The sequence below is a fragment of the Blautia sp. 2227st1_G12_2227SCRN_220401 genome (genome assembly GCF_039062885.1).
Classification (GTDB): Bacteria; Bacillota; Clostridia; order Lachnospirales; family Lachnospiraceae; genus Blautia_A; species Blautia_A fusiformis.
Genome location: NZ_JBCLNI010000004.1, coordinates 115,344 through 159,189 on the forward strand (window position 1 = coordinate 115,344; position 43,846 = coordinate 159,189).

Annotated in this window: 39 protein-coding genes and 1 pseudogene (1 of these 40 running past the window's edge); 35 read left to right on the forward strand and 5 right to left on the reverse strand. The window is 46.4% G+C overall.

Features of this window, described 5'->3' with window-relative positions; genetic code table 11:
- Positions 1-328 carry the 5' portion of a cell wall-binding protein gene (locus ABCM67_RS03295; RefSeq protein ID WP_147603042.1) on the reverse strand. Its footprint begins 209 nt before the window's first position, so 328 of the gene's 537 nt are visible here — the first part of the coding sequence; its start codon is at positions 326-328; the stop codon falls past the left edge of the window.
- A gap of 112 nt (positions 329-440) precedes the next feature.
- Between ABCM67_RS03295 and ABCM67_RS03300 the strand changes: the two are divergent.
- The 8 genes and pseudogenes from ABCM67_RS03300 to ABCM67_RS03335 form a co-directional block, all read left to right on the forward strand.
- Positions 441-1,091, forward strand: a pseudogene (locus ABCM67_RS03300) (pseudouridine synthase); the annotation flags it as partial.
- Between the two features lie 85 nt (positions 1,092-1,176).
- Positions 1,177-3,138 carry an NAD-dependent DNA ligase LigA gene (gene ligA / locus ABCM67_RS03305; RefSeq protein WP_092068980.1) on the forward strand — a complete coding sequence of 654 codons (1,962 nt, stop codon included), beginning with the start codon at positions 1,177-1,179 and terminating at the stop codon, positions 3,136-3,138.
- Positions 3,139-3,229: 91 nt separating this feature from the next.
- A complete protein-coding gene (metA, locus tag ABCM67_RS03310) occupies positions 3,230-4,162 on the forward strand; it encodes a homoserine O-succinyltransferase (protein ID WP_015524726.1) in 933 nt (310 codons plus the stop codon).
- A gap of 326 nt (positions 4,163-4,488) precedes the next feature.
- Positions 4,489-5,304, forward strand: a complete 816-nt coding sequence (locus tag ABCM67_RS03315; RefSeq protein ID WP_022426484.1) for a methyltetrahydrofolate cobalamin methyltransferase — start codon at positions 4,489-4,491, stop codon at positions 5,302-5,304.
- A gap of 54 nt (positions 5,305-5,358) precedes the next feature.
- Positions 5,359-5,991: a corrinoid protein gene (locus ABCM67_RS03320; RefSeq protein WP_015524728.1), complete on the forward strand. Its 633-nt coding sequence runs from the start codon at positions 5,359-5,361 to the stop codon at positions 5,989-5,991.
- A 91-nt stretch (positions 5,992-6,082) separates the two neighbouring features.
- The gene (locus ABCM67_RS03325) at positions 6,083-7,783 is read left to right on the forward strand and encodes an ASKHA domain-containing protein (RefSeq protein ID WP_022426483.1); all 1,701 of its coding nucleotides are present in this window, start codon (positions 6,083-6,085) and stop codon (positions 7,781-7,783) included.
- A 16-nt stretch (positions 7,784-7,799) separates the two neighbouring features.
- Positions 7,800-8,339: a DUF2284 domain-containing protein gene (locus ABCM67_RS03330; protein WP_022426482.1), complete on the forward strand. Its 540-nt coding sequence runs from the start codon at positions 7,800-7,802 to the stop codon at positions 8,337-8,339.
- 15 nt (positions 8,340-8,354) lie between these two features.
- The gene (locus ABCM67_RS03335) at positions 8,355-9,137 is read left to right on the forward strand and encodes an arylamine N-acetyltransferase (protein WP_022426481.1); all 783 of its coding nucleotides are present in this window, start codon (positions 8,355-8,357) and stop codon (positions 9,135-9,137) included.
- A gap of 21 nt (positions 9,138-9,158) precedes the next feature.
- Here ABCM67_RS03335 and ABCM67_RS03340 read toward each other — a convergent pair whose 3' ends face one another.
- On the reverse strand, positions 9,159-10,739 hold the full coding sequence (locus ABCM67_RS03340) for a helix-turn-helix domain-containing protein (RefSeq protein WP_022426480.1): 1,581 nt from the start codon (positions 10,737-10,739) through the stop codon (positions 9,159-9,161).
- Between the two features lie 261 nt (positions 10,740-11,000).
- On the opposite strand from ABCM67_RS03340, the gene ABCM67_RS03345 reads away from it, so the two are divergent.
- From ABCM67_RS03345 to ybaK, 8 genes are all read left to right on the forward strand, one after another.
- Entirely contained in the window at positions 11,001-12,401 is a 1,401-nt protein-coding gene (locus ABCM67_RS03345; protein WP_110102181.1) for an MFS transporter, read from the forward strand.
- Between the two features lie 54 nt (positions 12,402-12,455).
- Complete coding sequence (locus ABCM67_RS03350) at positions 12,456-13,466, forward strand: uroporphyrinogen decarboxylase family protein (RefSeq protein ID WP_138277409.1); 1,011 nt, start codon at positions 12,456-12,458, stop codon at positions 13,464-13,466.
- A gap of 168 nt (positions 13,467-13,634) precedes the next feature.
- Positions 13,635-14,360 carry a hypothetical protein gene (locus ABCM67_RS03355; RefSeq protein ID WP_147603040.1) on the forward strand — a complete coding sequence of 242 codons (726 nt, stop codon included), beginning with the start codon at positions 13,635-13,637 and terminating at the stop codon, positions 14,358-14,360.
- Positions 14,361-14,519: 159 nt separating this feature from the next.
- A complete protein-coding gene (locus tag ABCM67_RS03360; RefSeq protein ID WP_022426477.1) occupies positions 14,520-15,116 on the forward strand; it encodes a zinc dependent phospholipase C family protein in 597 nt (198 codons plus the stop codon).
- 263 nt (positions 15,117-15,379) lie between these two features.
- Positions 15,380-17,392 (forward strand): NlpC/P60 family protein, encoded by a 2,013-nt coding sequence (locus tag ABCM67_RS03365; RefSeq protein ID WP_342992496.1) that lies wholly within the window; start codon positions 15,380-15,382, stop codon positions 17,390-17,392.
- An 85-nt stretch (positions 17,393-17,477) separates the two neighbouring features.
- The gene (locus tag ABCM67_RS03370; RefSeq protein ID WP_243269304.1) at positions 17,478-18,686 is read left to right on the forward strand and encodes a transglutaminase domain-containing protein; all 1,209 of its coding nucleotides are present in this window, start codon (positions 17,478-17,480) and stop codon (positions 18,684-18,686) included.
- A gap of 49 nt (positions 18,687-18,735) precedes the next feature.
- Positions 18,736-19,995 carry a DUF4203 domain-containing protein gene (locus ABCM67_RS03375; RefSeq protein WP_059085598.1) on the forward strand — a complete coding sequence of 420 codons (1,260 nt, stop codon included), beginning with the start codon at positions 18,736-18,738 and terminating at the stop codon, positions 19,993-19,995.
- 23 nt (positions 19,996-20,018) lie between these two features.
- Complete coding sequence (gene ybaK, locus ABCM67_RS03380; RefSeq protein WP_342992497.1) at positions 20,019-20,498, forward strand: Cys-tRNA(Pro) deacylase; 480 nt, start codon at positions 20,019-20,021, stop codon at positions 20,496-20,498.
- An 86-nt stretch (positions 20,499-20,584) separates the two neighbouring features.
- On the opposite strand, the gene ABCM67_RS03385 is transcribed toward ybaK, so the two are convergent.
- Positions 20,585-22,225: an ATP-binding cassette domain-containing protein gene (locus ABCM67_RS03385; RefSeq protein ID WP_021650411.1), complete on the reverse strand. Its 1,641-nt coding sequence runs from the start codon at positions 22,223-22,225 to the stop codon at positions 20,585-20,587.
- A gap of 341 nt (positions 22,226-22,566) precedes the next feature.
- Here ABCM67_RS03385 and ABCM67_RS03390 point away from each other — a divergent pair, with 341 nt between their 5' ends.
- The 14 genes from ABCM67_RS03390 (at position 22,567) to ABCM67_RS03455 (ending at position 37,537) form a co-directional block, all read left to right on the forward strand.
- The gene (locus ABCM67_RS03390) at positions 22,567-22,980 is read left to right on the forward strand and encodes an Rrf2 family transcriptional regulator (protein WP_147603037.1); all 414 of its coding nucleotides are present in this window, start codon (positions 22,567-22,569) and stop codon (positions 22,978-22,980) included.
- Between the two features lie 244 nt (positions 22,981-23,224).
- Entirely contained in the window at positions 23,225-26,770 is a 3,546-nt protein-coding gene (gene nifJ / locus ABCM67_RS03395) for a pyruvate:ferredoxin (flavodoxin) oxidoreductase (RefSeq protein ID WP_015524748.1), read from the forward strand.
- 113 nt (positions 26,771-26,883) lie between these two features.
- Entirely contained in the window at positions 26,884-29,658 is a 2,775-nt protein-coding gene (locus ABCM67_RS03400; RefSeq protein WP_342992498.1) for a YfhO family protein, read from the forward strand.
- Positions 29,655-30,602, forward strand: a complete 948-nt coding sequence (locus ABCM67_RS03405) for a glycosyltransferase family 2 protein (RefSeq protein ID WP_147603034.1) — start codon at positions 29,655-29,657, stop codon at positions 30,600-30,602. The genes ABCM67_RS03400 and ABCM67_RS03405 overlap by 4 nt, the downstream gene beginning before the upstream one ends.
- Positions 30,583-31,011, forward strand: a complete 429-nt coding sequence (locus tag ABCM67_RS03410; RefSeq protein WP_114002571.1) for a GtrA family protein — start codon at positions 30,583-30,585, stop codon at positions 31,009-31,011. Before ABCM67_RS03405 ends, ABCM67_RS03410 begins: the two co-directional genes overlap by 20 nt.
- Positions 31,011-32,063 (forward strand): nicotinate-nucleotide--dimethylbenzimidazole phosphoribosyltransferase, encoded by a 1,053-nt coding sequence (gene cobT / locus ABCM67_RS03415; RefSeq protein WP_147603108.1) that lies wholly within the window; start codon positions 31,011-31,013, stop codon positions 32,061-32,063. Before ABCM67_RS03410 ends, cobT begins: the two co-directional genes overlap by 1 nt.
- A gap of 1 nt (position 32,064) precedes the next feature.
- A complete protein-coding gene (locus ABCM67_RS03420) occupies positions 32,065-32,592 on the forward strand; it encodes a bifunctional adenosylcobinamide kinase/adenosylcobinamide-phosphate guanylyltransferase (protein ID WP_147603033.1) in 528 nt (175 codons plus the stop codon).
- Positions 32,589-33,365, forward strand: coding sequence for an adenosylcobinamide-GDP ribazoletransferase (locus tag ABCM67_RS03425; protein WP_147603032.1), 777 nt, complete (start codon positions 32,589-32,591; stop codon positions 33,363-33,365). The genes ABCM67_RS03420 and ABCM67_RS03425 overlap by 4 nt, the downstream gene beginning before the upstream one ends.
- Positions 33,366-33,392: 27 nt before the next feature.
- The gene (locus tag ABCM67_RS03430; protein ID WP_021650419.1) at positions 33,393-33,773 is read left to right on the forward strand and encodes a bifunctional adenosylcobinamide kinase/adenosylcobinamide-phosphate guanylyltransferase; all 381 of its coding nucleotides are present in this window, start codon (positions 33,393-33,395) and stop codon (positions 33,771-33,773) included.
- Positions 33,766-34,365, forward strand: a complete 600-nt coding sequence (locus ABCM67_RS03435) for a histidine phosphatase family protein (protein WP_147603031.1) — start codon at positions 33,766-33,768, stop codon at positions 34,363-34,365. Before ABCM67_RS03430 ends, ABCM67_RS03435 begins: the two co-directional genes overlap by 8 nt.
- Before the next feature lie 3 nt (positions 34,366-34,368).
- A complete protein-coding gene (locus ABCM67_RS03440) occupies positions 34,369-35,184 on the forward strand; it encodes a DUF975 family protein (RefSeq protein ID WP_147603030.1) in 816 nt (271 codons plus the stop codon).
- Entirely contained in the window at positions 35,156-36,055 is a 900-nt protein-coding gene (gene yqeB / locus ABCM67_RS03445; protein ID WP_330611341.1) for a selenium-dependent molybdenum cofactor biosynthesis protein YqeB, read from the forward strand. Before ABCM67_RS03440 ends, yqeB begins: the two co-directional genes overlap by 29 nt.
- Positions 36,056-36,073: 18 nt before the next feature.
- The gene (yqeC, locus tag ABCM67_RS03450; protein ID WP_195635111.1) at positions 36,074-36,766 is read left to right on the forward strand and encodes a selenium cofactor biosynthesis protein YqeC; all 693 of its coding nucleotides are present in this window, start codon (positions 36,074-36,076) and stop codon (positions 36,764-36,766) included.
- Positions 36,767-36,844: 78 nt separating this feature from the next.
- A complete protein-coding gene (locus ABCM67_RS03455; RefSeq protein ID WP_195635112.1) occupies positions 36,845-37,537 on the forward strand; it encodes a nucleotidyltransferase family protein in 693 nt (230 codons plus the stop codon).
- Between the two features lie 618 nt (positions 37,538-38,155).
- On the opposite strand, the gene ABCM67_RS03460 is transcribed toward ABCM67_RS03455, so the two are convergent.
- Together ABCM67_RS03460 and ABCM67_RS03465 are read right to left on the reverse strand one after the other, a co-directional pair.
- Positions 38,156-38,446 (reverse strand): BMC domain-containing protein, encoded by a 291-nt coding sequence (locus ABCM67_RS03460; protein WP_059085607.1) that lies wholly within the window; start codon positions 38,444-38,446, stop codon positions 38,156-38,158.
- A gap of 16 nt (positions 38,447-38,462) precedes the next feature.
- Positions 38,463-38,762, reverse strand: coding sequence for a BMC domain-containing protein (locus tag ABCM67_RS03465; RefSeq protein ID WP_015524766.1), 300 nt, complete (start codon positions 38,760-38,762; stop codon positions 38,463-38,465).
- Between the two features lie 386 nt (positions 38,763-39,148).
- On the opposite strand from ABCM67_RS03465, the gene ABCM67_RS03470 reads away from it, so the two are divergent.
- The 5 genes from ABCM67_RS03470 (at position 39,149) to yedF (ending at position 43,547) form a co-directional block, all read left to right on the forward strand.
- Positions 39,149-40,510 carry an MATE family efflux transporter gene (locus ABCM67_RS03470; protein ID WP_059085608.1) on the forward strand — a complete coding sequence of 454 codons (1,362 nt, stop codon included), beginning with the start codon at positions 39,149-39,151 and terminating at the stop codon, positions 40,508-40,510.
- Positions 40,511-40,640: 130 nt separating this feature from the next.
- The gene (locus ABCM67_RS03475) at positions 40,641-41,888 is read left to right on the forward strand and encodes a DUF1015 family protein (protein ID WP_059085609.1); all 1,248 of its coding nucleotides are present in this window, start codon (positions 40,641-40,643) and stop codon (positions 41,886-41,888) included.
- Between the two features lie 124 nt (positions 41,889-42,012).
- A complete protein-coding gene (locus tag ABCM67_RS03480; RefSeq protein ID WP_015524770.1) occupies positions 42,013-42,657 on the forward strand; it encodes a hypothetical protein in 645 nt (214 codons plus the stop codon).
- A gap of 2 nt (positions 42,658-42,659) precedes the next feature.
- Positions 42,660-42,851 carry a hypothetical protein gene (locus tag ABCM67_RS03485; RefSeq protein WP_015524771.1) on the forward strand — a complete coding sequence of 64 codons (192 nt, stop codon included), beginning with the start codon at positions 42,660-42,662 and terminating at the stop codon, positions 42,849-42,851.
- 84 nt (positions 42,852-42,935) lie between these two features.
- Complete coding sequence (gene yedF, locus ABCM67_RS03490; protein WP_015524772.1) at positions 42,936-43,547, forward strand: sulfurtransferase-like selenium metabolism protein YedF; 612 nt, start codon at positions 42,936-42,938, stop codon at positions 43,545-43,547.
- Positions 43,548-43,846 lie beyond the last annotated feature (299 nt).

Sequence of the window (43,846 nt, forward strand, 5' to 3'; positions counted from 1 at the left end):
TAAATTTCCAGTTGGTGCCATCCGGTGTCCAGACTCCGTTTTCTGCCTCCGGCGAAACATTTTCTGTTTCGGGAATCTCTGTGGGAACAGGAGACGGTGTGGCGGAAGGTGAGGGAGTGCCGGAAGATATCGATGCATCTGTATGGTGATCGCGATCTGAACTTGGTTCAATGGTCGAAATATCGCTGGTATTTATGGAAACTACGGAAGTACTGCTGCTTTCAAAAGGACCGGCCGATGACTGGGTAAAGAGAATACCGCAGATCAGACACAGGAAAACAGCGACAAAGATCAGCAGCCGGTTCATACGTGGAGTATGCTCTGACATGTTTTTCCTCCTGATATTTAAGTATATTTCTGTTTATCATACAATAATGAGAAAGAAAATACAAGAAAAATAACCGGTTGCGAACACGTGGGAAAAAATATATAATAGAACAATGGACGAAAAAATCAGAATCAATAAATATTTAAGCGATATAGGAGTCTGCTCAAGAAGAGAGGCAGACCGACTGACAGAAGCGGGGAGAGTTACTGCTAATGGAGAACTGGTTTCCACAGGAATGAAGATCCTTCCGGATGCGGAGATCTGTATTGACGGAAAGCCTGTAAAAAAACAGGAAAAAAAGATCCTGCTTCTTTTTCATAAACCAAAAGGGATTGTCTGCAGCACCAGACAACAGCGGAATGAGATGACAGTAACAGAATATCTGGATTATCCGGTGCGGATCTATCCCATAGGACGGCTGGATAAAGATTCCGAAGGACTGCTTCTCCTTACCAATGAAGGAGATCTGGTGAACCGTATCATGAAGGCGGGGAACTACCATGAAAAGGAATATCAGGTGACCGTGAATAAACCGGTGACAGAAGAATTTATCCGTGGTATGGGCGGCGGAGTGCCGATCCTTGATACGGTCACACGTCCCTGCAAGGTTACAAAAACAGGGAAAAACAGTTTTCGTATCATTCTTACCCAGGGTCTGAACCGCCAGATCCGTCGTATGTGTGAATATTTCGGATATAAAGTCGTAACACTGAAACGTGTTCGGATCATGAATCTGTATATTGATGGCCTGGAAGAGGGGAAATATCGTGAGATCCGACCGGAAGAACGAAAAAAACTGGAGGAGATGCTTTCCTCCGAAAAATCAGAAAAAAGGACGGGAGGAAGCCATGAACGAATCATCCATAAAAAAAATGAAAGAGCTGGGAGAAAAGCTCCGGGAAGCGTCCAGGGCCTATTATCAGGAAGACAGGGAGATCATGTCCAACGTGGAGTACGACGCCCTGTACGACACTCTGAGCGCACTGGAGAAAGAAACAGGGATCGTTCTGGCAGACAGTCCAACCGTTAATGTAGGATATGAGGCAGTGGAGCAGCTCCCCAAGGAAGAACATGAGAGACCGATGCTGTCTCTGGATAAGACCAAAGAGAGAGAAGCTTTGAGAGAGTTTATCGGGGAACATTCTACACTTTTATCCTGGAAGCTGGATGGCTTAACGATCGTGCTTACCTATGAAAACGGAGAGCTTATAAAGGCAGTTACCAGAGGAAATGGTATTGTGGGAGAGGTTATTACCAATAATGCCAGAGTATTTAAGAACATACCTCTGAAAATTTCTTTTAAAGGGAGACTGGTACTTCGCGGAGAAGCCATCATTACTTATTCGGATTTTGAAAAGATCAACGAAACTATCGGAGATGCAGATGCCAAATACAAAAATCCCAGAAATCTCTGCAGTGGTTCTGTCCGCCAGCTGAATAACGAAATTACAGCGAAGAGAAACGTACGGTTTTATGCTTTTTCTTTAGTGAGTGCGGAAGGCGTGGATTTCCGGAATTCCAGGGAGGTGCAGTTTCGGTGGCTGAATGAACAGGGCTTCGAGGTTGTGGAATATCGAAAAGTCACAGCGGAAACTCTGGATGAAGCGATGGATTACTTTGCGGAAGCAGTTACGACCAATGATTTTCCGTCAGATGGGCTTGTGGCATTGTATGATGATATTGCTTACGGAGAATCTCTGGGAACTACGGCCAAGTTTCCAAGGAACGCCATGGCATTTAAATGGGCCGATGAGATGCGTGATACGAGACTTCTGGAGATTGAGTGGAGCCCGTCCAGGACCGGACTGATCAATCCGGTAGCAATTTTTGAGCCGGTGGAACTGGAAGGCACCACAGTGAGCAGAGCCAGTGTGCATAACATCAGTATCATGAAGGAACTGAAACTGGGGATCGGAGATACCATTCGTGTATACAAAGCAAATATGATCATTCCTCAGATCGCGGAAAATCTGACCGGAAGCGGTAATGCATCGATCCCGCATACCTGCCCGGCCTGCGGACAGGAAACGGTAGTGAAGAAAGAAAACGATGTGGAATGTCTTTTCTGCGTCAATCCGGGGTGCCCGGCCAAGAAGATCAAATCCTTTGGCCTTTTTACAAGCAGGGATGCCATGAATATCGACGGACTTTCCGAGGCAACACTGGAGAAATTTATTGCCAGGGGATTTATCCATGACTTTGGCGATATTTTTGAGATCAGCCGGTATAAAGATGAGATCGTGGAAATGGAAGGCTTTGGGCAGAAATCCTATGATAATCTTATGGAAAGTCTGGAACGGGCGAAAGAGACTACACTTCCAAGAGTGATCTACAGTCTTGGGATCGCAAATATCGGTCTGGCTAATGCAAAAGTGATCTGCCGCCATTTTGACAATGATCTGGACAGGATACGTCATGCCAGTCTGGAAGAGGTCAGTGATATTGATACCATCGGGCCGGTCATTGCCGGAAATCTGGTAGCTTATTTTAGGGATGAGGATAATGATCGCCGCCTGGATCATCTGATGAGCTTTCTTCATATTCAGGAGGACAGTCCCAAACAGGAACAGATCTTTGAAGGAATGAATTTTGTGATCACAGGAAGTCTGGTGCACTTTGGAAATCGAAGTGAGGCCAAAGAGCTGATCGAATCCCTGGGAGGCAAGGTTACCGGTTCAGTTACCAAAAAGACCAATTATCTGATCAATAACGACATCCAGTCCAATTCATCCAAAAACAAAAAGGCAAGAGAACTGGGGATTCCGATCCTTTCAGAAGAAGATTTTCGGAAACTTGCCGGAGTGCAGTAAAGGCCGTACAGACTGGAGATACTTTTTATCTGAAGAAAAAAGCCGAGCGGCTCCTTTATAAGAGACGCTTCATATATAAGGAGGGCAAACAATGCCGATCAAAACACAGGGGGATCTTCCGGTAAAGGAGATCCTGGAGAGAGAAAATATATTTGTAATGGACGAAAAACGTGCCATGCACCAGGATATCCGTCCGATCCATATTCTGATCCTGAATCTGATGCCGCTGAAAGAAGAAACAGAGCTGCAGCTTCTGCGTTCTCTTTCCAATACACCGCTGCAGGTGGATGTGACATTTATGGCTGTGGAGAGCCATGAAGCCAAGAATACATCTCTCAGCCATCTGAACAAGTTTTATGAAACATTCACCGATATAAAGAAACGTAAATTTGATGGAATGATCATCACAGGAGCACCGGTGGAGCAGATGCCTTTTGAGGAAGTGGATTACTGGAATGAGCTGACTGAGATTATGGATTGGACTGAGAAGCATGTGACTTCCACGATCTTTCTCTGTTGGGCAGCGCAGGCCAGTCTTTATCATTTTTATGGCCTGGAGAAAAAACCTCTGGATAAGAAAATGTTCGGACTTTTCCAGCACAGGGTACTGAACCGTAAGATCCCGCTGGTCCGGGGCTTTGATGATGTATTTCTTGCGCCGCATTCCAGACACACAGAAGTTCCTATTGCAGATATCCATGCATGCAAAGACCTTACGGTCCTGGCGGAAAGCGAAGAGGCTGGTCTGTTCCTTGCAATGGCAGAGGGAGGACGTAAAATCTTTGTTATGGGACATCCGGAATACGACCGCGTGACTTTGGATGGCGAATATAAAAGAGACCTTGCCAAGGGTCTGCCTATTGAAATCCCGAAGAACTATTACAAAGATGACGATCCAAACAACAAACCACTCCTCACCTGGAGGGCCCATGCCAACAACCTGTATACGAACTGGTTGAATTATTACGTATACCAGAGTACTCCGTATGACCTGTACGGGACACCGGATTTCAGGGAAATTTAAGGAATATGAAATAAGTATTAGCATAAGCTCATAAATCGTAGACAAAGCTATGATTTATGGGCTTATTTTAGATTGCTACTTACGAAGGTCTTTCCTAAAAAACATTCCTACAAAATGTAGGAATAAATGCAATGTTTATGGTATGAAATGCGGCTGGTTTTTTGCATTTATTTTGATACAATCATTATATGAAAGACATGGAACTGAAATAAGAATTCCTGGTTACTGTTCATTGGTAATATTCTGCGAAGCGTGTTACTGAGAACGGAATGAACAGTAACAATTCTTGATGCAGGCCAGAATATGTTAACGGGAGGATAAATAATATGATAATCATAGGTGAAAAAATCAATGGATCCATCCCCTCTGTGGCGGAGGCGATCGCAAACAGAGATGCAGAATTCATCAAGCAGCGGGCACTTGCTCAGGCAAACTCAGGAGCAAGCTATATCGATTGTTGCGCATCTGTTCCGGAAGCAGAAGAAGTAGAAACCTTGAAATGGATGATCGACTGTATTCAGGAAGTGACAGATCTTCCGATTTCCGTAGACAGTCCCAGCGCAGATGTTCTTACAGAAGCTTACAAATTCTGCAGAAAACCGGGTATATTTAACTCTGTATCCGGTGAAGGGGATAAGATCGATAAGATTTTTCCTCTCATGGCACAGCCTGAAAACAAAGGGTGGCAGGTTATCGCACTTTTAAGCGATGATACAGGTATCCCCAAAAGTGCGGAAGATAGGCTGAAGGTATTTGACAAGATCATGGCAAAAGCGAAAGAGTACGGAATTTCACCGGATCGTATCCATATTGATCCATTGGTTGAGATGCTCTGTACATCTGAAGATGGTATTGCGATGAACGTGGAAGTAATTTCAAATGTCCGTAAACAGTATCCGATGATCCACATTACAGCGGCAATCAGCAACATTTCATTCAATTTGCCGGTACGTAAGCTTATCAATTTCGGATTTTTGGTACTTGCAATGAATGCCGGCCTTGACAGTGCGATCATGGATCCTACAAACAGAGATATGCTTGGACTTGTATATGCAACAGAGGCATTGCTTGGCCTGGATGATTACTGTATGGAATACATCGGAGCATACAGAGAAGGTCTGATCGGACCTGTAAAAAAATAAATAAAACGCATATGCGGAATGCGGATAAAAAATAAAAAGCGGAGGTGTTTGATTATGTCAAAAATCACAGAAGTAGCAGAATTGGTAGAAAAAGGAAAAGCAAAACTTGTAGGTGCAGCTGTACAGTCAGCTCTTGATGAAGGCTGTGAGGCAACAGAGATTCTTAACAGCATGATCGATGCAATGGCTGTTGTAGGTGAAAGATTTAAGAACGGAGAAATCTTTGTTCCGGAAATGCTGGTAGCAGCCCGTGCAATGAAAAAGGGTGTTGAGGTTCTGAAACCGCATCTTGCATCCGGCGCTACAGGAAGTATGGGAAAACTTATCATCGCTACTGTAGCAGGAGATCTTCATGATATCGGAAAGAATCTTGTTGCAATGATGATCGAAAGTGCCGGCTTTGAAGTTATTGATCTCGGTGTTGATGTACCTGCATCGAAGGTTATTGAATGTTACAAAGAAAATCCGGATGTTAAGGTAATTGCACTTTCAGCGCTGCTCACAACTACAATGCCGGCTCTGAAGGATACAGTTGCAGCACTTAATGCGGAAGATTTCAGAAGCAATGTTAAGATCATGGTTGGAGGAGCACCGATCACGAAGGAATTTGCAGATGAGATCGGTGCAGATGGATATTCAGAAGATGCAGCAAGCGCAGCAGTTCTTGCAAAAGCTTTGGCAGCATAAGGGAAAATAAAACGGGCCGCTCTGTATTGTCTGTGCATGGCATAGACGGCAGAGCGGCTTTTGCTTTACAGTGACCATCGGAGGGATGAAAATGTACCGAATAAAATTTATCAGGGAGGAAAAGGAGATCCTGGTGGAACCGGGTACCAGGATCCTTGAGGCGGAAAGAAAAGCAAAGCTGGTTCCTGATGCACCCTGCGGAGGCCGGGGAAAGTGCGGGAAATGTCGTGTTAAAATAGAAGATCACATGGTGCTTGCATGTCAGACGGAAATCCACAGTGACCTTGAAGTAGATACATTGTCCGGATGCCAGGAAGAGGAGATCCTTACAGAAGGAATGCAGAGACCGGTTGCGTTCAGGCCTGATCTGAAACAGAAAAAAGTGATTCTTAAGAAACCGGAGACAGGAGACAACCGCTCTGAATGGGAGCGGCTGACAGAACAGCTGGATGTGGAAAAACCTGTTCTGCCTGATACTGAAATTGCATCGAAGCTTTACGGCTGCAGAAAAAAAGCAGAAGAATGGTATGTGCTCTGTGCAGGAAATGAGATCCTGGATATCAGCAGAGAAGAGAAAAAAATCTGTTTTGCGGCTTTTGATATAGGTACAACGACGGTGGTCGGCTATCTTATGGATGCATTGACCGGGAAGCAGCTGGCTCTCAAGAGCAGAATGAACCCACAGACTCAGTATGGCGCAGATGTGATCATGCGGGCGGATCATGCTCTGGAGCATGGCGTAGAGCAGCTGACCGGCTGCATACGGAATGCGGTTGATGAAATGCTCCAGGAACTGGCAGAGGAAGCAGGAAGAAGCACATTAGATATCTGTCAGGTATCTGTGGTAGGAAATACCTGCATGCATCATCTTTTTCTTGGGATTTCTCCGGCATCGCTGGTCCATGCACCGTATAATCCGGCAATCAGTCAGGGGCTTACACTGAATGCAGAGCAATATGGGCTCCATATCCACAGAAAGGGGCAGCTGCTTATGCTGCCTGATATAGCCGGGTATGTAGGGGCAGATACCTGTGGCTGCATTTTGGCGCTCAGACAGGATCAGCAGAACGAGATCAGCCTTATGATCGATATTGGAACGAACGGGGAGATGGTCCTTGGAAATAAAACGAGATTAGCCTGCTGTTCAACAGCTGCCGGTCCGGCATTTGAAGGTGCAAAGATCGAGTGCGGGATGCGCGGAGGAGCAGGAGCAGTAGATCATGTAGTATACAAAGATGGAAAATGGGAATACACGACTATAGGAAATAAGGCTCCGGCAGGCTTATGCGGTTCAGGTCTGATCGATCTTGTGGCACAGCTGTACCTGGCTGGCTTTATTGATGAAAGTGGTCATCTGGAAAGCGGCCAGGAAAAGGCGGGAGTGTTTGTGCTGGTACCTCCGGAAAAGTCGGGAAATGACAGGGGCGTTTATCTGACACAGAAGGATATCGGAGAGGTGCAGCTGGCAAAAGCGGCTATCGCAGCAGGAATTTTTCTTCTTATGAAAAGACTGGAGATCACAGAAAAGGATATTAAACGGGTCTATCTTGCCGGTGCATTCGGCAATTACATGAATCCGGAAAGTGCGGCGGCGATCGGGATGTTCCCGGCTGAGCTGCTGCCCAGGATACAGCCGGTGGGAAATGCGGCAGGCGAAGGTGCCAGGATCGCACTCCTGAATGAAGAGGAAAGAAAAGAAATGGATCGAACTGTCAAAAATATGGATTTTGTGGAGCTGGCAGCTTCGCCGGAGTTCCAGGACTGTTTTGTGGATGGCTTATGCTTTCCGTAATGCGAGGAGAATGGATATGCTTAATATAAAAGAACTGGAAGAGATGGGAAAAAAGGCAGGATTTTCTTATGTAGCACTTCTGAAGAGCGATTCGATCCAGCTTATGCCGGAGGTAAGGGAAATGTGCAAAAATAATACCTGCCATATGTATGCAAAACGCTGGAGCTGTCCTCCCGGATGCGGAGATCTTGAAGTATGCAGAAAAAAGATAGAAAAGTACAGGGAAGGCATTATTGTCCAGACAGTGGGGAAACTGGAGGATCCTCTGGACGGAGAGACGATGATGGAGACCGAAGCGGTTCATAAACAGAATTTTTATGAATTTGAAAAAGTGCTCAGAGAAAGATGGCCGGGTATGCTCCCCATAGGGGCCGGGTGCTGTACAAAATGTAAAACGTGTACATATCCGGATGCTCCATGCCGTTTCCCCGAACAGGCATTTTCTTCGATGGAAGCCTATGGAATGCTGGTAACACAGGTATGCCAGGCAAATGGTCTGAAATACTATTATGGTCCCTGTACGATCGCCTATACCAGCTGTTATCTTCTTGAATAGAACAGGAGTGAAAAAATGAATGACAGAGAACGGGAGGCATATCTGAACAGGATCGGATATGAGGGTGAATTAAGAACAGATAAAAAATGTCTGGAAAAGATAATGGACCTTCATCTTTGCAGTATTCCCTTTGAAAATCTGGAAGTTTTTGACGAGGGAAGGATTCCTTCTCTGAAGCGGGAAGATATTTATGAGAAGATCATTGTCAGAAAACGAGGTGGATATTGCTTTGAGCTGAATAAATTGTTTTATGAGCTTCTGAAAGCTTTGGATTTCCGTGTGATCCCTGTGGCGGTAAGGATATTGTGGAACCGGGAAGAGCTTCCGCCGGTCCTGCACCGGGCAACCCTTGTTATTTTTGAGGAAGAAAGCTATTACTGTGATGTAGGATACGGAGGTCCCGGACCCAAGAAGCCGGTTCTTATGAAGGATGGTATCCACAGAGAAAAAAACGGATGGTACCGTGTTAACATGAAACCGGGAAATACAAACGAAGAGATTCTTGTTGAACGAAAGAAAGAAGAAAAATATCTGCCAATACTCAGATTTTCACAGACTCCTACAGTAGAAGCAGATTTTGAACTGCTGAATTTCTATTGTGCAAAATCTCCAGATGTATTAATTACCAGAAAAAGAGTGGTGAGCATCTGCAGACCGGAAGGAAGTGTTGCGCTGACCGGGGATGTTCTTACGATCCAGAAGGAAGATGGATCCATTGAAAAGAAAATAAGTGATTCAGAAGAAACCATCAGGCTATGGATGGAACATTATTTCGGATTGGAGTTTTTACAGATATAAACAGAAAAAAGGACCAGGTTGTCAGGTGACAGTCTGGTCCTTTTCCTGCAGAAGAAAGCAGAGCTGCAGAAGAAGCCGGTCTTTCGGATTATCCAGATCAACCTTTGTGAGCTTCTGGATGCGCTCCAGACGGTAGGTCAGGGAACTTCTATGTATAAAAAGCTCACGGGCTGTCTGAAGAGAATTGCGTTCATGCTCCAGATAGACCTTGAGTGTGTGATACAGCTCAGTATTGTTTTTTCGGTCATAGTTCTGCAGTGCATCCAGCCGTGAAGAGACCAGAAGCTCGGGACTGATCTGATGGCTGATCTGGGAAAGCATATATTCCAGAAGATAAGCATCAAAATGATAGCACCAGGCCATGCTCTGACTTTTTTTGCCCAGGCGCAAGGCGGAAACAGCCTGAATATATCCCTGAGGGATCAGGAGAAAATCACGAAATTCAGAGCTTACTCCCATTTTAAAAAGCCCTTCGCGCAGGATGATCGCAAGTGAACTGATAACATCGGAAGATACAGAGTGCTTAAAGGACAGATTAACGATCACAACGATTCCCTGCTGATAGGTAAAAGCCAGACCTTCCGGGATCTGGGCTTCAATGTGTCCCAGTGTGGCGATGGAAGAGTGCATGCGGTCATCCTGCTGCTGGGTTTCCAGACGAAGTACAAGATACCGGTCATGGCGATTCCAGTTCAGATACTGGATCTGATCGGTAACTGCCTGTAGTTCTGTGAGCTTTCCGGAAAGATACTCCGTGAAAAACTGCCGGGAGTCATTTCCCATTGAAATTTGGAACAGATTGTGCCGACGGATGCACAGCTCGATAAAGGAGCCAAGATACTCAAGAGCAGAAAAATGTCCGGGCTGTATCTCCGTCTGGAGCTCATCCACACAAAGCCGGCCCTGATAATTGCCGCTGACCCAGAGATTCATGTAGAGGATACGGTAACCGCGGAGCTCTTCGGAATAAATATTGGCGCCGTGGGTGATAAGTGTGCGCTGGTATTCGGCGTCAAGCTTGAAATCCTGAATCAGGCTTAAAGGTGCGATGAGTCTTCCTGTACGCTGGTCATGGACCCATTCGGACATACCGGTTACGTGCCGGGGAGAAGAAAGGATATAAAAGTTGGTGTCGTGGGCAAAAACCGGATTATGAAATATATCCAGACTGGCTTCCAGCATCTCATTCAGCGGATCGATACTTCCAAGTGCAAGCTGGAGTTTACTGTCCCAGTCAGAATATCTGTCAAAGGTCTGCTGTATTTGGTTGAAGACCTCAGAAAAAGAAAGGGTTCCCTTAATGTGAAGGATCCTGCAGCTTTCGGAAAAGCAGGAAAGATCACCGGAGCCCACCACTACAAATGCGATGTTCTGGTATCGCAGGAAGCTTTCGGAAAGAGAATTGCCGAAGACAAGATAAAGGTAGCATGGCTTCAGCAGGGCTCCTGCCTGATATATGCGAAGACCATCCAGCGTCAGGGGGTCTTCACGGCAGAGGATGGAAACATCCTCTTTTTTCTCCGCAAAATCGTCAGCAATGATCTGGAGATTAAGATGGAAGCCTGTATGCGGGCTATTCACGAAATGCTCTCTTTTGTTCAAAATATTTCCTCCAATTCATAAAAGCCTTGTATTTATAGGAAATTATAACATATTAGACGGAAAATAAAAAGAAAACAGAGAGGGAATTATTTGTGCATATTTACAATAATAACTGTACAAAAAGTATGAAGCATTGGAGAAAGAATGAAGAAGTGTGCGGATTTACGAACAAGAAAAAAACAACTATACTGTAATCATCAAAGGTAACGTGAAGTTGTGGAAATGGCCGGCCCCACAAAAAACAGCGAAGGGGGAAAGAAAATGAGTAAAAATGAAATACCGAAACAAGATCCGAAACAGAAAAAGGGTCTTACAAATGCCCTGAAATATTTCTTTGGTGTTGGTGATGCCGGATTTGTTCTTATGAGTAATATCGAGACATTTTACTTTATGACATTTCTGACGGATCTGGCTGGTTTTGCAGCTGGTGTAGCTGGTGTGATCAATTCCGTATTTACCATTGTTGATGCATGTCTGTCCTGGCTTTACGGAGGAATCATCAATGGCACAAAAGCAAAGAAATGGGGGCGTTATCGTTCCTGGCTGATCATGGTTCCGTGGATGGTGCCGTTTCTGTACGCATTCATGTTCATACGTGTCAGTGATAATGAATGGCTTTCGGCAGTGGTGATCATTGCCGCATCCATCGCATCTCATGTGGCATGGAATTTTAGCTATGTTGCCAATGCAACCCTGATCAGTGTTGTTGGTAAAACACCGGAAGACAAAGCAACGCTTGCATCCTCCAGGGCAACCTGGAATAACATAGGCGGTCTGTTGTTTTCCTATATGGGTCTTCCATTTGCAACACTTCTTGCCGGATATGTCGGTGAGAAAAATAAATTTGCAGCAGCAGCTTTCTGCCTGGGTATTCTGATGGTCGTAACCTATTTCGCCCATTTCAAGATGACGGAAGGCTATGAAGAGATTGAAACGGAAACCGCAGGAAAGAAAAATGACAAAACAAAGATCACGATCAGAGAGATGTTTGCTTCCCTGTTTCAGAATCCGCCTCTTATGGTCCTGATGCTGGCAGACCTTGCAAAATGGTGTGTGAAATTTGTAACAGCAGCATCTGCTATTTACTATTTCAGGGATGCAATGGGAAATCCGGGACTGATGACCACTTATCTTCTCTGCGTTGCCATCGGTGCCATCATCGGAGCTTTTTCCATGAGATACATTGCAAAAGCAATATCGTCCCGTACAACTATGATCATCGCTTATGCAGGAATGGCAGTATCACTGTTCCTTGTATATATTTTCTATGGAAATGCAATGACAGTGATCGCTCTTATGACACTTGCCCAGTTCTTCTATGGTATGGCTTTTGCAGCTTCACCTGCACTTTATGCGGACACTGTAGTGTATGCAACATGGAAGAGCGGAAAAGATGCATCCGGATGGATCATGGGATTACAGAATCTTCCGCTGAAGATTGCCGTATTCTTAAGAGGAACGATCCTCAGCGCCTGTCTTGTGGCGGTAGGCTGGAAATCTGGAGTTGTTCTTGAGGGAACGGCCCGTCAGGGAATGACGATTTCCTTTGCACTTGTTCCGGCTATTTTCTGTCTGGCAGGTCTTCTGCTTCTGGTGTTTGGATTTAAGATCACAAAGGAAAAGGTTCTTCAGTATCAGGCTGAGATTGACGCAAGATCATAAAGATAAGTGATCGGGTATTTTGAAAGATCACAGGATAATAAAGGAGGAAGCATTATGTTGAAAGCATCGGAGATTTTACTTGAAACGATAAAAAAGGACGGCAGGCCAGAACGACTTCTGAGACAGTATGAGGGTGCGACCTTTTACCCGCCGAACCCGGCAAATAATTATGTGCGTGGAAACCGTCACCGTGGTATGGAGCCTATGAAGGATCTTTTCGGAACTGAGATCCTCTGGCCCCAGGAACAGCTGGCTGCAATGCCACATGTAACAGAGGACAACAAGGTCATTGATGATATCACAGAATGGAAAGAGCAGCTGGTGATACCGGATATTGTCGGTCAGTGCTCGGATCCGGCTTTATGGGAACCATTTAAACAGAAGGCACAGGAGATAAAGGATTCAGGAAGCCTTTTCATGGCATTTATGCCTACAGGTGTTTTTGAGAGGCTTCACTTCCTGATGGGATTTGAGGATATGCTGGTGAACTTCCTTCTTGAGCCGGAGGATATGATGGATCTCTGCAATGCCATTGGGGAGTACCGTTTCCAGCTTACAAAGCTGATCGTTGATAATCTCCACCCGGATATCATCCTTTCCCATGATGACTGGGGTTCCAAGCAGTCCCTGTTCATCAGTCCGGACACATGGAGAGAATTTATCAAACCACAGTATGAAAGATCCTATAAATATATGAAAGACCATGGAGTGATCATCATGCATCACGCAGATTCCTTCATGGAACCGATCATAGAGGATATGGTTGATCTTGGGATTGACATCTGGCAGGGAACACTTCCGCAGAATGATATTCCGAAGCTCCAGAAACAGCTGAACGGAAGAATGACACTTATGGGCGGAATCGATGCTTCGATCGTAGATCGTGTGGATTCCACAGAAGAAGAGATCCGTAAGGAGGTCAGAAGAGCATGTGAGGAGTATGCACCACATGGACATTTCATTCCATGTATTACCTATGGAGGTCCCGGTTGTCTGTTCCCTCATGTAGATTCAATTATTGATGACGAGATTGAAAAATATAATAAAGAGGTATATGGAATTTAACCGAATGCGGGATGCGGATATCCGCTTGAACTGATAAAAACTGTTCTGCAATTCAATACAGGATTGCAGAACAGTTTTTTTGCTTGTATATTCTGATGTTTTTTGATAAAATTTGCTACATGTGTTATTTTTTGTAAAAAACAAATTTATGATAAATCTCCTAATGATGTGAGAAATAATTATTATCTGTACAGTAAGGGCAATGTGATCTATACAGGAGCCGGGCATTCTGCAGTGACCGGCGATGATGAGATCAGGCTTTTTATCAATGCGATCGTGGCAGCGGCCAATGTCACAGCCGTACAGCCGGAGGTAAGCTTTGTAAATACTCTTGATCCTTCTGCCCGGACGGAATCGGTTCATTATTATATGACAGACCAGAGTACCTGGACAACTGGGGAGGCAAATACGCTGGAGACAAATGCAGACCTGAACATCAATGTAAAGGATTATAATATGGTCAGCGCAGATCTGGATCAGGATGCTCTGAAGGATCAGGAGATGGTCCTGAAATTTTATATCGAAGATGAAAACGGACAGCTTCCGGATAACAGCATTCAGAATACCCTTCCGTCTGAACTCAGGAACAGGAAGCTTACAGATATCACAGAAAAAATCGGAAGCCTGATCCCCTATGGGAAAGAGAATGAGCTGTTATATTGCAGTGCAGATGGAAAATTCCATAATGTTCAGAACACTGCCTACAGTCTTACAGTTCCGGGGATCGAGACATATCTGAGAAAGACGGAGGAGGACGGTACACAGGATTACCGCAAAAGCTGCAAAGTCTGGGCTCAGGTTTCCAGCACGGTTTATCTTTACGGAGAACCGAAGACAAGTACCGTCTGGGCATCTATTGATCTGAAGCAGCGGCAGCTTTTTGATCTGGATTAAATTTACATAATCTTTATTTGATTATTTGAAAAAACAGTGCTATAGTAAAGTTGGTTCCGGTAAACGGATGATTTATGGATTCCAGAAGAGGACCGGGCGGAACCAAATTACTGTTGACCGGTCAGGATCTGGATCAGGAAAGAAGGAAGAGGGAAAAAATTGCGTAAAAAATCACATATACTGTTAGGCAGATACCTGGCTGACCAGATGTCTGAGGTGTACAGTCTCCAGCAGCACAGAAAAGCGTTTTGCCTGGGTAATATCATGCCTGATCTGAAACCATCGTTTCTCACCACCAGACATGAGTTTTTCGGAACATTCGATCACCTCCAGAATAAGATGAGGGCGCTTGTCGAGAAGAACCCGGAGGAAGAGAATGCCAGAGTATACTGGAGAAGATTCGGTGAGGTCATGCATTATATGGCTGATTATTTTACTTTTCCTCATAACAAAACATACAAAGGAAATCTTGCAGCACATAATTCTTATGAAGCTGAGCTGAAAAACCGCCTGAGAGAATGCATCCTCAGCGGCGCAGCAGACAGCCAGCTGGAAGAAGCGAAGCAGTTTGAAAGCTTTGAGGAACTTGTGGAATATATCCGTGAGCGTCATGCATATTATCTGGAAAGCCCGCGGTGCATTGCCGATGACATCCGTTTTATCCTTCGGGTGTGCTATCAGGTTGTACAGGGAATTTTTCAGCTCTGTGTCAGAAAACAGTTTCATATGGGCGGACAGCCGGCAGTGACTGTCTGACAGTATATAAAAAGCCGCAGTGTGTGAGAGCACTGTGGCTTTTTTACGTTATGGTAAACTCTAAAAAATCTTACAAAAATGTGAATAAAAAGTGAAAAATAGATGAATTGAAGGAGATATCCTACCAGAACAGTTGATTTCACGATTTTCGTATGCTAAAATAAATTGAATTAAACTTTAAGTTATCAAACGGTTTAAGGCAGACCTTTATTATAGGGGAAGTAAAGGGATGTTCAAGGAAAGAAGGGAGCATCTTAATAAATATGAAGAACAAGTACCTGAATAAGTTTTTTTGCATCACGATGTTATCAGCTATGGTACTGGCAATTCCAACCGGAGTAAAAGCCGCCGAGGAAGCAGATAATGTTGTTGCTGAGGAAGGTGTTTCAGGAGACGGGAGTGAGGTAAGTGAACCGGAACCGGAAGTTCCGGCAGAACCGGTGCCGACAGCTGCACCGGAACCGGAAATAACTGCTGCACCTGACCCGGAACCAACTACAGCGCCGGAGCCAACAGATACACCGACACCTGCGCCGACGGAAACACCGGAGCCAACTGCAACACCTGCGCCGACGGGAACACCGGAGCCGACAGCGACACCTGCACCAACGGCAACACCGGAACCGACAGCGACACCTGCACCAACGGCAACGCCGGAGCCAACCGCAACACCTGCACCGACGGCAACACCGGCCCGGGATGACTCTGCAAAGGTACAGGCGGTGATCCGGAAGATCAAAGCACTGGCAGGTAGAACGATCACAGCAGCAGATAAAGCGGAGATAAATAGCGTACGTGCAGCTTATGAGGCACTGTCTAATACAGAAAAGGCCAAGGTTACGAATTATAAGATCCTGACTGAGGCAGAAGCCAAGCTTGCAGCTGTCGACAAGAACGACAGTGATAACAAAAAAGATAACAAAAAAGATGATAGCAGCACGGAAGATAACAAGAATACAGAGATCACAGATGGAAATAACGCCACAGCAACACAGATCGGAGATCCTGTTTATGTGACAAATATGGTATCCAATCTCCATGCGGGCAAGGATTTTTATCTGGATAGTCTTAAGAGCAATTATCATCTGTCCTTCTCTGATGATTTTGCTTCTGTAATGGAAGAGATCGAAAGAGAATATAAAGAGAAGAACAAGCTTACCGATACGGAGAATACACTTCTGGTAAGAAACTGGCAGGATATCCTTGCTGTTTATATTTACGAAAAGAGCAAAGCAGGAGCAACGTCATTTACATTGGATGCATCCTGCAAGGATGATCTGGCAAGGATCTTTGCGGAGATGAACCCCATCGTCAGGGACAAGCAGGATATTACCAAGATATCCTACGGAAATCGTAAGATCAACTACTACATCAAGAAGAACAATATTGCAAAGGAAGACAGAAGCGTCCTTAAGAAATATGTGGAAACAGACTGTAAGCTTCTCTGTGCGGTAGTTACCGCATCCAAAGGCTTTGTCCGTGAAAGCGTGGGAGACAATGTTTCTGAGGATCGTGTAGATGTTATCATCGCAGCGTATTCACTGGTTGGTAAGGTCGGATATTTCTGGGGCGGCAAATCTACGGTGATCGGAGAAGATCCAAGTTGGGGCTCCGTTGAGAAGGTATCAGCAGACGGCAGCAGAAGCTCCGGTACGCTCCGTGCATATGGTCTGGACTGCAGCGGCTTTGTTACCTGGGCAGTGATCAATGGATATAAGGATCAGGGAATGCAGGCAGCAGTTGGAGATGGAACCTCTGACCAATGGGAGAAGGCCGGTGTTGTCAGCGAAGCAGATGCACAGCCAGGAGATCTGGTATTCCAGAGAGGACCGGAAGCAGGAAGCAACAACCACGTTGGTATCCTGTGCGGAAAGACGGATTCCGGCGACTGGATTGCAGTACATTGTTCCTCAAGCAAGAATGGTGTAACGGTTGGTGAGGCATACAGTGCAAGCTTCCGTTATATCAGAAAGCCATCCTTCTATCAGGATACAACAGCGGAGGAAAATAAGACCACAGCTACAGAGAATGATGTTCTGACAGAGGAGAGTGCAGAAAAGCTCCTCACGGATGTGGTTAGATCTGATGCACTGAAGGATGCACTGGCATCCGGTGATACTGTTTCCAGTGACCTTCTTGCAGATTTTAAGAATAAGGCTTTGCAGGAGGATGAGGAAGAAGATGAAGTTGAGACGCTGACTCTGGATCAGGAGACCATGGACGATGCAGTGGATACATTTGATGATGATGTAGAAACACTGGAAATGGAAAACTAAGGGACAGCGATTGAAGATAAGGGCAGTCTCCCACGGGAGGCTGCCCTTTCTTACAATCGCTGCTTCAGACATAGGACATGATATTATGAAAAAAAGAAATTTCTGCCCCATGGCAGCCGCAGTGCTTACAGCTGCAGTGATCCTTCAGCCCTTTAGCACTTCGGCAGGGGCACTGGGTCAGATCCGCTCCATAGCAAAGAGCATTATTTCAGGCGAACCAAAGGAAGTAGAGGAACTGCGTCAGATGGAGGTTGCCCAGAGCGAAGAAGGGCATCAGGAATATTATTTCAAACAGCTTACGGAAGAAGAGCAGAGAGTATATCGGGAGCTGCTGAAAGGAATCCGTGCCCGGGAAAAGGAGTTTTATCTGACGATCTCCGATGATGACAGTATTGACAGAAGCTATCATGCAGTATTGAAAGACCACCCGGAGATATTCTGGGTCCACAATCGTGAAAAAATCTACAAAACTACGTATTCAGACAGTGATTACTGCGTTTTTACTCCGGGCTATACTTATACAGACGGCGAGATCGATGAGATACAGACGGCGATGGAGCAGAGCTTTCAGGAGGTCAGAGCCCTGATCCCGGAGGATGCCAGTGACTACGAGAAGGTACGCATTGTTTATACGTATGTTATTGACCATACCCAGTATCAGACCGGGGAGGATGATCAGAGCATAGCAGGTGTTTTCTGGAAAAAATCCGCAGTCTGTGCCGGATATGCAGGAGCTGTCCAGTATCTTCTGGAAAGGCTGGATATTCCCTGTATTTATGTGGACGGAAGCACAAAAGGAAGTACAGAGGGTCATGCATGGGATATTGTAAAAATAGGCCAGGAGTATTATTATGTAGATGCTACCAATGGGGATCAGCCGGATTTTTTAAATGGAGATGCCGCACAGCTGGAAGAACATAAGACGATCATTTACGATTATCTCTGCCCTTTCCCGGAAGAATATGAAAAAACCTATACACCATCGGAAGAACTGACAGTTCCGGCATGTACTGCGAAGGATCTGGATTTTTATGTGCTGAACCAGGGGTACTTTGAAGATTACAGCTGGCAGGACATATATGATTATTGTAAGATGAGACTGGATAATGGTGCGGCTGTAGTGCGTTTCAAGTTTGGCAGTCAGGAGGCTTTTTCCGAAGCCTGTCAGGAACTGCTGGATGATGGTGTGGTACAGAATGTGGCACAGTATTATATGAAACTTCACGGACTTGGTCAGGTGGAGTATCATTATGGAGTGATGGATAATTTTTATACCATATATTTTATTTTCTGAAACATCTTCGGGAAGATTTCCGGAGGTTTTGGAAAGAGAGGAGTAAGTTATGAATATGGATATGTTGTCAAGAGGATTTGACATACTGCAGAGAGCAGGAGGTATGGAACAGATCAGCCAGCTGATGGTGATCGTATATGGAGTGCTCTGCGTTTTCGGGCTTTTGAACTGTATCCTGGGATATCGTATCCTCCGGTTCTGGATGATGATCTTTGGATTTATCATCGGAGCAGGCGCCGGCTTTGGTGTAACCTATATGTCCGGTGTTCAGGATAAAATGGTGATCGCAGGTGCCATGGCGGGACTGGGGATCGTACTGGCTGTTGTTTCGTTTCTGATCTACAGGGCAGGAATCTTTGTACTGGGATTTGGTATCGGAATAACATTGAGTATCTATCTGGTCCATCCGACCAGTTCTTTTTCTTTTTTCCTGTGCATCCTTATCGGCGTGGGACTGGGAGTACTTGCTATGCGTTATGCGAAAGGAGTGATCATTGTCGGAACCAGTATACTGGGTGGTGTTCTGGCAGGATTATCCATTGCAAAGATCGCAGGGCTGGCGCAGTTTCCATATGGCGTCGGTATGGCAGCGGGAATTGCGATCCTTGGTATGCTGATCCAGTTCGCCATCAACAAAGACCGATACGATGAGGAAGATGACGAAGAAGAGGATGACGACGATGGAACTCTGCCGGAGGAGACCAGGAAGCCGGCAGGAAGGGACCGTAGAGGAAACAGTCGTGAATACACCTCTGACCGTAACAGGGACGATCACAGATATACATACGAAAACCGGGCAAACGATGACCGGGAAAGCCGGGGTGAAAGACGTTCCCGCAGACCATCTGACAGAGAAGGACGCAACTCTGACAGACGAGAAAGAAATTATGCAGACAGCCGAAAAAGATCCGGAAGCGAAAGAAACAGCAAAGGCAGTTCCACTGAAAGAAGAAGCACTTCCGGAACCTCCGGCAGAAACAGAACCTCCGACAGAAATTATGCTTCGGATGACAGAAGAGGCCGCAGATACAGCCAGAGCAGCAGCACCAGGGAACGAAGGAATGCAGGAACGGGAAGCAGATCCCGCTATGCAGATCCGGAGGATCATGAAGACTATGATCGTTTTGATGAGTCGGAAAACAGGGATAGCTATGAAGATTTTGAAAAACTGCAGCAGAAAAGACGCCGGATGGATATTGAAAATATGGCGGATTTTGATGAGCAGGAAGAATATGGAAATTACAGGAATGACCCGGATCTGATGAATGATGAGGATCTGGATGAGCTTGATGAGTGGAAAGACAACTGAGAAAAATCCGAGGAGTGACAGAAATGGGAAAAGAAGCCAAAACAAACGCGATGAGAATGCTGAATCGAAAAAAAGTAAAATATGAAGCAATCGCATATGACTGTGGAGAGTTCATAGATGGGATCCACTGTGCAGACATCGCAGGAGCCCCTCATGATCAGTCCTTTAAGACCCTGGTCATGGAAGGGAAAAGCGGCGGCTACTATGTGTTTGTAGTTCCGATCGAGAAAGAGGTGGACCGTAAGGCAGCCGCAAAGTCTGTAGGCGAAAAAACAGTAGATATGATCCATGTAAAGGATCTTACAAAGATCACGGGCTATATCCGCGGAGGCTGCAGCCCTCTTGGAATGAAAAAAAATTATCCGGTGGTGTTTGACCAGTCTGCCGAAAACTTTGATGAGATCTATGTAAGTGGTGGAAGAGTAGGCCTTACCCTGAAGGTACCGCTTAAAGATCTTCTGGATGTAACACAGGGCAAGCTTGCTCCGATCACCATGGAGTAAGCGCATATAAAACAGATAAAAAAACTCCCCTGACTGCCTGTAAAAGGCGGAAGCAGGGGAGATTTTTTGTTACAGAAGCATGGGATTTAGTTATCCTGTGCGTCCTCTTCGTTAACCTGGAATACGTGACGCTTCTTGGCCATTTCGTCGCTGGCAAGATACTCGTCGTAAGTGGTGATCTTGTCTACCAGCTTGCCGTTAGGAAGGATCTCCATGATGCGGTTTGCAGTTGTCTGTACAAACTGGTGATCGTGTGAGGTGAAAAGGATCACTCCCGGGAATTTGATCAGTCCGTTGTTCAGTGCTGTGATAGACTCCATATCCAGATGGTTGGTTGGCTCATCCAGGATCAGGATATTGGCACCGGAGATCATCATCTTGGAAAGAAGACAGCGAACTTTTTCACCACCGGAAAGAACGCGGACACGTTTTACACCATCCTCACCAGGGAAAAGCATACGGCCAAGGAATCCACGGACGTAGGTTGCGTCCTTGATCTCGGAGTACTGTGTCAGCCAGTCGGTGATAGTAAGGTCATTATCGAATTCCTGTGTGTTATCCTTCGGGAAATATGCCTGGGAAGTGGTAACGCCCCATTTGTAATTTCCTTCATCCGGCTCCATTTCACCTGTAAGGATCTTGAAGAAGGTTGTGATGGCCTGCTCGTTGGCGCCCACAAAGGCAACCTTATCTTCACGACCAAGAGTGAAGGAAATGTTGTCCAGAACCTTTACTCCATCAATGGTCTTGGACAGATTTTCCACCATGAGGACCTCGTTTCCGATCTCACGGTTCGGGCGGAAGTCGATGTATGGATATTTACGGCTGGAAGGACGCATGTCATCCAGCTGGATCTTTTCCAGGGCACGCTTTCTGGAAGTCGCCTGCTTGGATTTGGAAGCATTGGCGCTGAAACGGGAGATGAACTCCTGGAGCTCTTTGATCTTCTCCTCTTTCTTTTTGTTGGCCTCTTTCATCTGCTTGATCAGAAGCTGGCTGGATTCAAACCAGAAGTCGTAGTTTCCGGCATAAAGCTGGATCTTGCCATAATCGATATCAGCAGTATGTGTGCAGACCTTGTTCAGGAAATAACGGTCATGGGATACTACGATAACTGTATTGTCAAAATTGATCAGGAACTCCTCCAGCCATTCGATAGCAGGAAGATCCAGGTGGTTGGTCGGCTCATCAAGAAGAAGGATATCAGGATTTCCGAAAAGAGCCTGTGCAAGAAGAACCTTGACTTTCATACTACCGGTAAGGTCTGCCATCTGTGTATAGTGGAACTCGGTGTCGACTCCGAGACCGTTGAGAAGAGTAGCAGCATCGGACTCTGCTTCCCATCCGTTCATTTCTGCAAACTCACCCTCAAGCTCGCTGGCACGGATGCCATCTTCGTCTGTGAAATCTTCCTTTGCGTAAATGGCTTCTTTCTCTTTCATGATCTGATAGAGTCTTTCATTACCCATGATGACAGTATCCAGAACCGGATAAGCATCATATTTGAAGTGATCCTGCTGCAGGAAAGAAAGTCTCTGACCGGGGGTGATCACAATGTCGCCCTTGGTAGGCTCAAGCTGACCGGAAAGGATTTTGAGGAATGTAGATTTTCCTGCGCCGTTGGCGCCGATCAATCCATAACAGTTACCCTCTGTAAATTTGATGTTAACGTCTTCAAACAGCGCTTTTTTTCCAACGCGCAGTGTGATGTTATTTGCTGAAATCATATCATACCTCTTTTTTCATTAAATAAATATCGTTTCAATTACATACGAAAGCATTACAATCGTTTCCTATTGTACCGTAAACTGAAAAATTTGCAAGCTGTATTTTCCTTTTTTCGGCTAAATAAAGGAAAAACAGGGGATTACTATGAATCACAGGAAAATAATAACCTTTTATTATATAAAAAAATGGGTTATACTGTCGTATGTGGTAATGAAGTATTCCGGGGATATGGATATCCGGCTCTCTGGCACATCAGAAACACCCAGGAACGTGGCAGATCGGATGGAATGCGGAAACTATCATAAATCAGCAGCTTAGTTGAACAGAAGAGAGGTTAAAAATGTTTATCACCAGAGAAAGCGATTATGCGATGCGGGTTATCCGCGCATTGATGTGGAAGCCGCGTTTGAGCGTCAGCGAGATCTGTGAGAGGGAATCGATCACAGCACCCTTTGCATACAAGATACTGAAGAAGCTTCAGAATGCAGGGCTCGTGGAAGGATACCGCGGAGTTCATGGCGGTTACGCGCTGAAGAGAGATCCGGAAGAACTGTCATTATATGAGATATACAGTGCGATCGATCCGGATATGTCCATCATTGAGTGCCTGAACGGCACATATCAGTGTCCAAGGAACGGACAGGACGGAGTTCCCTGCCATGCACATGATGAGCTTCAGGAGATCCAGGATCAGCTGTGGACAATGCTCCGTCGGAAATCCATGAAGGATCTTTTCGGAAAAGAGGAGAAGTGATTCCCGGATGTGAGTTGGGATAAGCGTATGAGATGATAAGGAGAGCAGTTTGGAGAGGAAAAATTCCGAACAGCTCTTTTTTATTTGTGAAAAAGATAACGGCGTTTGTACAGGATAATATACAAAAAACAATGAAAGAAAATGGACATAACTGGGAATCTATGATATAATAACCAATGGAATTTTAGGCCTTCATAAGCCTAAATAATATATTTTTTAACAAACCTTTAAGGAGGAAAAAACAATGGCAAGAAAGATGAAAACCATGGATGGTAACCATGCAGCCGCTCATGCATCATACGCTTTTTCTGATGTAGCTGCTATTTACCCGATTACCCCTTCATCTGTAATGGCTGAGGCTACAGACGAGTGGGCAACTCAGGGAAGAAAGAACATCTTTGGACAGGAAGTACAGGTTACAGAGATGCAGTCTGAGGCAGGTGCAGCAGGTGCCGTTCACGGTTCTCTGGCAGCAGGTGCCCTGACTACAACCTACACAGCTTCCCAGGGTCTTCTGCTTATGATCCCGAACCTTTACAAGATCGCTGGTGAGCAGCTTCCGGGAGTTATCAACGTATCTGCCCGTGCACTTGCTTCCCACGCACTTTGTATTTTCGGTGACCATTCCGACGTTATGGCCTGTCGTCAGACTGGATGTGCAATGCTTTGTGAGTCTTCTGTACAGGAGGTTATGGACCTTACACCGGTTGCTCATCTTGCAGCAATCAAAGGAAAAGTTCCATTCATCAACTTCTTCGACGGATTCCGTACATCTCATGAGATCCAGAAGATCGAGACATGGGACTATGAAGATCTGAAAGATATGGCAGATATGGACGCAATCGCAGAGTTCCGTAACCGTGCTCTGAACCCGAACCATCCATGTCAGAGAGGTTCCGCTCAGAACCCGGATATCTTCTTCCAGGCAAGAGAGGCATGTAATCCATATTATGACGCTCTTCCGGCAGTTGTTCAGGAGTACATGGACAAAGTTAACGAGAAGATCGGAACAGACTACAAACTGTTCAACTACTACGGAGCTGCTGACGCTGAGCACATCATCGTAGCTATGGGTTCCGTAAACGATACCATCGAGGAGACCATCGATTACCTTATGGCAGCTGGCAAGAAAGTCGGTGTTGTTAAAGTTCGTCTTTACAGACCATTCTGTGCACAGGCTCTTATCGATGCAATCCCGGATACAGTTAAGCAGATCTCTGTTCTTGACAGAACAAAAGAGCCAGGAGCTCTTGGCGAGCCTCTGTATCTTGATGTTGTTGCAGCTCTTCGCGACAGCAAGTTCAGCGATGTTAAGATCTTTACAGGACGTTACGGACTTGGTTCCAAAGATACAACACCTGCACAGATCGTAGCAGTATATGAGAACACTGAGAAAGAGAAATTCACAATCGGTATCGTTGATGATGTTACAAACCTTTCTCTTGAGACAGGCGCACCACTTGTTACAACACCAGAGGGAACAACAAACTGCAAGTTCTGGGGACTTGGAGCTGATGGTACTGTAGGTGCTAACAAGAACTCCATCAAGATCATCGGTGATAACACAGACATGTACGCTCAGGCTTACTTCGATTATGACTCCAAGAAGTCCGGCGGTGTTACAATGTCTCACCTTCGTTTCGGTAAGAAACCGATCAAATCCACATACCTGATCCACAAAGCAAACTTCGTTGCATGTCATAATCCGTCCTATGTTAACAAATATAACATGGTACAGGAGCTTGTTGACGGAGGTACATTCCTTCTGAACTGTGCTTGGGATATGGAAGGACTTGAGAAACATCTTCCAGGACAGGTTAAAGCTTTCATCGCTAACCACAATATCAAATTCTACACCATCGATGGTGTTAAGATTGGTATTGAGACTGGCATGGGACCAACACGTATCAACACAATCCTTCAGTCCGCATTCTTCAAACTTACAGGAATCATTCCTGAGGAGCAGGCTATCGAGCTTATGAAAGCTGCTGCTAAAGCTACTTACGGACGTAAAGGTGATGACGTTGTTAAGAAGAACTGGGCAGCTATCGATGCCGGTGCTAAACAGATCGTAGAGGTTCAGGTTCCGGAGAGCTGGAAGAACGCTGAGGACGAGGGACTCTTCATGTCTCACGCATCCCACGGTGCTCAGGAAGCTCAGGACTTCGTAAACAACATCCAGTGCAAGATCAATGCTCAGGAAGGTAACAGCCTCCCAGTATCTGCATTCAAGGATTATGTAGATGGTACAACACCATCCGGAACAGCTGCATATGAGAAACGTGGTATCGCAGTTAACGTTCCTGTATGGGTTCCGGACAACTGTATCCAGTGTAACCGCTGTGCATATGTCTGCCCGCATGCTGCAATCCGTCCGGTTGCTATGACAGCAGATGAGACAGCTAACGCTCCAGAGGGAATCAAGACACTTCCTCTTACAGGAATGAAAGACTATACATTCACAATGACTGTATCCGCTCTTGACTGTACAGGATGTGGTTCCTGCGCAAATGTCTGCCCAGGAAAGAAAGGCAACAAAGCTCTTGAGATGGCTCCGCTTGAAGCTAACACAGAAGAGCAGAAATTCTTCGATTACGGTGTAACACTTCCTCAGAAGGAAGACGTTATCGCTAAATATAAAGAGACAACTGTAAAAGGCAGCCAGTTCAAACAGCCACTCCTTGAGTTCTCCGGCGCTTGTGCAGGTTGTGGTGAGACACCATACGCTAAGCTGATCACACAGCTCTTTGGTGACAGAATGTACATTGCAAATGCTACAGGATGTTCCTCTATCTGGGGTAACTCTTCACCATCTACACCATACACAACAAACGCTAAGGGACAGGGACCTGCATGGTCAAACTCTCTGTTCGAGGATAACGCAGAGTTCGGTTATGGTATGCTTCTTGCACAGCGTGCGATCCGTGGCGGTCTGAAAGAGAAGATCGAAGACCTTGTAGCTAACGGAACAAACGAGGATGTTAAGGCAGCTGGTCAGGAATGGCTGGATACTTATGCTGTAGGCGCAACAAATGGTGCAGCTACAGAGAAACTCGTTGCAGCTCTTGAGGCTTGCGGATGTGACAAGGCTAACGAGATCCTTGCACAGAAAGACTTCCTCTCCAAGAAATCCCAGTGGATCTTCGGTGGTGACGGATGGGCTTACGATATCGGATTCGGTGGTGTTGACCACGTTCTTGCAAGCGGACGTGACATCAACGTTATGGTATTCGATACAGAGGTTTACTCCAACACAGGCGGACAGTCTTCCAAATCTACACCGACAGGTGCGATCGCTCAGTTCGCAGCAGGCGGAAAAGAGACTAAGAAGAAAGATATGGCATCTATCGCAATGAGCTATGGCTATGTATATGTAGCACAGATCTCCATGGGTGCTGACTTCAACCAGACTGTAAAAGCAATCGCAGAGGCAGAGGCATATCCGGGACCATCCCTGATCATCGCTTACGCTCCATGTATCAACCATGGTATCAAGAAAGGTATGAGCAAAGCTCAGACAGAGGAAGAGCTGGCAGTTAAGTGCGGATACTGGCACAACTTCAGATTCAACCCGGCTGCTGAGAACAAGTTCAGCCTTGATTCCAAGACACCGGATATGGAGAACTATATGGACTTCCTGAACGGTGAGGTTCGTTACAATTCTCTGCAGCGTCAGAATCCTGAGAAAGCTGCAAGACTGTTTGCTAAGAACGAGTCTGAGGCTCAGGCTAGATATGAGTATCTGCAGAAACTTATCACTCTTTACGGAGCAGATAAGAAAGAAGACTAATTATTGATCAATAGTTACTGTTTATACAGTGTGCTTGCTGATTAAGCATTAGGTGACAGGCCTGCGGTGTTTAGCGCACCGCAGGCCTTTTTTCATATACAGGAGAGACATATATGAAGAGAATTTTTTCGAAGGAGAAATCCCGGAAAGAGAAAAAAGCAGATTTTTATATTCTGTATACGATTGTTTTTGCGGCGATCTCGCTGTTTATTTACAGTTGTTTTTATTTCAATGGAAAATCCCTGATCTGGAGTCATGACGGTGTTCCGCAGCACATCAATGCATTGGCCTATTATGGAAAATATCTGCGGAATGTTCTGCAGACGCTGGTGACGGAGCATAAGCTTTCCCTTCCTATGTGGGATATGCATATCGGATACGGTTCCGATATCCTTACAACACTTCATTATTATGCGATCGGTGATCCGCTGACCTTACTGTCCGTTTTTGTACCGGAAAAAGACACAGAGATCTTATATGAGATTCTGATCTTTCTCCGCATTTATCTGGCGGGTATCACATTCAGCATTTACTGCTTTTACCGCAAGAATCCCAAACAGGCCACATTTCTTGGAAGCCTTGTTTATATTTTTGCAGGATGGACCATTTATGCGTCCATGAAGCACCCATATTTTTCCAATCCCATGATCTATCTGCCGCTGGTCCTTATGGGAATTGAAAAGATTTACAAAAAAGAAAAGCCATACCTTTTTATCTGTGCGACGGCTGTAGCGGCAATGTCTAATTTTTATTTCTTTTATATGATCAGTATCTTTATGGTGCTGTATGCAGCTTTCCGGTATTTTGGAATATTCCGCAAGCGTTCAGTAAAAGATGTATTTCAGTGGTTCCTAAAATTTGCTGGCTTTTATCTGGTCGCACTTATGATCGCTGCACTGATCTTTTTACCTGTGGTCATGACTCTGTTTGGAACAGAGCGCTTTCAGGCGCAGAATTATGTGCCGCTGTTATATGACCGCATTTACTACGAAAAATATCTCGGCTGCCTGATCGGCGAAAATATGATCCAGTGGGGAGTTGCTGGATATTCCGCAGTCGCAATGGCAGGCGTGTTTGTGATCTTTTCCAAAAAGAAAAAATATACGGGACTGAAGCTGGGCTTTGTGCTTCTGAACCTGTTTTTGCTGATCCCCTTTGCTGGTCATGTACTGAATGGATTTTCATACGTGTCCAACCGATGGATCTGGGCATATGGAATGCTGATCGCATATATCCTGGTACAGGCATATCCGGAACTGTTTACTCTGGGCATCAGGGAAAAACGACGGATATTTGTAATGTTGCTGATATATTGCGTGTTGGCACTGTTTTCAGAATCCGCCCGCACGGAACGCAATATCATGGCACTGATGATGCTGGTCCTGGCTGTGTTTACAGTGGTTTCCTACGGAAACGTATTTACACAGGGAAAATATCTCTGTGGAATGATCGTGGCCGTGCTTGTGACAAGCATCCTTCTGAATGTTTCATACCAGTATTCTTACGAAAAAGATTATCTGTCAGAATTTGAGGAAAAGGACCAGGCGCTGGAGAAGCTTCAGTCCGGACCGGACAAAGCAATCCGGTCAATGGACGATTCAGCGGTTACCAGATATGACCAGTACAAAACGGGCTCTTATGTAAACACTGCAATGTATATGGGAACCAACAGTACTTCCTATTATTTCAGTGTGGCCAATGGAAATATCAGCCGTTTCTTTGATGAGATGTATCTGAATACCCCCTGGGATTATCATTACAGCAGCCTGGACGGACGGAGTATCCTGGATCGTCTTGCCTCGGTGAAATATTTTGCCATCAAAAAAAGCGGATATGGGTATCTGCCATACGGCTATGACAGTGAAGCAGCAGTCACAAAAAAATACAGGATCTACGAAGACGAGGATTCCCTTCCTCTTGGTTATACCTATGATTCCTGGATCCCCAGAGAAAACTATGAAAAGCTTTCCGTGACCGAAAAGCAGCAGGCACTCCTGCAGGGGGCAGTCCTTGAGGACAGCAGTCTTTCTGAGACAGACCTCATCTTTGACGATAAGAAAGCAGATTTTACACTGGAAGCAGGAAAAGGCTGTAAGATAAAAGACGGAAAGATCATTGTGGCTAAAGAAGGAGCAACCGTACAGATCGGATATCAGGGAGAGCCGGAGGCAGAGGTTTATCTTGTGGCAAAAAATCTGGATTTTAATGCCTATTCTCCACGTGCAGTGGTCAGTGATAAAAAATGGGATTCCATGACAGAATATGAGAAGAATACTGTGCGCTATGAAGATAATAACTGGCGCTACTGGAAAGAAAGCAAGGAATCAGCAGTGGATGTTTCGCTGGGCTCCGTGGACAAGACTATCCGGATCTTTACAGATAAATACAACGGCTACAGCGGAAGACATAATTTTCTTCTGAATATGGGATATAAAAACTATTCTGCAGGAACTATGACACTGACATTCTCCATGCCGGGAGAATATACCTTTGATGATCTGTATGTGGTATGTCAGCCCATGGCTTCTGTTGAAGAACAGACAGAAGAGCTTGGAAAAGAAAGTCTTCAGAATATCAAAACGGAGACAAATTGCATTCGTGGAGATATCACAACCACTTCCGATAAGATCCTGGTATTTTCCATTCCATACAGCGCAGGCTTTACCGCCTATGTAGATGGAGAAAAAACAGAACTTGTGCAGGCAAACAGTATGTATATGGGGCTGGAATTAAAAAAAGGCAGGTATACGATCGCACTCAGATATTGTACACCGTATATTGTGCCCGGAATGATACTGACGGTGATCGGCCTGATCCTGTTTGCCGGGATCGTGATATCTTACCGGCGCCAAGGAAAACAAAAAGAAAGGGGAAAACAGGAGAAATGAGCCGATTATCGGTAGTTTTGCCTGCCTGTAATGAGGAACCGATGGTGGAGAAAACCTGCCGGACTCTCAGAGAGCTCCTGGGGCAGGCCGGGATCCGTTATGAACTGGTCCTGGTAGATGATGGTTCCTCTGACGGGACCTGGGCAGCCATAGAAAAAGTATCTAGGGAAGATAAAAATGTGACAGGTGTGCATTTTTCCAGAAATTTCGGGAAAGAAGCAGCAATTGTGGCCGGCCTTGCACAGGCATGCGGAGATGCGGTGGCAGTGATGGACTGTGACCTGCAGCATCCGCCGGAAATCCTTTTGGAAATGTACCGGCTCTGGGAGCAGGGCTACGAGGTTGTGGAGGGCATCAAGAAAAACCGGGGAAAAGAAACTCTTTTTCACAGAAAAAGTGCCGGATTTTTCTATCGGATCATGTCCCGTGCCACCGGCTTTGATATGGAAAACGCTTCCGACTTCAAGCTGCTGGACAGGAAAGCGGTGGAGAGTGTTCTCGCCATGCCTGAGCGCAGCATGTTTTTCCGGGCGGCATCATCCTGGATAGGCTTCAAAAGCATCTCCGTACCTTTTGAGGTGCAGGAGCGTGAGGCCGGAGAATCCAAATGGTCTGCAGGAACGCTGATCAGCTATGCGTTTCGGAATATCGTGGCATTTACAACACTTCCGCTGCAGTTTGTAACAGCCGGTGCTGTGGGCTGCTTTGGGTGCTCCCTGCTCCTTCTGGTCTATTCTCTAGTCCGGTATTTTTCCGGGCATGCGGTGGAAGGCTATACCACACTTCTGATCGTGATGCTTTTTATTGGAAGTGCTGTGATGATGAGCCTTGGGATCATCGGATATTATATCGCCAGGATCTATGAGGAAGTAAAACGTCGTCCAAGATATATCGTATCAAAGATCATACGAGGAGGAGATACCAATGAAAAAGTGGATCCTTAAATTCTATGAAAATGATGTGATCCGTTATATTTTCTGGGGTGGTTGTACGACTCTCGTAAATCTGTTAAGCTTTTATATCATGAGGGCAATGGGAATCCCGCTGATGAGTGCCAACATCATATCGATCATCCTGGCGATCCTGTTTGCCTATGTTGTGAATTCCAGATTTGTATTTCATGACCGCTGTGAAACATGGAGGGATCATATACGGCCCTTTCTGAAATTTATAAGTGCCCGTCTGGTGACCATGGTCATTGAGGTAGGTGGCGTATGGTTTCTGGCGGAGATCCTGGGATTCCGGGATATGTTTGCAAAATTCTGCACACAATTTATCGTGCTGGCGTTGAATTATATCTTTAGTAAATTTATTATTTTTACCACAGGTAAAAGGATTGGAGGTAGCAAATGATGACTTTGGATGAGGCAGTGAAGAAAGTCCGCCCTCTGGATGAAAAGGCTATGGAGGGGGCGAGAAAGAGATGGGACAGTATTGCAAAGCCCCTGCATTCTCTGGGAGAGCTGGAGAATATGCTGACACAGATCGCCGGTATCACAGGTACACCGGAGGTACGTGTGGAGAAAAAAGCAGTGGTTGCCATGTGCGCGGATAACGGAGTTGTAGAAGAGGGTGTGACCCAGACCGGACAGGAAGTGACGGCTGTTGTGGCTGAGAATTTTCTGGAAGGGACTACTACCTGCTGTGTGATGTGCCGTCAGTGTGGAGCAGAGCTTTTTCCTGTAGATGTGGGAATGGTCACAGATACAAAGGTCCGTACAGATCTTAAGGTTGCCTATGGGACCAGAAATATGACCAGAGAGCCGGCAATGACAAGAGATCAGGCGATCCGTGGCATCGAAGCCGGAATTGCCATGGCAGAGGAGCTGAAGGAAAAAGGCTATCAGGTTCTTGCAACCGGCGAGATGGGCATCGGAAATACCACCACCAGCAGTGCGGTAGCAGCTGTGCTTCTCGGAAAACCGGTGGAAGATATGACCGGACGTGGTGCCGGATTGACCAGTGAGGGGCTTGTCCGGAAGATCAATGCGATCAAAAAGGCGATCGCCCTGAATAATCCGGATCGTTCAGATGCCATTGACGTCCTGGCAAAGGTAGGTGGACTGGATATTGCAGGAATGGCAGGAGTATTCATTGGAGGAGCAGCACTTGGAATGCCGGTTGTCATGGACGGATTTATTTCCTGCGTATCTGCACTGATCGCAGTAAAGATCTGCCCGCAGGTAAGTGATCATATCATTGCGTCTCATGTATCCAAAGAGCCTGCAGCACAGCTGCTCCTGAAGGAGCTTGGCAAGGAAGCGATCATCCACGCAGGCATGTGCCTGGGCGAGGGAACCGGAGCTGTGGCACTGTTTCCGATGATGGATCTGTCCTGTGCAGTATATAATTCCATGAGTACCTTTGGTGATATCAATGTAGAACAGTACGAGGAGCTGAAATAATATGCTGGTTGTTGTAACAGGAGGCAGCGGAAGCGGAAAATCTGCTTTTGCGGAAGAAACCGTACTTTCCTTTGGCGAAGCCAGAAGGATCTATATCGCCACCATGCAGGCTTTTGACGAAGAAAGCCACAGGCGCATCCGCAGACACCGGCACATGCGTGCAGGAAAAGGCTTCGAGACAATTGAAAGATATACAGAGCTGGATGAGTTGCTCATCCCGAAGGACTGCGTGGTCCTTCTGGAGTGCATGTCCAATCTGGTTGCAAATGAGATGTTCCGGGAAGGCGGCTTCCACCCGGAGGTGGCAGAAAAGATCACAGAAGGAGTGAAAAATCTTCTTTCCCAGGCAAAGCATGTGGTGATCGTCACCAACGAGATCTTTTCAGACGGGATCCTCTACGAGGAAGAGTCAGAACAGTACAAAAAAGAGCTGGGACAGATCAACCAGAAGCTGGCAGAGATGGCAGAAGAGGTTGTGGAAGTCGTATACGGGATCCCTGTATGGCATAAAGGAGGAAAGGAAACATGAAAAGCTTATGGAACAGTTTTAAGGCAGCCTTTGCCATGTTTTCAAAGATCCCCATGCCCATGGTGGACTGGAAGAAGGAAAACATAAAATTTATGATGTGCTTTTTCCCCTTTGTGGGTACTGCCATCGGCATCCTGACCTGGCTTGCAGGAGGGGTCCTCGGTGTACACGTAGCTCTGGAGCCATTTTTTCTCGCTGTGATCCTTACTGTGATCCCGGTATTTGTTACCGGCGGCATTCATGTAGACGGGCTTCTGGACACATCGGATGCATTAAGCTCCTGGCAGGAACGCACAAGGAGGCTGGAGATCCTGAAGGATTCCCATGCAGGTGCATTTGCCATTATCACAGCCTGTGTATATTTTATCCTCTGGCTGGGAGCCTGGGATCAGCTCCTTGGAAATTATAACGGGATCTGTATCATGAGCCTGGGCTTTATGATGTCCAGATGTCTTTCCGGGATCGGTGTGATCACATTTCCCAAGGCAAGGACAGACGGGACTGTGGCAGAATTTTCCAGAAATGCGTCAGAGATCGCAGTGCGAAATGTTCTTATCACGATGTTTGTGATCCTTGCAGCGCTGATGATATGGGTAGATCCGGTCCTGGGTGTTCTGGCAGCTGTCAGCGCACTTCTGGTATTTTGGTGGTATCACTATATGGCTTTGAAATATTTTGGAGGGACCACAGGTGATCTTTCCGGATTTTTCCTTTGCATCTGCGAGGTTGTGATGGCACTGGTGCTTGCTCTTGGTGGCACGTTTAATCTGTAATGAAGATTTGGATGAGGTAAAAAAGATATGGAAATGATAATCGGAGGCGCATATCAGGGAAAAGCTGCCTATGCAAAAGCACAGTTCCCGGATGTGGACTGGAAATTCGGAGGAGAGATCACAGAAGAGGAGCTTTTGAAGGCAGCGGGTGTTCTGGGATTTCAGGAATACATAAGAAAAGCTCTGAAGGCAGGAGAAGATCTCACCGGCCTGGCAGAAAAGCTGGCACAGCAGGATCCGGATGTGATCCTTGTCAGTGAGGAGGTAGGCTACGGGATCGTTCCGGCGGATGCTTTTGAACGGCAGTACCGAGAAGCTGTTGGCCGGGTGTGCACTGCACTGGCTGCGAAAAGTAGCAGGGTCACAAGAGTGGTATGCGGGATCGGGACGGTGCTGAAGGATGATTAGATTATATCTGATACGACACGGACAGACACCCGGAAATAAGCTTCAGCGTTATATCGGAACAACGGATGAACCGCTGAGCACGGAGGGAAAGGAATTTCTGGAAAAGCTGACCTATCCCATGCCGGAGGCCCTTTATGTAAGTCCGCTCTGCCGTTGTGTGGAAACTGCGGGGATCCTTTTTCCAGGAAAAAGCTTTCATATTATCGAAGAGCTTTCCGAGTGTGATTTTGGAGAGTTTGAGAATAAAAATTATAAAGAGCTTTCCGGAAATCAGGATTATCAGAGGTGGATCGACAGCAATGGAACGCTTCCTTTTCCGGGAGGAGAAAGTCGAGAAGCGTTTAAGTACCGGAGCCTTACAGGATTTCAGAAGGCTGTCACACAGTGTATCCGCAACAACATAAAGACAGCGGCTCTTGTGATACATGGCGGTACGATCATGAACATTATGGAAGAATATGCGGACAGACCCAGGGCTTTTTATGAATGGCATGTAAAAAACGGCGGCGGTTATCTGGCAGAGCTGGAGCCTGCGCTGTGGCAGAAGGGACGGAGAGAGCTCTGTGTCCGTGAAGCATATATGGAGGGTTAAGTTATGAATGAACAGAAGATCAGTTGGAAACGCAGCGACTTGAAATGGCGTGGAAAACAGGCATTCAAAAAAAATTACTGGTCAGCAGTGCTGGTAAGTCTGGTGCTGGCTATTGTGACGGCAACCGGCGGAAGCGGTGCGGCCACTGGCAGTGCCGGAAATGTGGTAAGTCCGGACTACGGTGTTACAACGTATCGTTTGGGTACGGATATCAATGGTGTTACTTCTTATGCCAGCCATGTATTTCGCTCCCCACTGGCAGTGCTTTTTGCACTTTTGAGTGCCAGTGCCGTGGTAGCTGTGGTTCTGATCGGAATCCTTTTTCATTTCTTTGTGGGAAATGTTTTGGAGGTAGGCGGAAGAGATTTTTACATTGAGAACCTTTATTCTGTACCCGGGCCCGGAAAGCTCCTCAGTGTATTTCGTTCCGGGAATTACGGTAATATCGTAAAAACCATGTTTTTACGGGACCTGTATCTTGTATTGTGGACGCTGCTTTTTATTATTCCCGGAGTGGTAAAATCCTACGAATATAAGATGATCCCTTATCTTCTTGCGGAATATCCGGATATGAGCACAAAGGAAGTGTTTGCAAAAAGCCGTGAGATGATGAACGGACAGAAGATGGACACCTTTATCCTGGATCTTTCCTTTATTCCCTGGTCTGTCCTTTCGGCAATTACGGCCGGGATCGCGGGACTCTTTTATGTATCCCCGTATAAGGATGCAACCTATGCGGAGCTTTATGATACTCTTGCGGCAGGAATGCCGAGAAACGGACAGCAGGTGTATGAAGATGAAAACAGCGGCATTTACTGATAAAATGATCCTTGTGAGAGGTGGCGGAGATCTGGCCACAGGAGTGATCCACAAGCTTCATCAGAGTGGCTATCAGGTCCTGATCCTGGAATGTGACCGTCCAAGTGCCATTCGCCGTCATGTGGCTTTCTGTGAAGCTGTTTATGACGGAACTGCAGAGGTAGAAGGCGTTGTGTGCAGGAGGATCACGGAGAACGATATCCGGACCCAGTGCAGGAAATGCTGGGCACAGGGAGAGATCCCCCTTCTGACAGATACCCATGGAAAATATATCCGCGAACTGGAGCCGGAGGCAGTGATTGATGCCATCCTTGCAAAAAAGAATCTTGGGACCAGCAGGGATATGGCACCACTGACTGTGGGACTTGGCCCGGGCTTTACCGCAGGGGAGGATGTGGATTACGTGATCGAGACCATGCGCGGCCATAACCTGGGAAGAATCATAAAAAAAGGCAGTGCCCTGCCGAATACCGGAGTGCCGGGACTGATCGCAGGGATCGGAAAGGAACGTGTGATCCATTCACCGGCAGCCGGTAACATGAAAAACATCTGTCAGATCGCAGATCTTGTTGAAAAAGACCAGGTGATCGCCATGGTAGGTGATACGCCGGTGAAGGCTACCATTTCCGGCGTGATCCGGGGACTGATCCGGGACGGCTACCCTGTTTTTGAGGGAATGAAGATCGCGGACATCGACCCAAGGGCAGAACAGAAGAAAAACTGTTTTACGATCTCAGACAAGGCGAGGTGTATCGCAGGGGGAGTACTGGAGGTGCTGCTTTCCTGCGGAGTGCTTCCGGGCACGGAGAAAAATATGAGGAACGAGGATCTGTGGCCAATACAGAGCCTGGCTCCCCTGAAAGAAATATGAAGATAAATGGAGTGTGTCATGAAGAAGAATGAAAAAGCCCTTACTGTGGCATTCACAGGAGGCGGCGGAAAGACCAGTCTGATCTTTGGACTGGCAGAAAAATTTTCCGGACAGGGAAAACGAGTGATCGTGACCACAACCACACATATGGCATGGGAACCGGAACGTCCTTTTGCAGAGGCAGAGGACGTTTCGGGAGTATGCCGGCTTATAGAACAATACGGATACGTCATCGCGGCTCATCATAAGGCCGGGCAGCCAAAGATTTCCGGCCCCGAAAAGGAGATCCTGGAAAAGCTGCCCGGCTTTTGTGATCTTCTTCTTGTGGAAGCTGACGGATCCAGGCGCCGGCCCCTTAAAGTACCGGCTGTTCATGAGCCGGTGATCCCTGCTTTTGCGGATATGGTAGTGGGAGTGATCGGTCTTGACTGCATCGGCAAAAGGATCTGTGATACGGCGCACCGCCCGGATGATGTGGCGGGATTTCTGGGAAAGCGTACAGATGAGCCTGTGACATGGATGGATGTGTGGAAGATCATCCGGTCTGAAGACGGATTGCAAAAAGGAGTGGACGGACGAAGATTTCTTGCGTATCTGAACAAGGCAGATACTCTGGAGGATCCTTGTGTGGCGGAGAAGCTTATGGCACAAGGTCAGGAGTCTGGGATCATGGTGATCTGCGGAAGCCTGCAGAGAAGTGTAAACAGCTAGTACAGCGAAAATTAAGTTTCTGCTATATTGACGCAGGATGATTTCTTCATCTGCAAGGCGGAGGAATGAGGCGTAGCGGTGGCTACGACGATTGACGACAACGCAGCAGATGAAAAATCAGGCAAGTCAATATGGCGGTTACTTAATTTTCGCTGTACTAGAATCGAAAGGAAGTGGAGCGGTGATATGAAACTGGGACTGATCATGCTGGCAGCAGGAAACAGCCGGCGGTTTGGAAGCAATAAGCTACTGTACGGGATAGACGGAATGCCGATGTACAGGCATATTCTCCTGGAGCTGAAAAAAGTGAAAGCAGCACTGGAGGAACAGGGGCACAGGTGTGAGATCACAGTTGTCACACAGTATGAGGAGATTGCGCAGGAAGCAGAGAAGCTCGGCGTGCGGTTTCTTTATAATCTGCATCCGGATGAGGGGATATCTTCCTCATTGAAGATCGGGCTGCGGGTCAACCGGGAGATGGATGCTTGTTTGTTTACGGTGGCAGATCAGCCGTGGTTGCGGTGGGAGACGGTTTTTGGACTGGTGGATGTGTTTTTGAGAGATGGGAAGGGAATCGCCTGTGTGGAGCATGATGGGAAGACCGGGAATCCCTGTGTTTTTTCGAAGAAGTATTATGGGGAGCTGATGGAGCTTTCCGGTGATGTCGGAGGGAAGAGAGTGGTTGTGGCACATCGGGGGGATGTGGCTGTGATGAAGGTGGAAGATGGACGGGAGATGGTGGATGTGGATTTTGCGGACGGACGCCGGTGAGGTACCGTCTGGTTTGGGCTGGGGCTTCGTCGGGGGCTGGCTTCTAAGGCGCCGGAAATCTGCTAAAACCGCTGAAAAAAATCCAGAACTCGCTCCTGCGTCGCTCAAACAGCTGGATTTTTTCCAGCAACGCAGATTCCCACCGCCTAAGAAGCGCACCCCTCCTGCAGAGCCAGCCCAAACCAGACGCTACCTCGCCGGCTGACGTGCGAAGGAGTGGAGTGCTAGAGTGAAGGCGTGAGTTTAAAGAATATAGCGAAAAGAGTTGCTGACATGCGAAAGGGGAGATAGGCTAGAGTGAAAGTGTGAAGTTTGTAGAAGCAGAGCATCAACGATGAAAGCACCGTGTCTGAGGAAATTTCACGCATACAAAAGCCAGCAGGGAACCGCCCTGGCGTAGTGGGATGTTCTGCAGGAGTCCTGCTGATTCTTAGGTGGTGTGGTTTCTGCGTTATTCCAAAAAGTTCTGCTGTCTGAGCGGCTTGACGCGAGTTCAGAACTTTTTGGAATGGTTTTAGCAGAAGCCGCAGCACCTTAGAAGCCAGCGGACGACGAAGCCCTTCCCGCTACGCCAGGGCGGTTCCCTGCGTACGTTCATTATTATAATATAGATATTTCCTACATAAAGTGATTCTTAGCCGCTTCTTCCTCAGCCAGACGAACCGTCTCACCGGAAGGATTGGAGATCACTGCTGAAGCTACGATCTCACAAGGCGGGTTTCCCTTTACACTGTCAATGGCAGCTGTAACGGCAGAAACATCACCGGTCAGAAAAACAGTGGCATGTCCACCACACTTTGTCTGCCAGGTAAGAAAAGAAACATCAGAAGTCTTCAGCATCTGGTCGATCACCAGGATTGCATTACTGCTGCCAACAACCTCAACTAAACCAAAAGCACCATAATTCATAAATCCGTCGCCCCCTTTATTTATTGATCGTCATCTTCAGTGCGATCTCAGTATCCTCAGAAGGAGAAGCGATCACAGTATGAGAAACAACCTTACCAAGAGGTTTGGCTGCCTCCAGCGCAACCTCCATAGCTGCATTAACGTCAGAAACAGAACCACGCATCTTGACACAGGCGCCACTCTTCAGACGGTTACGCTCAACACTTTGGATCCTGACATTGGCTGCTTTGGAAGCAGCATCAAGAGCAACAAAACAGGCAACCAGGTTATCAAGCTCAAAAACACCTACAGCCATGCCCTTATAATTATTATCCATAAAAATACCTCCATGCGGAACAGATTCCCAGTGATGTGGTTTTTTGACCGATTTTACGTGGAATCATTACCGTTTTTATGGCTTTATTATAACTTTTTTAGACAAAAATAGCAAGAAATAAATACACGGATAATCAGATAGTTACTGTCCATTCCGTTTTCAGCAACATGCTTCGCGATGTACAGAATTTATGCTGATCGCATAAGTTCGCGCGGTATGTCTCGGGTTTTCTGTGATCTTCGCTCACAAAAAACAGTTTGCGGGATATTACAGTGAACAAACAGTAACGTCTGATATTTCCACAGCAGCCTTACAGGGAAATATTTACTTTGCATATCAGATATAGTATTATTTACAATAGTAAAAAAGCAGGAAGGTGTAAAGAAATGCAGACACATCAAACAGACTTTTCAACAGGAAATGTCTATCGTAACATTATGGAGGTAGCTGTGCCGATGATCATTGCACAGATCCTGAACCTCCTTTACAACATTGTGGATCGGATCTATATCGGAAGGATTCCTGAGATCGGAGCCACTGCACTGACAGGAGTGGGACTGTGTTTTCCTATTATCACCCTGATCACCGCATTTACCTATCTTTTTGGAAATGGAGGAGCACCGCTTTGCTCCATGGAACGGGGAAGAGGAAACCGGGAAGAAGCAGAAATGCTCATGGGAAACACCTTTGTGATGCTGATCGGCACAGGAGTGATCCTGACAGCCATTGGCCTTATCTTTTACAGACCGATCCTATATGCCTTTGGCGCCAGTGATGTAACCTTTTCCTATGCGTCAGACTACATAAGGATCTATCTTCTGGGAACCCTGTTTGTGATGATCACTCTGGGAATGAACCCGTTTATCAACAGCCAGGGCTTTGGAAACACAGGGATGCTCACGATACTGATCGGTGCTGTACTGAACATTCTTCTGGATCCCCTGTTTATCTTTGGGATGCACATGGGAGTCCGGGGAGCGGCTTTGGCGACTATCATTTCCCAGTTCTGTTCCGCCATCTGGGTCTTACGCTTCCTTACAGGAAAAAAGGCGATCCTGAACCTGAAAAAAAGCGCCATGAGGATCTCCTGGAAAAGAGTGGGCAGTATCGTAAGCCTGGGTATGTCCGGTTTTTTTATGGCATTTACAAACAGTCTTGTGCAGGTGGTATGCAATGCCACACTCCAGACCTGGGGTGGTGATATCTACGTTGGTGTCATGACAGTTTTAAATTCTGTCCGTGACATTTTCGCCATGCCGGTCCATGGGCTTACTACAGGTGCTTCTCCGGTCATGAGCTTCAATTATGGAGAAAAAGCATACGACAGAGTCAAAAAAGCAATTAAATTTATTACAGCTGTCTGTGTGATCTATACCCTGGCAGGCTGGGGAATCCTGAAGCTGCTTCCGGAATTTTTCATCCGGATCTTTAACAGCGATCCCGGGCTTCTGGAAAAGGGAGTTCCTGCCCTTCATATTTACTTTTTCGGCTTCTGCTTTATGGCATTGCAGTTTACCGGACAAAGCGTGTTCGTGGCACTGGGAAAGGCAAAAAAGGCCACCTTTTTTTCTCTGCTCCGAAAGGTAGTGATCGTAGTACCGCTGACGCTCCTGCTGCCTTCTGTGAATGGCCTGGGAACAGACGGCGTGTTCTGGGCGGAACCGGTTTCCAACCTTGTAGGCGGCTGTGCATGCTTTTTCACCATGCTGGCGACGGTACTGCCGGAGCTGAACAAACGTAAGGCATAAGACGGGCCGGATAAAGGTTTGCGGGAAATTTTGATATGTGTTAGAATGGACAGGATGATTTTTCTGCAAACTAAGCAGAAATCTTAAGAAGGGCCGGCGTATGGCCGGGCAGGAATGAGAGGAAAACATAATGGCTTTATTTCAGGCATTTCGGGCAGTAAGACCTGCTTCGGAAAAAGCAGAAAAGGTGGCTGCACTTCCCTATGACGTAGTCAGCAGAGAAGAAGCGAGAGAGATCGGGGAAAAAAATCCGGAATCTTTTCTCCATATAGACCGTGCGGAGATGGATCTGGACCCGGAAACTGATCTTTATGATCCGAAGGTTTATCAGAAGGCAAGGGAAAATCTGGATCGTTTCCAGAAAGAAGGGATCCTGATCCAGGATGAGAAACCGAACTATTATCTGTATGAACTGATCCGTAAGGGAAGATCCCAGACCGGGATCGTAGGTGTCAGTTCCATTGATGATTACATGAATGGTGTGATCAAAAAGCATGAGCTTACAAGAGAGGATAAGGAGCAGGATCGCATCCGTCATGTGGATGTCTGTGATGCCAACACAGGCCCTATTTTTCTGGCGTGCAGATATCCGGCAGAGCTTCTTACTCTTATGGAAGAATGGAAAAATGCACATGTTCCTGTGTATGATTTTACTTCCGATGACGAGATCACACATCGTGTATGGGTCGTAGATGAGGAAGAAAAGATCCGGACTATACATAGTCTTTTTGGCGGAATCTCCTCTATCTATATTGCTGATGGTCACCACAGAGCAGCCTCCGCAGTAAAGGTTGGACAGAAGAGAAGAGCGGAGCATCCGGACTACACCGGAAAAGAAGAATTTAACTTTTTCCTGTCAGTGGTATTTCCGTATGACCAGCTGACCATCCTTCCGTATCACAGGATCGTAAAGGATATCAAGGGTATGGAACCCAAAGCCTTTATCGGAAGCATGAAGTTTAATTTTGAGCTGATGGCAATGCCGGGATTTCCATGTAAACCGGTGGAGAAACACTGCTTCGGGCTGTATGTAGACGGAGAATGGTTCCATCTGAAGGCATATCCGGATATCTATGCGGGTAAAGACAGCGTAGGTCAGCTGGATGTGTCTATTCTTCAGGATAAGGTCCTGGGTCCGGTTCTGGGGATCAGTGACCCGCGTACCGATGAGAGGATCCGCTTTATGGGAGGAAACCACAGACTGAAGGATCTGGCAGCAGCTGCAGATGAGACAGGAGGAGCTGCCTTTGCCATGTATCCTACATCCATGGAGGAGCTGATGACGATCGCAGACGAGGGTAAGCTTATGCCGCCAAAGAGCACCTGGTTTGAACCGAAGCTCCGCAGTGGTCTTTTTATCCATAAGCTTTCAGACTGATGCCGGAGGCTTTATAGATTTTTAATAAAATGGTCAGGAAAATCTTAGGAAATCACTACAGATTGCTCACATTTGTCCGGTAAGATACAAGTATATGCTGAGCAAACGCGAAAGAGGGGTTTTCATGACAAACGAACAGTATTACGATTGCATCCAGCCATATCAGAACGCATGTCAGATCATGCGCGCCAAGCTTGAGGTGCTCAACGGAAGCCTGTATCAGAAGTCTTCCGTATCTCCGATCCACAATATCCAGGAACGGATCAAATCCAAGAAGAGCATCGAAAAGAAGCTGGAGAAGCTGGGACATTCGGACAGTGTGCAGAACGCCAAGGATCATCTCCGGGATATCGCTGGGATCCGTGTGATCTGCTACTTTATTGATGATATATACAATCTTGTAAATGCGCTGAAGCGGCAGAGTGAACTGATCTTTATCAGGGAAAAGGATTACATACAGAATCCCAAGCCTAACGGATACCGCAGCTTTCACGTGATCATTGCAGTTCCGGTGTATTATCTGGATACCATGGAGTATTTTCCGGTGGAGATCCAGCTGAGGACGATGACCATGGATCTCTGGGCAAGCATGGAGCACCGTGTCTGTTACAAGAAGCTTCCGGAACACAGGGATGAGCTGGCGGAGGCCTTCTGTCAGTATGCAGATATCCTTGGAAAGATCGAGGAACAGTTTGAAGCCTACAATGAAACAGGAATGCTGGAGGAGATCACACCTGCCCAGATTACTGAGAATCCGACGGAGGGATAGGAATGGAGATCGAAGAGGAATTTATATCCGGTTTCTGCCGTACCATGAACGGGGGCGAAACCGTCTGCTGTGAGTATACACGGCAGGAGGACAGCAGCAGGAAGCTGACCTTTATGGACTGCGCGCATGAAAGATGTGTAAACACAGGCGCCTGTGAGATCTTCAAACAGGCCCATGAGCTGGAGCAGAAATAAAAGATCAAAGAAAAGAAAACAGCGAAAAAGCAATAATGATAAAACAGCAATTATAAAAAATCACAGAATACAGGAGGAGTGAGTATGAAGCACACAGTAGATGCAATGGGGAAACAGTGTCCGATCCCGGTTGTAATGACCAAGAAGATCCTTGACAAGGCAGAGCAGGGAGACGAGATCTTGATCCTGGTAGACAACGAAACAGCAGTAAACAATTTGAGCAGACTTGCCGGAAGTACCGGATGCAGTTTCGTATCCAGAAAAACAGAAGGTGGTTACGAGATCAATATGACAGTAAAATCTGATCCTGCTGCAAGAAGCCAGGCAGAGCCTGAGATCGTCTGCACACCGGCTGTTCCGCAGGGAGATTATACCGTTGCCATCACTTCCGATAAGATGGGAGATGGAGATCCGGAGCTTGGCGGGATCCTGATCAAGGGATTTGTGTATGCGCTGACACAGCTGGAGACACCGCCGTCAGTTATGCTGTTTTATAATGGCGGAGCCAGACTTACTGCACAGGATTCACCATGTATCGAAGACCTTAAGACCTTACAGGAGCAGGGAACCGAGATTCTGACCTGCGGAACCTGCGTGAACTTCTACGGACTGAAGGAACCGGCAGTGGGAACCGTAACAAATATGTATACCATAGCGGAAAAGCTCACAAAAGCAGGAAAAGTGATCCGCCCGTAAACAGAAAAACATATAGAAACAACAAAAGCATATAGAAACTTACAGAAGCAGACAGAAACAAATAGAAATATACAGAAATGCCGCAGAGCCATTTTGAAGCCTGCGGCATTTCTGACATCCAGTTGGTATCTGGTTGATATCCGGTTATGAGCAAGCAACGAAGCGGATCGGGAATATCCGCCTGACTTAGCTCCGAACTTACAATTCCACATCAAGCTGCTGCTGCCACTCAAAATGTGATTAAACATACTCACATCGAGATAATGCGGATTCTCACGAATACCGCTTACTGTTTCTTT

Excerpts from the sequence above, each read along its gene's own strand:
- ABCM67_RS03330 (WP_022426482.1), top strand. The coding sequence starts at position 7,800 with ATGCTTAATATAAAAGAACTGGAAGAGATGGGAAAAAAGGCAGGATTT.
- ABCM67_RS03485 (WP_015524771.1), top strand. The coding sequence starts at position 42,660 with ATGGAGATCGAAGAGGAATTTATATCCGGTTTCTGCCGTACCATGAAC.
- ABCM67_RS03320 (WP_015524728.1), top strand. The coding sequence starts at position 5,359 with ATGTCAAAAATCACAGAAGTAGCAGAATTGGTAGAAAAAGGAAAAGCA.
- metA (WP_015524726.1), top strand. The coding sequence starts at position 3,230 with ATGCCGATCAAAACACAGGGGGATCTTCCGGTAAAGGAGATCCTGGAG.
- ABCM67_RS03425 (WP_147603032.1), top strand. The coding sequence starts at position 32,589 with ATGAAAAGCTTATGGAACAGTTTTAAGGCAGCCTTTGCCATGTTTTCA.
- ABCM67_RS03370 (WP_243269304.1), top strand. The coding sequence starts at position 17,478 with ATGAAAAAAAGAAATTTCTGCCCCATGGCAGCCGCAGTGCTTACAGCT.
- ABCM67_RS03350 (WP_138277409.1), top strand. The coding sequence starts at position 12,456 with ATGTTGAAAGCATCGGAGATTTTACTTGAAACGATAAAAAAGGACGGC.
- ABCM67_RS03435 (WP_147603031.1), top strand. The coding sequence starts at position 33,766 with ATGATTAGATTATATCTGATACGACACGGACAGACACCCGGAAATAAG.
- ABCM67_RS03345 (WP_110102181.1), top strand. The coding sequence starts at position 11,001 with ATGAGTAAAAATGAAATACCGAAACAAGATCCGAAACAGAAAAAGGGT.
- ABCM67_RS03315 (WP_022426484.1), top strand. The coding sequence starts at position 4,489 with ATGATAATCATAGGTGAAAAAATCAATGGATCCATCCCCTCTGTGGCG.
- ABCM67_RS03460 (WP_059085607.1), bottom strand. The coding sequence starts at position 38,446 with ATGAATTATGGTGCTTTTGGTTTAGTTGAGGTTGTTGGCAGCAGTAAT.
- ABCM67_RS03365 (WP_342992496.1), top strand. The coding sequence starts at position 15,380 with ATGAAGAACAAGTACCTGAATAAGTTTTTTTGCATCACGATGTTATCA.
- ABCM67_RS03335 (WP_022426481.1), top strand. The coding sequence starts at position 8,355 with ATGAATGACAGAGAACGGGAGGCATATCTGAACAGGATCGGATATGAG.
- ABCM67_RS03475 (WP_059085609.1), top strand. The coding sequence starts at position 40,641 with ATGGCTTTATTTCAGGCATTTCGGGCAGTAAGACCTGCTTCGGAAAAA.
- ABCM67_RS03400 (WP_342992498.1), top strand. The coding sequence starts at position 26,884 with ATGAAGAGAATTTTTTCGAAGGAGAAATCCCGGAAAGAGAAAAAAGCA.
- ybaK (WP_342992497.1), top strand. The coding sequence starts at position 20,019 with ATGGGAAAAGAAGCCAAAACAAACGCGATGAGAATGCTGAATCGAAAA.
- ABCM67_RS03470 (WP_059085608.1), top strand. The coding sequence starts at position 39,149 with ATGCAGACACATCAAACAGACTTTTCAACAGGAAATGTCTATCGTAAC.
- ABCM67_RS03430 (WP_021650419.1), top strand. The coding sequence starts at position 33,393 with ATGGAAATGATAATCGGAGGCGCATATCAGGGAAAAGCTGCCTATGCA.
- ABCM67_RS03375 (WP_059085598.1), top strand. The coding sequence starts at position 18,736 with ATGAATATGGATATGTTGTCAAGAGGATTTGACATACTGCAGAGAGCA.
- yqeC (WP_195635111.1), top strand. The coding sequence starts at position 36,074 with ATGAAGAAGAATGAAAAAGCCCTTACTGTGGCATTCACAGGAGGCGGC.
- ABCM67_RS03385 (WP_021650411.1), bottom strand. The coding sequence starts at position 22,225 with ATGATTTCAGCAAATAACATCACACTGCGCGTTGGAAAAAAAGCGCTG.
- ABCM67_RS03410 (WP_114002571.1), top strand. The coding sequence starts at position 30,583 with ATGAAAAAGTGGATCCTTAAATTCTATGAAAATGATGTGATCCGTTAT.
- ABCM67_RS03390 (WP_147603037.1), top strand. The coding sequence starts at position 22,567 with ATGTTTATCACCAGAGAAAGCGATTATGCGATGCGGGTTATCCGCGCA.
- ABCM67_RS03480 (WP_015524770.1), top strand. The coding sequence starts at position 42,013 with ATGACAAACGAACAGTATTACGATTGCATCCAGCCATATCAGAACGCA.
- cobT (WP_147603108.1), top strand. The coding sequence starts at position 31,011 with ATGACTTTGGATGAGGCAGTGAAGAAAGTCCGCCCTCTGGATGAAAAG.
- ABCM67_RS03325 (WP_022426483.1), top strand. The coding sequence starts at position 6,083 with ATGTACCGAATAAAATTTATCAGGGAGGAAAAGGAGATCCTGGTGGAA.
- ABCM67_RS03465 (WP_015524766.1), bottom strand. The coding sequence starts at position 38,762 with ATGGATAATAATTATAAGGGCATGGCTGTAGGTGTTTTTGAGCTTGAT.
- nifJ (WP_015524748.1), top strand. The coding sequence starts at position 23,225 with ATGGCAAGAAAGATGAAAACCATGGATGGTAACCATGCAGCCGCTCAT.
- ABCM67_RS03420 (WP_147603033.1), top strand. The coding sequence starts at position 32,065 with ATGCTGGTTGTTGTAACAGGAGGCAGCGGAAGCGGAAAATCTGCTTTT.
- ABCM67_RS03405 (WP_147603034.1), top strand. The coding sequence starts at position 29,655 with ATGAGCCGATTATCGGTAGTTTTGCCTGCCTGTAATGAGGAACCGATG.
- ligA (WP_092068980.1), top strand. The coding sequence starts at position 1,177 with ATGAACGAATCATCCATAAAAAAAATGAAAGAGCTGGGAGAAAAGCTC.
- yqeB (WP_330611341.1), top strand. The coding sequence starts at position 35,156 with ATGAAGATGAAAACAGCGGCATTTACTGATAAAATGATCCTTGTGAGA.
- yedF (WP_015524772.1), top strand. The coding sequence starts at position 42,936 with ATGAAGCACACAGTAGATGCAATGGGGAAACAGTGTCCGATCCCGGTT.
- ABCM67_RS03440 (WP_147603030.1), top strand. The coding sequence starts at position 34,369 with ATGAATGAACAGAAGATCAGTTGGAAACGCAGCGACTTGAAATGGCGT.